Annotated in this window: 50 protein-coding genes (1 of these 50 cut by a window edge); 27 read left to right on the top strand and 23 right to left on the bottom strand. The window is 71.3% G+C overall.

Annotated features, from left to right (window positions below):
• Positions 1 to 569: 569 nt before the first annotated feature.
• The 3 genes from H7H31_RS00005 to tpg are packed head-to-tail and all read left to right on the top strand — an operon-like array spanning position 570 to position 5690.
• Positions 570 to 2975, top strand: a complete 2406-nt coding sequence (locus H7H31_RS00005; protein WP_187062754.1) for a DEAD/DEAH box helicase — start codon at positions 570 to 572, stop codon at positions 2973 to 2975.
• A 56-nt stretch (positions 2976 to 3031) separates the two neighbouring features.
• Complete coding sequence (tap, locus tag H7H31_RS00010; protein WP_187062755.1) at positions 3032 to 5128, top strand: telomere-associated protein Tap; 2097 nt, start codon at positions 3032 to 3034, stop codon at positions 5126 to 5128.
• 4 nt (positions 5129 to 5132) lie between these two features.
• Positions 5133 to 5690, top strand: a complete 558-nt coding sequence (gene tpg / locus H7H31_RS00015) for a telomere-protecting terminal protein Tpg (protein WP_187062756.1) — start codon at positions 5133 to 5135, stop codon at positions 5688 to 5690.
• Between the two features lie 862 nt (positions 5691 to 6552).
• Here the strand turns inward: tpg and H7H31_RS33540 are convergent.
• Together H7H31_RS33540 and H7H31_RS33545 are read right to left on the bottom strand one after the other, a co-directional pair.
• Entirely contained in the window at positions 6553 to 7044 is a 492-nt protein-coding gene (locus H7H31_RS33540) for a pentapeptide repeat-containing protein (protein ID WP_232109606.1), read from the bottom strand.
• A gap of 105 nt (positions 7045 to 7149) precedes the next feature.
• Positions 7150 to 7725: a hypothetical protein gene (locus H7H31_RS33545; RefSeq protein WP_232109607.1), complete on the bottom strand. Its 576-nt coding sequence runs from the start codon at positions 7723 to 7725 to the stop codon at positions 7150 to 7152.
• Positions 7726 to 7934: 209 nt separating this feature from the next.
• On the opposite strand from H7H31_RS33545, the gene H7H31_RS00025 reads away from it, so the two are divergent.
• Positions 7935 to 8675, top strand: a complete 741-nt coding sequence (locus H7H31_RS00025) for a 3-keto-5-aminohexanoate cleavage protein (protein WP_187062757.1) — start codon at positions 7935 to 7937, stop codon at positions 8673 to 8675.
• 715 nt (positions 8676 to 9390) lie between these two features.
• Here the strand turns inward: H7H31_RS00025 and H7H31_RS00030 are convergent.
• Entirely contained in the window at positions 9391 to 10599 is a 1209-nt protein-coding gene (locus tag H7H31_RS00030; protein WP_187062758.1) for a cytochrome P450, read from the bottom strand.
• 168 nt (positions 10600 to 10767) lie between these two features.
• Positions 10768 to 11526 carry a tRNA-dependent cyclodipeptide synthase gene (locus H7H31_RS00035; protein WP_187062759.1) on the bottom strand — a complete coding sequence of 253 codons (759 nt, stop codon included), beginning with the start codon at positions 11524 to 11526 and terminating at the stop codon, positions 10768 to 10770.
• Between the two features lie 670 nt (positions 11527 to 12196).
• Between H7H31_RS00035 and H7H31_RS00040 the strand changes: the two genes are divergently transcribed.
• The 6 genes from H7H31_RS00040 to H7H31_RS00065 all read left to right on the top strand — a co-directional run bounded on the left by H7H31_RS00040 (position 12197) and on the right by H7H31_RS00065 (position 20037).
• Positions 12197 to 12832, top strand: a complete 636-nt coding sequence (locus tag H7H31_RS00040; protein WP_187062760.1) for a TetR/AcrR family transcriptional regulator — start codon at positions 12197 to 12199, stop codon at positions 12830 to 12832.
• A 1074-nt stretch (positions 12833 to 13906) separates the two neighbouring features.
• On the top strand, positions 13907 to 14638 hold the full coding sequence (locus H7H31_RS00045; RefSeq protein ID WP_222625251.1) for a gamma-glutamyl-gamma-aminobutyrate hydrolase family protein: 732 nt from the start codon (positions 13907 to 13909) through the stop codon (positions 14636 to 14638).
• A complete protein-coding gene (locus tag H7H31_RS00050) occupies positions 14635 to 15345 on the top strand; it encodes a GNAT family N-acetyltransferase (protein WP_187062761.1) in 711 nt (236 codons plus the stop codon). Before H7H31_RS00045 ends, H7H31_RS00050 begins: the two co-directional genes overlap by 4 nt.
• A gap of 92 nt (positions 15346 to 15437) precedes the next feature.
• Positions 15438 to 17324, top strand: coding sequence for an NAD(P)/FAD-dependent oxidoreductase (locus H7H31_RS00055; protein WP_232109608.1), 1887 nt, complete (start codon positions 15438 to 15440; stop codon positions 17322 to 17324).
• A gap of 72 nt (positions 17325 to 17396) precedes the next feature.
• Positions 17397 to 18857: a pyridoxal phosphate-dependent decarboxylase family protein gene (locus tag H7H31_RS00060; RefSeq protein WP_187063373.1), complete on the top strand. Its 1461-nt coding sequence runs from the start codon at positions 17397 to 17399 to the stop codon at positions 18855 to 18857.
• A 142-nt stretch (positions 18858 to 18999) separates the two neighbouring features.
• Complete coding sequence (locus H7H31_RS00065) at positions 19000 to 20037, top strand: DMT family transporter (RefSeq protein ID WP_232109609.1); 1038 nt, start codon at positions 19000 to 19002, stop codon at positions 20035 to 20037.
• Positions 20038 to 20194: 157 nt separating this feature from the next.
• On the opposite strand, the gene H7H31_RS00070 is transcribed toward H7H31_RS00065, so the two are convergent.
• Positions 20195 to 20593, bottom strand: a complete 399-nt coding sequence (locus H7H31_RS00070) for a tautomerase family protein (RefSeq protein WP_187063374.1) — start codon at positions 20591 to 20593, stop codon at positions 20195 to 20197.
• A gap of 213 nt (positions 20594 to 20806) precedes the next feature.
• Between H7H31_RS00070 and H7H31_RS00075 the strand changes: the two genes are divergently transcribed.
• From H7H31_RS00075 to H7H31_RS00085, 3 genes are all read left to right on the top strand, one after another.
• Positions 20807 to 21232, top strand: coding sequence for a MarR family winged helix-turn-helix transcriptional regulator (locus tag H7H31_RS00075; RefSeq protein WP_187063393.1), 426 nt, complete (start codon positions 20807 to 20809; stop codon positions 21230 to 21232).
• 290 nt (positions 21233 to 21522) lie between these two features.
• A complete protein-coding gene (locus H7H31_RS00080; protein ID WP_187063375.1) occupies positions 21523 to 21900 on the top strand; it encodes a hypothetical protein in 378 nt (125 codons plus the stop codon).
• Positions 21901 to 22310: 410 nt separating this feature from the next.
• Positions 22311 to 23168 (top strand): DUF3592 domain-containing protein, encoded by an 858-nt coding sequence (locus H7H31_RS00085; protein WP_232109610.1) that lies wholly within the window; start codon positions 22311 to 22313, stop codon positions 23166 to 23168.
• A gap of 206 nt (positions 23169 to 23374) precedes the next feature.
• Here the strand turns inward: H7H31_RS00085 and H7H31_RS00090 are convergent, their stop codons facing one another.
• Positions 23375 to 23971 (bottom strand): L,D-transpeptidase family protein, encoded by a 597-nt coding sequence (locus tag H7H31_RS00090; RefSeq protein ID WP_187063377.1) that lies wholly within the window; start codon positions 23969 to 23971, stop codon positions 23375 to 23377.
• A gap of 215 nt (positions 23972 to 24186) precedes the next feature.
• Here H7H31_RS00090 and H7H31_RS00095 point away from each other — a divergent pair, with 215 nt between their 5' ends.
• From H7H31_RS00095 to H7H31_RS00110, 4 genes are all read left to right on the top strand, one after another.
• Positions 24187 to 25134 carry a helix-turn-helix domain-containing protein gene (locus tag H7H31_RS00095; RefSeq protein ID WP_187063378.1) on the top strand — a complete coding sequence of 316 codons (948 nt, stop codon included), beginning with the start codon at positions 24187 to 24189 and terminating at the stop codon, positions 25132 to 25134.
• A 325-nt stretch (positions 25135 to 25459) separates the two neighbouring features.
• Complete coding sequence (locus H7H31_RS00100; protein ID WP_187063379.1) at positions 25460 to 26005, top strand: hypothetical protein; 546 nt, start codon at positions 25460 to 25462, stop codon at positions 26003 to 26005.
• A 467-nt stretch (positions 26006 to 26472) separates the two neighbouring features.
• A complete protein-coding gene (locus H7H31_RS00105; RefSeq protein ID WP_187063380.1) occupies positions 26473 to 27957 on the top strand; it encodes an MFS transporter in 1485 nt (494 codons plus the stop codon).
• Positions 27958 to 28208: 251 nt separating this feature from the next.
• Positions 28209 to 29606 carry a M20/M25/M40 family metallo-hydrolase gene (locus H7H31_RS00110; RefSeq protein WP_187063381.1) on the top strand — a complete coding sequence of 466 codons (1398 nt, stop codon included), beginning with the start codon at positions 28209 to 28211 and terminating at the stop codon, positions 29604 to 29606.
• 159 nt (positions 29607 to 29765) lie between these two features.
• Here H7H31_RS00110 and H7H31_RS00115 read toward each other — a convergent pair whose 3' ends face one another.
• On the bottom strand, positions 29766 to 30650 hold the full coding sequence (locus tag H7H31_RS00115) for an NAD(P)-dependent oxidoreductase (protein ID WP_187063382.1): 885 nt from the start codon (positions 30648 to 30650) through the stop codon (positions 29766 to 29768).
• Between the two features lie 102 nt (positions 30651 to 30752).
• Here H7H31_RS00115 and H7H31_RS00120 point away from each other — a divergent pair, with 102 nt between their 5' ends.
• A complete protein-coding gene (locus tag H7H31_RS00120) occupies positions 30753 to 31346 on the top strand; it encodes a TetR/AcrR family transcriptional regulator (RefSeq protein ID WP_269475432.1) in 594 nt (197 codons plus the stop codon).
• A gap of 97 nt (positions 31347 to 31443) precedes the next feature.
• Here H7H31_RS00120 and H7H31_RS00125 read toward each other — a convergent pair whose 3' ends face one another.
• Together H7H31_RS00125 and H7H31_RS00130 are read right to left on the bottom strand one after the other, a co-directional pair.
• Positions 31444 to 31704 (bottom strand): hypothetical protein, encoded by a 261-nt coding sequence (locus H7H31_RS00125; RefSeq protein WP_308284323.1) that lies wholly within the window; start codon positions 31702 to 31704, stop codon positions 31444 to 31446.
• 29 nt (positions 31705 to 31733) lie between these two features.
• Entirely contained in the window at positions 31734 to 32222 is a 489-nt protein-coding gene (locus tag H7H31_RS00130; protein WP_187063384.1) for a hypothetical protein, read from the bottom strand.
• Positions 32223 to 32311: 89 nt separating this feature from the next.
• Between H7H31_RS00130 and H7H31_RS00135 the strand changes: the two genes are divergently transcribed.
• The 7 genes from H7H31_RS00135 (at position 32312) to H7H31_RS00165 (ending at position 38724) form a co-directional block, all read left to right on the top strand.
• Positions 32312 to 32653, top strand: coding sequence for a helix-turn-helix transcriptional regulator (locus tag H7H31_RS00135; RefSeq protein WP_187063385.1), 342 nt, complete (start codon positions 32312 to 32314; stop codon positions 32651 to 32653).
• Positions 32650 to 33327 carry a hypothetical protein gene (locus H7H31_RS00140; RefSeq protein ID WP_187063386.1) on the top strand — a complete coding sequence of 226 codons (678 nt, stop codon included), beginning with the start codon at positions 32650 to 32652 and terminating at the stop codon, positions 33325 to 33327. Before H7H31_RS00135 ends, H7H31_RS00140 begins: the two co-directional genes overlap by 4 nt.
• Before the next feature lie 449 nt (positions 33328 to 33776).
• Complete coding sequence (locus tag H7H31_RS00145; RefSeq protein ID WP_187063387.1) at positions 33777 to 34310, top strand: 2,4'-dihydroxyacetophenone dioxygenase family protein; 534 nt, start codon at positions 33777 to 33779, stop codon at positions 34308 to 34310.
• A gap of 31 nt (positions 34311 to 34341) precedes the next feature.
• Positions 34342 to 35667: an MFS transporter gene (locus H7H31_RS00150; protein ID WP_187063388.1), complete on the top strand. Its 1326-nt coding sequence runs from the start codon at positions 34342 to 34344 to the stop codon at positions 35665 to 35667.
• On the top strand, positions 35664 to 36764 hold the full coding sequence (locus H7H31_RS00155) for a 2,3-butanediol dehydrogenase (protein ID WP_187063389.1): 1101 nt from the start codon (positions 35664 to 35666) through the stop codon (positions 36762 to 36764). Before H7H31_RS00150 ends, H7H31_RS00155 begins: the two co-directional genes overlap by 4 nt.
• Positions 36761 to 37495 (top strand): SDR family NAD(P)-dependent oxidoreductase, encoded by a 735-nt coding sequence (locus tag H7H31_RS00160; RefSeq protein ID WP_187063390.1) that lies wholly within the window; start codon positions 36761 to 36763, stop codon positions 37493 to 37495. The genes H7H31_RS00155 and H7H31_RS00160 overlap by 4 nt, the downstream gene beginning before the upstream one ends.
• A gap of 230 nt (positions 37496 to 37725) precedes the next feature.
• Positions 37726 to 38724: a helix-turn-helix domain-containing protein gene (locus H7H31_RS00165; RefSeq protein ID WP_187063391.1), complete on the top strand. Its 999-nt coding sequence runs from the start codon at positions 37726 to 37728 to the stop codon at positions 38722 to 38724.
• Positions 38725 to 38741: 17 nt separating this feature from the next.
• Here H7H31_RS00165 and H7H31_RS00170 read toward each other — a convergent pair whose 3' ends face one another.
• Together H7H31_RS00170 and H7H31_RS00175 are read right to left on the bottom strand one after the other, a co-directional pair.
• Positions 38742 to 39140, bottom strand: coding sequence for a hypothetical protein (locus tag H7H31_RS00170; protein WP_187117702.1), 399 nt, complete (start codon positions 39138 to 39140; stop codon positions 38742 to 38744).
• A gap of 47 nt (positions 39141 to 39187) precedes the next feature.
• The gene (locus tag H7H31_RS00175; RefSeq protein ID WP_187060838.1) at positions 39188 to 40273 is read right to left on the bottom strand and encodes a helix-turn-helix domain-containing protein; all 1086 of its coding nucleotides are present in this window, start codon (positions 40271 to 40273) and stop codon (positions 39188 to 39190) included.
• A 1265-nt stretch (positions 40274 to 41538) separates the two neighbouring features.
• On the opposite strand from H7H31_RS00175, the gene H7H31_RS00180 reads away from it, so the two are divergent.
• Positions 41539 to 43830, top strand: a complete 2292-nt coding sequence (locus H7H31_RS00180) for a glycosyl hydrolase family 18 protein (RefSeq protein ID WP_187060839.1) — start codon at positions 41539 to 41541, stop codon at positions 43828 to 43830.
• Between the two features lie 208 nt (positions 43831 to 44038).
• On the opposite strand, the gene H7H31_RS00185 is transcribed toward H7H31_RS00180, so the two are convergent.
• The 4 genes from H7H31_RS00185 to H7H31_RS00200 all read right to left on the bottom strand — a co-directional run bounded on the left by H7H31_RS00185 (position 44039) and on the right by H7H31_RS00200 (position 48741).
• Positions 44039 to 44911 carry a polysaccharide deacetylase family protein gene (locus H7H31_RS00185; protein WP_187060840.1) on the bottom strand — a complete coding sequence of 291 codons (873 nt, stop codon included), beginning with the start codon at positions 44909 to 44911 and terminating at the stop codon, positions 44039 to 44041.
• 165 nt (positions 44912 to 45076) lie between these two features.
• Positions 45077 to 45988: a class I SAM-dependent methyltransferase gene (locus H7H31_RS00190; RefSeq protein WP_232109611.1), complete on the bottom strand. Its 912-nt coding sequence runs from the start codon at positions 45986 to 45988 to the stop codon at positions 45077 to 45079.
• 603 nt (positions 45989 to 46591) lie between these two features.
• Positions 46592 to 47617: a glutathione S-transferase family protein gene (locus H7H31_RS00195; protein ID WP_187061519.1), complete on the bottom strand. Its 1026-nt coding sequence runs from the start codon at positions 47615 to 47617 to the stop codon at positions 46592 to 46594.
• A gap of 335 nt (positions 47618 to 47952) precedes the next feature.
• The gene (locus H7H31_RS00200; protein ID WP_232109612.1) at positions 47953 to 48741 is read right to left on the bottom strand and encodes an IclR family transcriptional regulator; all 789 of its coding nucleotides are present in this window, start codon (positions 48739 to 48741) and stop codon (positions 47953 to 47955) included.
• Positions 48742 to 49005: 264 nt separating this feature from the next.
• Here H7H31_RS00200 and H7H31_RS00205 point away from each other — a divergent pair, with 264 nt between their 5' ends.
• The gene (locus tag H7H31_RS00205; RefSeq protein WP_187061520.1) at positions 49006 to 49578 is read left to right on the top strand and encodes a MarR family winged helix-turn-helix transcriptional regulator; all 573 of its coding nucleotides are present in this window, start codon (positions 49006 to 49008) and stop codon (positions 49576 to 49578) included.
• A 16-nt stretch (positions 49579 to 49594) separates the two neighbouring features.
• Here the strand turns inward: H7H31_RS00205 and H7H31_RS00210 are convergent, their stop codons facing one another.
• The 8 genes from H7H31_RS00210 to H7H31_RS00245 all read right to left on the bottom strand — a co-directional run.
• A complete protein-coding gene (locus H7H31_RS00210) occupies positions 49595 to 50344 on the bottom strand; it encodes a gamma-glutamyl-gamma-aminobutyrate hydrolase family protein (RefSeq protein WP_187061522.1) in 750 nt (249 codons plus the stop codon).
• On the bottom strand, positions 50341 to 51825 hold the full coding sequence (locus H7H31_RS00215; RefSeq protein WP_187061523.1) for an aldehyde dehydrogenase: 1485 nt from the start codon (positions 51823 to 51825) through the stop codon (positions 50341 to 50343). The genes H7H31_RS00210 and H7H31_RS00215 overlap by 4 nt, the downstream gene beginning before the upstream one ends.
• Positions 51826 to 52161: 336 nt before the next feature.
• Complete coding sequence (locus H7H31_RS00220) at positions 52162 to 52788, bottom strand: TetR/AcrR family transcriptional regulator (RefSeq protein ID WP_187061524.1); 627 nt, start codon at positions 52786 to 52788, stop codon at positions 52162 to 52164.
• A gap of 28 nt (positions 52789 to 52816) precedes the next feature.
• Positions 52817 to 53662, bottom strand: a complete 846-nt coding sequence (locus tag H7H31_RS00225; RefSeq protein WP_187061525.1) for a fumarylacetoacetate hydrolase family protein — start codon at positions 53660 to 53662, stop codon at positions 52817 to 52819.
• Between the two features lie 14 nt (positions 53663 to 53676).
• Positions 53677 to 54603 carry a 3,4-dihydroxyphenylacetate 2,3-dioxygenase gene (locus H7H31_RS00230; RefSeq protein ID WP_187061526.1) on the bottom strand — a complete coding sequence of 309 codons (927 nt, stop codon included), beginning with the start codon at positions 54601 to 54603 and terminating at the stop codon, positions 53677 to 53679.
• Entirely contained in the window at positions 54596 to 56059 is a 1464-nt protein-coding gene (locus tag H7H31_RS00235; protein ID WP_187061527.1) for an aldehyde dehydrogenase, read from the bottom strand. Before H7H31_RS00235 ends, H7H31_RS00230 begins: the two co-directional genes overlap by 8 nt.
• A gap of 46 nt (positions 56060 to 56105) precedes the next feature.
• The gene (locus H7H31_RS00240) at positions 56106 to 56912 is read right to left on the bottom strand and encodes an acetoacetate decarboxylase family protein (RefSeq protein ID WP_187118201.1); all 807 of its coding nucleotides are present in this window, start codon (positions 56910 to 56912) and stop codon (positions 56106 to 56108) included.
• Between the two features lie 22 nt (positions 56913 to 56934).
• Positions 56935 to 57202, bottom strand: the 3' portion of a protein-coding gene (locus H7H31_RS00245; RefSeq protein ID WP_187059703.1) for an NAD(P)/FAD-dependent oxidoreductase. It continues 992 nt past the right edge of the window; the window shows 268 of its 1260 coding nt (coding positions 993-1260); its start codon lies beyond the right edge, outside the window; it ends in the stop codon at positions 56935 to 56937.

Below are 57202 nucleotides of genomic sequence, written 5' to 3' on the forward strand. Positions count from 1 at the left end.
CCGCGGAGCGGGCTATGTCTCGGCAAGCCGAGACATAGATACACGAATTGCGCAAGCGCAATTCGAATTCCGGCGCAAGCGCCGGAATGGAATTCCGCAAGCGGAATTCAAAAGGCGGAACAATTCGCGCAAGCGCGAATTGCGAGCACCCGCGCAAGCGCGGCTGCCTGGGCTGGCAGCAAGGGGAGGTGCATTGCGCGTCGGCCTGGGTAGGGCTGGGTTTCCTGGCCGCTGCAGCTGCAACAGATGTGACGGCCTGTCGGCCTGATGGGGTGTCGGCCCCACCGCAGCGACGGGCTCCGCTGCGCTCCACCCAAACCCCTCCCCCACCCTCGAAACCGGCCGCTCACGTTCACCAATATTCCACCAGCATGCCCTATGAACCGTGCGACCAGGGCGAGAATCAGCCAAGTATCAGTCTACAGGGAGAAGCTGTTGCAGGGGTGATGCATCAAGGGTGATGGCTGTGTAGAGTCTGGGGCCAGACACCACCACTCCGGCCCGCCACTCACCGCGCCGGGCTCTCACTCCTATTACGTGCCGCATTCCGCGAAAAGGAGAACACGGGAATGGCCGTGAAACTGCGGGAACACCAGGTTGAGGCCATGGCCGCTATCGTGCGCGGTCTCGATATCCCGCCGGGTGGCATTCCCTGGAATGGGCTGCGCGGGCAGGTGCACGCTGCGTGCGGGACGGGCAAGACCGTCATCGCGGCGGCCTCTGCGAAGCGGATTGCGCCCAAGGGTCGCATTCTCGTGGTGGTGCCGACCCTGGATCTCCTGGCGCAGACCGTGAAGGCGTGGAGCGGGGCCGGGCACAAGGGGCCGGCGGTCATGGTGTGCTCGCCGCTGGATGATCCGGAGCTGTTCCACCTGGGGGTGCGGTCCACCACGAACCCCGTGCGGCTGGCGCTGTGGCACTCCACGGGGCCGGTGACCATCTACGCCACCTACGCGTCGCTGGGCGTGCTGGTAGAGGCGTTCGAGGGCGCGTACGGCCAGAAGCTCGCGCCGGTGGACCTGGCGGTGGTCGATGAGGCACACCGGACGTCGGGCTCGATGGGTAAGGCGTGGGCGGACATCCATGACCAGACGAAGATCCCGGCGCGCCGCCGGCTGTATCTGACGGCGACGCCGCGGATCTGGGAGGAGCGGCTGAACCGCGAGGTTGCCGAAGGAGTGCGTGACCCGCTGCCGCGCGAGATGGCGGCCTCCATGGACGACGAGAAGGTCTTCGGGCCGGTCCTGTACAAGCTGTCGCTTGCGTCGGCGGTGTCGCGGAAGCTGCTGGCGCGGTACCAGATCATCGTCCTGGAGCTCCAGGACCCGGTCGTCACCCCGGAACGGCTGATGGGCGAGGAGCGGCACACCGAGGAGGTCCGCGGGCAGCGCCTCGGGGCGCTCCAGGCCGCGCTGCTGCACACGATGGCGCAGCACAACCTGTCGACGTGCATCACCTTCCACCACCGGACCATGGAGGCGCAGGCGTACGCGGAGGGTCTGGAGCGCGTGGCCAAGCAGCTGCACGCCGACCAGCCGGGGAAGTACCCGTCGGAGATCTGGGCGGACTGGCTGTGCGGCGAGCACGTCCCGGAGCGCCGGCGGGAGGTGCTGGGCAAGTTCGGCTCCACCGCCCGGCGCGCGGTGCTCTCCAACTGCCGGGTCCTGGGTGAGGGCGTGGACATCCGGGCCGTGGACAGCGTGGCCCTGCTGGACCCCAAAGGCGCGCCGCACGACATCGTGCAGGCGATCGGCCGCGCGCTACGTCAGAAGCCCGGAGAGGGCAAGCTCGCCTCTTTGATCGTGCCGGTATTTCTCCAGCCCGATGAATCGCCGGAGGATATGTTCACCTCCGGTTCGTACAAGCCGTTGGTGAAAGTTCTTGAGGGCCTGCGGGCTCACGATGAAGAGGCCGTGGAATTGCTGGCGATTCCACAGGAGCCTCAGAAGGCTGACGTACAGCCCTCCGAATACATCGGCGCCGCACCCGGTGATAGCGAGGAAGAAACCCGGTTGTTGCTCCGTTTCGCGGCTCCACGTGATCCGGTGATGGTCGCGAACTGGGTGTCCTTTAACGTGATCGACACCGAACGGCAGGACTGGGCGCGCGGCTGGGCGAAGCTCAAGGAGTACGTCGAGCGTGAGGGCCACGCCCGGGTTCCGTACGAGCACAAGGAGGGCGCGTTCCCGCTAGGGCAGTGGGTCGCGGAGCAGCGAAGGGCGTACGGGGCGGGGCAGATGAACGGCCGGCGCGCAGCGCGGCTGGAGAAGCTGGGCATGGCCTGGTCGGCAGCCGACGCCCGGTTCCAGGAGAACCTGGCAGCGGCCCGCGTGTACTACCAGGAGCACTGGACGCTGTGCGCTCCCCGGTCAGCGGCCGCGCTCGACAAGCCTGTGGGACAGTGTTTGTCCAACCTACGCCGTCCGGGTGCGCTGAACGGCCACCCCGAGTGGGAGGCCGCGCTCCTGGCCGTGGACAAGGACTGGAACCCCTCGTGGCCCGCCGAGTGGCAGCGGCACTACGCCGCCCTACGCGAGCTGGTGCGCGACGAGGAAGGCACGGAACAGGTCCTGCCCGGCGTCACCGTGCACGGCATGGACATCGGCAAGTGGCTGGCCCGGCAACAGAAGCCCGAGGTGTGGGCGGCTCTGGCCGACGGGCAGCGCGAGCGTCTGGAAGCCGTCGGCGTCACCCCACTCGCCGCCGCTCCGGCCCCAGTGGAGACGGATGCGCCCGCGGGACCGTCCACGACACCCGTGAGCGCCTTCGACAGGGGCGTTGCGGCCCTGGCGCAGTACAAGGCCCGCACGGGCTCCGTGAAGGTCCCCAGAGGCCACGTAGAGCGACTTGGGGACGGGAGCGAAGTGAAACTCGGGGTCTTCCTCAGCAACAGCAAGAGTCGCCGGGGCAAGCTCACCACCGACAAACTCGCCACGCTCGCCGCACTCGGGCTGGAGTGGGCGCGGACAGGTTAAGGAATGGGATAAGTTTCGGGTTAAGCAGTACTGGTCCTGATGTGAGGGTGCAGGGAATGGCGTCTGAGGAAGAGCTGTTCGCGTCCGTTGACGCTCTGTTGAATGAGGAGCCGCATCTGCCACCCCCGGTGGAGCGTGCCCGGTTGCGTGAGGCCGCTGGCATCACGCAGGCGCGCCTCGCGGCGGCCCTCAAGACCACGACGCAGTCGGTGAAGAACTGGGAGAACGGCCGCTCCGAGCCGAAGTCGCCGCGTCTGGAGGCGTACCAGCGGTTGTTGAAGGGGTGGGCGGCGAAGTATCCGGCACGCGATGCAGCGGCTGCCGTGACGGCGCCGGCGGTGTTCGGTGAGCTGGCTGCCTCTCGGGGGGAGGCGGCTGGCGCCCCGCAGGCGCCCAGCGTTGCGGCCACCGGGCCGGTACGTACCGCTCCCCGGTCGACCGCGGCCTCGCGCCGCCCAGTCGCGAAGAAGACACCCCGGCCCTCTGCCGATCCGCGCTTCCCGCATGGTCCGCTTGCGGTCTTGGATGGTGGGGGCTGCGCGTATGGCGTCGATGGGATGGTGCTCGACTGTCCGGCGACCACCATTCCCGAGCTCGTGGAGTGGACGCTAGGTGAGTCCGGCCTTGGTGCGCCGAAGCTCAACCGGTACGGCAAGGACTCCGACCCGCTGATCGTGCTCACCGCCGCGGCTGCCGTGAGGTTCGGGTTGCCCGAGCGGTTGGAGGGCCACGAGCAGCGCCGCTCTCTGCGTTTGCCGGAGGATCACCCGGTGGTCAAGCAGGTGGGGCGCGCGAAGTGGCAGCTCACGCAGCGGGGTTTCGGCCCGTGGGCGCGCATCTACCGTAAGGCGCAGGGCCGCGAGCGGCAGTGTGTGCAGCTGGCGATCCTGTCGTGGGATGCCCTTGATGAGCGGTCTTGGCCCGGCGTCGCCGAGATGGAGCCGGCTGAGATCGCCCGCGTGCTGGGGGTGTACGCCCAGCGGGTCATCACCCCGCGGGGGTCGACGGCTGTCTCGGGTCTGGAGTTGATGACGGCGCTGCGCCCGCCGACGAAGCCAGAGCGCGATGAGGGGGCCGGTAACTGGGTGAGTGGCTACAACCCGGGCTCGTTGGGGACGGAGCCGGTCGACCCGGCGCCGCCGGAGGCCACCCCGGAGCACCCGGTGGTCGTTCAGTCCGGCTGGAGTGGTGGCTTCCTCGATGAGGAGGCGTACCAGTGGGTGCGGCCGGTGGAGACGCTCTCCGATGAGGAGTGCATGCTGCCCTTCGCGGTCGGCCTGGATCTCAATACCGCCTTCCTGGCTGCCGCGGCTCGCCTGGTCGTCGGCCTGTCCGCCCCCGAACACTTCGTGGGCTCGGAGTTCAACCCGAAGATCCCCGGGAGCTGGCTGGTGGACCTGTCCCACATCGAGTTGGACCCGCGCCTGCCCTCGCCGTTCACGCCGACCGGCTCCCGACCGACGGGACCGGCCTGGTACCAGACACACACCCTCGCCTACGCCCAGGAACTCGGCTACGACGTCCACCCGATCGAGGCGTACCTGCGCCGGGAGACCGGGGCCTACCTGGACCCGTGGCATGACCGGCTCAAGAGCGCGTACGTGGACACCCTCGCCGACCTTGGCGTGACCAAGGACCTGTCAGATGCCGAGTTCCTGACGGCGATGGAGCAACACAAGCAGGTTGACCCGGCCCTGGCCGCTGTCCTCGCGGCTATCAAGGCCACGGTGAAGGGGGGCGTGGGCAAGCTCCGTGAGCGCCCGCAGGGCAGGCACTACAAGGAGGGTGAGCGGTGGCCGGCCTTGCAGCGGCCGACTTGGCGCCCGGATATCCGCGCTGCTGTCATCAGCAAGGCCCGGGTGAACATGCACCGCAAGCTGGGCAACATGGCGAGGATGACCGGACTGTTCCCGCTTGCCGTGCTCTCTGACTGCGTCGTCTACCCCTCACCCAGCGCGAGCCCGCTGGATTTCCTGCCCTACGCGGAATCCGGCAAGCCCCAGCCTGGTGCCTTTCGTCTTGGGCCCACTCCGGGGCTGGCGAAGTTGGAGGGTGTTCAGTCGATGTTGTGGGCGGTGGAGCTGATGGAGAAGGGACTCAACCCGGCCCGGCATATCAAGGGCGGCGACGCCGTTGTGGACGAAGGTGAGTAGGGGCGTGGGGGAGGTCGATGAGGCGATTGAGCGGGCCGATCGGGAATCGTTCACCCGTCAGCCACCGAAGACGTTGAAGGGACAGATTGGCTTTTTGTTGCGACAGTTGGGGAGTGCGAAGGCTGTCGCGCGCGAGATCGGTGTCACCGCCGACTCGGTGAACCGCTATCGGCGCGGTGCCCGTAAGCACGCCCGCGCCGATATCGCGCTCAAGATCGAGGACGCGGTACGCAAACGCTGGCAGCCGCAGGTGCGCAAACGCCGACAACGGCAGGCCGCCACCATGACCGGGATCACCGTGGAGACCCGCGCCCGCTTCGGCTACACCGCACCGATCGGCACCACCGATGATGGACGGTTTAGGCGACTTACCGTGCACCTCCCCCCGCAGTACGCGCAACGCCTGTTCGACGCCCGCGACGCAGGCGCCAGCGACCAGCAGATGCGCGCGATCATCGCCGAAGGATTCAAAGAGATCTACTTCCAAGACGGCGGAGCCCGCGCCACCGGACTCTCCGACGTCACCCTCAACGACATCGACTACCTCGACCTGGACTACTAACCCCGACCTTCGCCACACGCCCGCACCCAGAACACCAGCAACTCAATGAAGCAGACAGCCATCTCACGCGCCCTGAGTGGATGGCTTGGCTGAGGGGTGGTGTGTTGGTCGAGAATACGGGGCGCGGCGGGCCGTCTGTCCGGCTGGTGGAGTAGGCGCGGTGGTGGCTGTTTGGGGGCTGTGGGTTGGTGATATCACTGCCTGGAGGATGTCCGTGCCGGGTTGGTGACTGGCGAGGCGTCGGTAGTTGTGCTGCTGCTCTGCCTGTCCCCGGGCCCGTCCTTCATCATGGACGACGAACCCTGGGGAGGGTGACAGCGTTGGGGCAGCAGCGGAGCTGGCACCGCTCAAAATATGTCGAGCAACGCTGAACTGGTGAGAGGGCCGCCGCGCTATCCCACCCGCTGCCGGTCCTCCAGGATGGTCTCAGGCGATCGCCCAGAATAGTCTCGGGCGGTCGTCCAGGATGGTTTCGGGCTCGGTGATGCCGGCGCCTTCGACCAACACGCCCAGGCCGTGATCGCTATGGGAGTGCCACCGACTTCGTCCAGCCGCTGCCGTGAGCGAGACGCCCTGGCCGCGCGAGCAGCGGAAGGGAGGAGAACAGCCTCGCCATCACCTTGAACGAGTCGTTCGGGGACGAAGCTCTTCACCGATCCGCCCTTAGTGCGATAATCGTGGATCGGTTCGCCTTCGGTGGCACCATCAACGAGCCCGGGATCGAGTCTTCCCGGCTCGCCAGCACCAACGGCCGGGCCGCCACCGGGCAGGGCGCTGTCACGAGTTGGCTCCGGGCGCTCCAGCGGTGTCACGTCCGCCCGGTCTTTCGCTCGCGCAGTGGTCTTCGCTCCGGGCCCCTCGGTCACGGTAGGGACCGCAGGGGTGGGTGTTGTGTCGTAATCCCTGAGGGCTGGAGCAGCGGCGGAGGTTCGGGGCCAGGGTCCTCAGTGATCACGACGCCGGCCGCCGCGTGGTCGAAACCGGTTGGCCAGCGAGTGTGCTCGCTGGCCAACGCGCCCGTCAGGCGTGCCTGAAGGAGATCGGCCGTGCTCAAGTCGGAGCCCCGCAGGTCAGCCAGGCGCAGGTCGGCGCGGCGGAAGACAGCGCCGCCCGCGTCGGCCTTGCGTAGATTCGCCTCGCGCAGGTCGGCCTCGGTGAAGTCCGCGGCACGCAAGTCGGTTTCGACCAGCCGTGCGCCCCGCAGGTCAGCCAGAACGCAGCGAGCCCGGCGCAGGATCGCCGTCTTGAGGTCGGCGTGCCGCAGGTTGACCGAGACGAGAGACGCCTGCGTGAGGTTGGCGTGGTACAGGCCCGCCGCCTCCATACAAGACCGGTCGAGGTTGACCTCATGCAACCACAGCCCATCACAATCGGCCCGGCGCAAATCCGTCACACTGAGGTTTACCCAAGACTGCTCTCGCGGTCGCAGCAACAGCACACCGAGCCCGGTCAACGCCACCTACGCATCGGCAGCACGCACCTCCAGCGGCACGACATCGTTGAAGGGCACACCCCTCGCTGGAGCTCCCGGCGCGGTAGGCGGCCACGGCAGGTGCGTACGCAGGTACGCGGCCTGGATGGAGATGACAGCCTCACGGTCCCGAGCGGAGTGCTCCGCGATACGCCACAGCGCATGGAGCCCACCGATACGTGTTTCCAGCTTGTCACTACCGAGCTGATCAACAGCCGTACTAAACCGGTCGGTAACATAACCTTCCTGAGTAGCACACAAGCCGGCCTGACTCACACGCAGTTGCCGCCAGGTGGCGTACGCGCCGAACAGCACGACCACGCCACCCACAGCCTGCAGAAGTGTCGTACGCACGTCGTTCACTGCCTTGAGCCGATCCTGCGCAGCCACACCCTCCCCAGCCAGGTCATAATCCACCACCACACCCGGCAACACGACGAGCACCGCACCCAGGACCGCCAACCCCACACTCCCGGCGGACAGGGCCGTGATCGTACGATGCCTGGCCAACCAGTCGCGCCATGGCCTGCGACCGCGCTCCGGCTCCCCCATCTCCATGAGCATGGAACCCTAGGCGCCGCTCACAAGACGATCAAGAGCTACGGCCTGGGATGTACGGCTTGGAGCGGCGACGCTCCACTGCGCTCGGACGTACAACCGTGGCGCTCTGCTCCACTCACCCAAGGCGAGTGTACGGAGGTGCGGATGTAGGTTCTCGTCCTGGCACGCCGGCACCCTGGAGACTCCCGGTCACGGCCTGGGAGGATGGCGTCATGCTGCAGGTGTGTCTCAACGGCGCTCGAAGCCGCGCCGAGTGTCCCCATCTCCCGGTGACCCCCGCCGAACTGGCGGCGGCGGCCCGCGAAGCTGTCACCGCCGGCGCCCAGGACATCCATCTGCACCCCAAGGACCGTGACGGCCAGGACACGCTGGAGGCTGACGCTGTCGCCGCCGCTGTCAACGCGGTTCGAGCCACGGTCCCAGGTGTCCCCGTTGGGGTCACCACCGGTGCGTGGGCCACGGCGGACCCGCAACTGCGCGCCGCGCAGGTCCGCGCCTGGACCGTGCTCCCTGACCACGCCTCCGTCAACTGGCACGAAACCGGCGCCGCCGAAGTCGCCACGGCCTTGCTGGAGCAGGGGATCGGTATCGAAGCCGGCATCTACTCCGGCACCCCCGCGGCACAGCGATTCCTGGACTGGCCCGACGCCCACCGAGCCCTGCGCATCCTGGCCGAGATCACCGAGGCCACCCCACAGGACGCGGCCCACGCCGCTGCCGGCCTGCTCGACGACCTCGCATCAGCCACCCCACCGATCCTCCTGCACGGCGAGGACGCCACTGCCTGGCCCGTGCTCCACTTCGCGGCCTTCCATCATCTGGACACCCGAATCGGCCTGGAAGACGTGCTCCACCTTCCAGACGGCACCCCCGCCCAGAACAACGCCGCCCTCATCCACGCGGCCCGCGAGGCTATCCAGCAAACATGCAAAGCTGACCCTCATCGGGCCTAAGCACGCGCCCACGTGACTCCCCTGCCCCAGAACAGGCAAGCACGAAGGTGCAAGCTGGCCAGGGACTCGCGCAGTTACAGGACACCTGGGTCGGCTGCCATCATCTATCAACCGCCTGAACCGGGAGAAAGTCGTCCGGCCGGCTCAGCGGAGGGCGGAAGTCGTCCGGCCGGCTGAGCGGAGGGGGCCGGCGGCTGCCCTATGCGCGATCTGTTCGTCCGGGCTCGTCTGATGGGGTCGGCCACACAGGACGTAAAGTCACGTCGAACTTCGGCAAGCAAGTGCCGGCGGTGGAAGCCCCCGCCGTCGTTCATCACAAACACCGTCGCGACGACGACCACGGCGACAACCGCCAGAGCGCGATGTAGACCAGCACCCACATCGCCGCGCTCCGCCGCCCGCCCGCGCCCGCTGTACCAGCCGGCCCACGACACCGGCACCGTAACAACGGCCGCTCCCGAGAACACCTCAGGACAACCACGCTCGTGAACCGCACGATCACGGCCGGAACCGGACCTAAAGCTGAAACATGCCGGGGCGCGGGAGGGCAACGGCAGATCCCGCACGCGGCGAGCGTCAGCCGCGTTGCCTGGCGGTCGGGCTCTGACCACAGAGCCCGACCGCGGGTCGTCACTCGCCTGCCTGACGAGACGGGCACGGTGACAGGCGGGCATGTACGACGAGCCGCACGCGCCGTGTCACCGGCGCGTGCGTGTCACCAGGAGGCGGGGATCGCCTTCGGGCGGCGGAAGAAGAGGCCCTCGTGCCAGCGGATCTCCTCGGGTTCCACGGTCAGGCGCAGTCCGGGCCGGCGAGCCATGGCGAGCACCATCGCGGTGATCAGGGAGCGGGCCAAGCGGTTGCCGGGGCAGAAGTTGGGGCCATGGCCGAAGCCGAGGTGTCCCGGGCCCTGGCGCTCGGGGAGGAAACTGTCGGGGTCCTCGAAGGCGTTCGGGTCATGGTTGGCGGCCTCCAGCGAGACCATCGCCACCTCTCCCGCCCGGATCGGAACGCCGTCGATGTCCGCGTCCTGGGTGGCCATCCGTTTGGCAGCTCCGGTCGAGAGCGGTGTGTAGCGCAGGAGTTCCTCCACCGTCTCCGGGACCAGCGCGGGATCGCCGTGCAGCCGAGCGAGGGTTTCCGGGTGCCGCAGCAAGGTGATCACAGCGCCGCACAGAAACCCCGAGGAGGTGGGAAATCCGGCGATCAACAACAGCGCGGCGATCTCGGACAGCGCGGCGTCATCCAGCGGACCGGCCTCGGCCGACGCTTGGGCGAGCCGCTTGAGCAGATGGTCCCCGGGCCCCTCGGCCAACCGGCGAGCGTGGGCGGTGAAGAACCGATGGATGTCGATGAGACCCGCGCGCTGCTCGGCGGCGGTCGCACCACAGAACTGGAGAGCGAGGTCGGTCCGCTCACGCAACAGCGCGACCTCTTCGGCGCTGAGCTCACCGAGCAGGACACGGGAGGTCATCGCCGCGGCCAAGGGCTCCGCGAAACCCGCCGCGAGATCAACGGGCCCCCGGCGCTCAGCGAGGTCACCCAGCAGCGTCTCGGCCCGATCACACAGCCACGCCTCGTGGCGCCGAGCCGCACGCGCTCCCAGACCTTCGGTGAACACGGAGTGCATGCCCGCCTCACGCAACACCGATACTCCATCACCGGTGGTGCCAGGAGCACGCAGTTCCACAGGCTCCTGGCGAGGCGCACCGGGAGCCATCGCAGCGGTCGAGCTGAACCGCGGATCCTCCAACAACCGCTTGGCGGTGGCGTACCGGGTGACAAGCCACAGCCGGTCCCCGGTGTACTCGGAAACCACCGGGCAAACCGGCGCGTCAGCTTCACGCAGGCGTTGGTGGTGCGGGGAGAGAGCCTGACTCCAGTCATGGAAGGGAAAGGTGAGAGGGCCTTGGGCAGTGGTCACGGTGAAACACTCCTTCACATACGGCAGGCGCGGCCCGCTCCTCTGGGCGCAGGGCGGGTCTCCTGGGACCGGTCCGGAACCGCTGGGCGTCATGCGGGTTCGCTGGGACCGGTGCGGGTCCTCTTGGCACAGTGCGGGTCCGCTGGGAACAGTGCGGGTGCCGTGGGATCAGTACGGGGCCGCGTGGTCCTGGAGCAGGATGAAGCCCTGGTTGGCCGCGGCGTGCAGGGGGCCGGCCCCGGTGTAGAGCAGATCGGCGAAACCCACCGGCGCGTGATAGCTGACCAGCGACGAGGAAACACCCAGGATGCTCGGGGTGTCCATGAAGAAAGGCAGTTCGTCGATGAGGTACTCCAGGGCCAGGGTGGCGGCGCCGCTGCCCTGGCCTTCCGGCGTGGGGCCGTCGCCCTGGCCGGAGTTGGCCGCCGTCCCTGGTTCGCCTGCCGGTCCGGAGTCGGCTGCCGCCATGGGGAGGGCGCGGGCGGACACCTTCCGGCAGATGGCACGGGTGCGTTCGTCGGTGGTCAGCGCGTCCCGGACACGCAGGTGCAGTCGCTGATAGGCCTCGGACTGCGCGAGGTCGGACAGCAGGTGGGTGTGCTGGTCCGCCACGGGGACCTCGCTGCGCTCGAAGGCGCGGCGGATCCGCCTGCGGACACACGACACCTCTTTCCGCGCCTTCTTGTGCGCCGCCTGCTCGCTATAGCCCCGAACACGGTAGTTGGACGCCAGGGAGCGATCGGGGACGATGACGTCTGTTCGCTGGAAGGTGGCATGCGCCCAGCGGAACATACGGGCGAGGGTGGGGATGGTGAAGTAGCCGTTGCCTGGGCTCACCCCGATCAGCAGGTGATCGGCCGCGCGCAGGAGCTGACGGCAGTTGGGTGTGTACGCGAGCGGGGTGTAGCCGCCGGCTGTTACGGCCACGGATAATGGTTCGGAGGCGGCAGCTGGCGTGGATGCTGCCGCGGGTGCGGAGATCTGTAACGCCCTGGGCATGGCTGGCGTCAGGGAATACGACACAGGGAACCCTTCGGATGGCTGCGAATGGGGCTCTGCTCGGTGTGGACGTCCGTGACCGGCGCCGCTTCATTACGGCGAACGGCGCACAGACGGGAAGCGGAAAGTGTCCTTCTTGGGCTGTTCCGAGCGCGCCAACCCCCTCACGACGCTGGGAGGGGGCGACAGGCTCCGGCTCGTTCGCCAGCCCGTCGTGCGCTGCTCAGCGGGGACCGGTCACCTGAGTTGGGCCCTGGTACGACTGCGTGGCGTACACGCCCGGACGTCAGCCGGGGTCGCGTACCACGGAACGGCGGTGGGGTGGCGGGTGCTCGCCTCGCTCCAGAGCACGCGATGAGAGCCGTAACCGGGCCCGGGTGTCACCGGCCGCTGTGGAAGGTGCGTACGGCACAGGCGGATGATGGCCAGCTTCGTACCCCGCGTGGTGCGCCTTGGATACGTCATCGCAGTGCCTCTCCCTCGCGTGGTCCGTGCGCTACCGCAGAACTCGTCGAACAAAGAAGCAACCCGCTCACCGGAGTCTAACTCCGGTGAACGTAGCCTGGCAACGGAGACCAAGATACGACAAGGTACGTGCATGTCCACACCGCACAAGAGCCGGCGGAGCGATTACGCGGAGGCCACCCGACTGGCCATCATCGAAGCCGCGCGGCTGCTCTTCTCGCACAAGGGTTACTTCGCGACCACGGTCGAGGAAGTCGCCGCCAAGGCCCGGGTCGCCCCCACCACCGTCTACGCCGTCGGCGGCGGCAAACAGGGCCTGCTGCGCACCCTGGTGGACATCTGGAGCCAGGCCCCCATCGTCGCCGCGTCAATGGACGAGTTCGAGTCCCTCACCGACCCGGACGAGCTGCTACGGCAACTCTCCGCCGTGACGAGAACCATGCGGGAGAGCTTCGGCGACATCATGCGCATCCTGATCGCCACAGCGCCCCACAACCGGGACGCGGCCCACGCCCTGGCGATCGGGACCCGACGCTATCGAGACGCGCTCACCAACGTCGCCACCCACCTAGAGAAAATCGGCGGCACACACCCGGAAATGACCACAGAACAAGCAACCAGCATCCTGTGGTTTTACTTCGGATACAACGGATACTTCACGCTAGTCGACGAGAACGGATGGTCCTACGACCAGGCCGAACCCTGGCTCGCCCACCAAGCCACCATGGCCCTACGAGCCTCTCCACCGGGCCATGAACACATCGGCTAACCACCCCCTGAACGAGACCAGATGCCGTCAACCAGCCTTCCACGGAAGAAGCTGACCGACACACTCGGTGTCAACCACCGGACACCGGCGGCTGGAAGGGGCGGCCTCCACTCACCTCGCTGACGCAGCGGGCCACCCCGGCCCGAAGGCTCCGGTTGCCGGCAGGCGCGGACACACCCCCAGCGGGATATGCTCCACCACCGTCTTCGCCTCGCGCATCGCGTCAGCGAGGCAACACATGGTCAGGACAGTAAAACCCGCACACACTGCCAGGGGCGACCTGCGGTCAGTGAGGTGCGGGACTCTCGGCGGGCGGCGTGCGGTGGTGGCGAGTAGACGGTGTAGGTCATTCCTCCGTCTGTCGGTGTGGTGACCGCCCCCGGCCTTCGCTGCGATCGAACAGCACCGCGATGCGGGGCGTTTTCGCCAGGTCGTCTCCCGGCCACGCCTGTCGCTGCCCGTGCGGCGGATGTCCCCAGCCAGGTCACTCAGACTCGCCGTTCGGGGATCAGGCCGATCGCGGCGATGGAGATGCCTGACATTGAAGTCGGCCTCCTGGCTCACTCGTCACAAAAGCGGCGCCCCTCTCCCAACGACCGCCACTCCCCTCGCCAGTCATCTCTGCTCGCGATTGGCACATCTTCTGCCGCAAGCGCCGATCCATTACCTCCGTCACCGCCACCCACATCAACCTCTGAATCGCCTTCCCATGCGTCACCGTGGCCCCGTCCAAAACCGTTTACCTCCCTATCACCGCATTACTCGGCTCGGCCACTACTCACCTCGACAGCGCGATTGCTCCCCGCTCCCGAAATGCCCCGCGCATGCCCCGGAACACCGCGCCTCACACGCCACGGAACTGCGTTCACCAGGCAAGATGGGACCGCCAAAGCGCTTGTTTCCGTGCGCGAGTTGAGGGTTCGGCGCGCCAGTCGAAGGCTGTTGCCATTGTTGTGTGGGGTGGGCTAGCGTGCAGAGTGGTCGTCATACGGCGAGTGTTGGCACACGGGGTGCGAGAGGCCGTGTCGACCAGGCGTATCGCCGGTTCATGCGCTCATACCGGAAGGTTGGGTAATGGCGAAGAAGACCCCAGGTCTCCCCCGGGTGGGCGTGACCACGCGCTTTCGGTCCGCTCTTGTCAGCCACAGCATTCATCGCGGCTATATCGAACAGGTGGCGCGGTCCGGCGGTTTGCCTCTCGCCATTCCCACCGTCGAACCGGAATTCTGCGACGATTATCTGAATACGGTGGACGGGCTGTTGTTGACCGGGGGCGAAGACATCGACCCGCGATTCAGCCCCGGGACGCCCCGCCAGCGCGACTACACCTACCATCCGCGGCGCGACGCCTTCGAGTCCCGCCTCGCCCGCCGCGCGCTCGACCGTGGGCTGCCGGTGCTCGGCATCTGTCGGGGCTCGCAGGTTCTGTGGTCCGTGACGGGTAACCCGCTGATCCCCCACCTCCCGGACGTCAACGGCGGCCAAGTGCTCCACCGGCACTCGCCCACCGAGCCCGCCCAGCACAGCGTCCGCCTCGTGCCGGGCAGCAAGGTGGCGCGGGCGTACGACGAACCGGTGGTGAAGGTGGCCTCCCTGCACCACCAGGGGCTTGGTCCACAGACACCCGGCGATCTGCGCTGGCGGGTGGTCGGGCATGCCGAGGACGGCATGGTGGAGGCGTTCGAACGGGAGGATACGGCCGCGCCCTGGGCCGTCGGTGTGCTGTGGCATCCCGAGCTGCCCGTCGGCGATGACCGGACCGACCCCCTGATCGCCGCCTTCGTCTCCGCGATCGGCACGTCATGACCTTCGGCATTCAGCGTCTTGGCCCGGCCGACCTCGGGCTCCTCCTCGACCTCCAGGAGAAGATCCACGCCGCCCAGCCCGATCCCGACACCTTCCAGCGCAGCACGCCCGAGTTCCTGGCGTACTGCCTGGCGGACGGCGGGCGTTGCTACCGGGCCGTCCACGGCGACGAGACGGTCGCGTACCGCATCGTCTACTTTCCGCGTGAGCGGCCGTTCAACCTGGCCATCGACACCACCGTGCCCGCCGCCGAGTACGGCACCGTGGCCCACTTCGACACCATCGGCGTGCTGCCGGAGTGGCGGGGTCACGGGCTCGCCCGGCGCCTCAACTCCCGAGCCCTGACCGATCTGGCCGACACCGGCACCCGGCACATCCTGGCCACCAGCGCGCCGACCAACCCGTACGGCGTTCGGGCGCTGACGGAGGCCGGGTCGCGTGCCATCGGTGTGGTCGAGAAGTTCGGTGGCAAGCTCCGCCTGCTGTTCTACCGGCCCTATCCGCAGGCATGGCCCGCGGCTCCCGCTACCGGTGCCCAGCCGGTCGCGGCAGCGCGGCGGCAGGTCGCACTCGTGGACACGGCCGCCCTGGTCGACGCCTTCCGCCAGGGTTGGGTGGGGGCCGGCGTCCGGTTCACGGCGGCGGGCACCGCCGACCTGCGCATGGTGCGCTCCTGCCTGCCGGTGTCCCTCCGTACGCATGACTAGCCCGGCCCGGCGCTTCGGTCAGCCTCCGCGGCGGAGGGCTGGTCCGCGCCACCGTCCTCGTTCCCATCGGCTCGAACAGGATCGTCCGCGCCATGAAGACCGCCATGAAGACACTGCTCACCGTGGTCAACCCCGATCTCGCCCGTACCGACTTTCTGCGCTCGGGGGACGTGGTCCACGTACCCGAGGCGGCCGACGCGGACGAACACCGGCTGTTGGACGCGCTGTGCCGGCACGGCGCCACCGCGTTGGTCGCCACCCAGCGGCCCAGTGACACCCTGCTGCACGCCTGGGCGCGGCACGCCGCCGGCCCGGTCCAGGTCGCCTACGCCGTCCCCGCGGCCGGCCGCTCCAGCGGTCCGTGCGCTCCGGCCGATGCGGGGCGTACCGTCCCGCCGCCGCGCTCCGGCGGCCGGCACCAGCCGGCGCCCACGGTGTACGAGCACGCGCTGGGCGGCACCGACGTGGAGTCCATCGCCACCGCCCTGGCCCACTGCGAGCGCGCCGTCGCGCGCGCCCGCACCGTACCCGCCGGCCTGGCGCCCGCGGCCGGCGGCCCGCGCGAGGCGTTCCTGATCGGCGCCGGTCTGGTCAACCTGGTCACGGCCGTGTACCTGGCGGACGCCGGCTACCGGCTCACCCTGGTCGACCGATCGCCCGCGCCGGGCACCGCGCCGTGGTGGGCGTACGGCTGCACCCACGGCGGTGACGACGCCCGCATGTTCACCTTCACCGAGATGGACGGCTACAACAACACGGACTTTCACGGTGGCGTGCCCACCTGGTTCCGGCGACCGGTCACCGACCGTGGCTGGCTGGCCCGCGAGCCCTGGTCGCTCACGGCACAGGAGCACGCCTGGATTCAGGCGTTCGAGAGCGTGCCCTCGTGGTTGGCCCGCGCGTACACCGCGGACGTCTTCGCGCTCAGTTCCGAGGCCGGCCGGGAGTGGTCGGCGCTGCGCGCCCGGTTGCCGCACCTGTTCGAGGACGTGGTGCTGACCGACGGCATCCTGCGCGTGTACACCGACCCGGACCACCTGCGGGCCGCCACCGCGCGGCACCGGTCGATCGGGGCCCTGCTGGGTGAGGTCACCCCCGCGGACATCGCCCGCGACCATCCGGCTCTGGCTCGCGCCGCCGGGGCCGGCGCCCTGGCCGGTGGCGTGCTGGTGCCCGGCTTCACCCTCAACGTGCACAGCTTTACCGAGCGTCTGGTGGCCCATCTGGTCGATCGCGGGGCGCGCTTCCACTGGCGTACGCCGGTCACGGGTGTGCGCCGCGATGCGCACGGCGCGCTGGTCGGCTTCGACTGCGCCGTGCCGGTACCCGAGCACGCCCACGTGATCGCCTCCCCCGGCGTGGCCGGCGCGGCGCTGCTGCGCGGCACTCCCTGCGAGGGCCGCGTCCACGGCGTGCTCGGGGGTTGGATGCGCGTCGACAACCGTGATCCGGCCCTGCGGACCTCGCTCAAGGTCGCCCGGCGCGGCCACGTCACCGAGGACGCCAACATCACCGTGGCTCGCGACGGCGACGGACGGAGCGTGTTGATCGTCGGTTCCGGTTACGGCTACATCGGCACCTCGGACAGTCCCGACGAGCGCCAACTCGCCGCCATCCGCGCCGGGATCACCAACACCATCAGTCAACTCTTCCCCGGCAGCGCCGCGCCGGCCCCCTCGTCTCGGACGCACGACAATTACGCGTTCAAGTACTGCGTGCGCCCGTGGACGGCCACCTCGCTCGGCCTCTACCACGTCGAAGCCCGCCAGCCACGTCGTACGGCACCGCAGCAGGGTGGCTTGTTCATCGTCACCGGTGGGCACAACACCGGCGGTTTCGCCCAGTCACCGGCCATCGGGCGCGCCGTGCTCGCCTCGGTGTGCGGCGCCAGCCACCCGATGCACACCCTCTACCACCCGGAGCGCCACCCGGCACCCGTCGCGCGGTTCGCGCCCCTGTCGCTCCCCTCCCCCGCCTGACCCACCGCGCGAGCCCGGGGCTCGCCAACCGGCCGGGCGCCCGCCCCGCGCCCCCAGACCAGGAGTCTCCCGATGCGCCCGCACCCGCCGCTCGACCCCGCCGACTGGGACGCCTTCCGCGCCCTCGGGAAACAGATGATCGACGACATCGCGGACCACCTGTCCGGCATCCGCGACCAGCCGGTGTGGCAGCCGGTGCCCGAGGAGATCGCCGCCTCCTTCGAGACCGAACTACCCACCAGCGGGCGGCCGATGGAGGAGGTGTACGAGGAGTTCCGCCGCACGGTGTTGCCCTTTCCTCGGGGCAACATCCACCCGCGGTTCTGGGGCTGGGCCAACGGTTCGGGCGTACCGATCGCCGCGTACGGCGACCTGCTCGCCTCAGCTATCAACTGCACCGTCGGCTCCCGGGCCAACGCCGCATTGCTGGTCGAGCAGCAGGTGGTCAACTGGCTCGGGCAGGCGCTGCGCTGGCCCGCGTCCGGGTCCGGGCTGCTGACCAGCGGCGCGTCGATGGGCCAGGTCATCGCGTTGGCCACGGCCCGGGCTCACCGGGCGCCCGAGGTGCGCGCCGAGGGCGCCGCGGCCACCGGCATCCAGTTCACCGTCTACGGGTCCACCGAGACCCACCACTCCGTCGACAAGGCCGTCGAGCTCCTGGGCATCGGGAGCCGGTTCTTCCGGCGCGTCCCGGTGGACGCCGACCACCGCATCGACGTGGCGGCACTGCGCGCCGCGCTGCGCGCCGACCGGGAGGCCGGCCTGCACCCGCTGTGTCTGATCGGCAATGCCGGAACGGTCAACACCGGCGCCGTCGATCCGCTCGCCGCGTTGCTGTCCGTCGCCCGCCAGGAGGACCTGTGGTTCCACGTGGACGGCGCGTTCGGCGCCTTCGCCCAGCTCCTGCCCTCGCACCGGGCCCTGCTCGCGGGACTGTCCGAGGCCGACTCGCTGGTGTGTGACCTGCACAAGTGGCTGTACCTGCCGTTCGACGTGAGCTGCGTACTCACCCGCAGGGAAGGCGACCTGGAAGGTGCCTTCCGCTCCAGCGCGGACTACATCAGCAAGACCGCGCGGGGCCCGGCCGCCCACCCGCTGTCCTTCGCCGACCGCGGGGTGGAGCAGTCGCGGCGCTTCCGCGCGCTGAAGGTGTGGTTCGCGCTCAAGACGTACGGCGTCGACGGCTTCGCCGGCGCGATCGCCGAGAACATCGCCCAGGTGGCGCATCTGACCAAGCTCGTGGAGGCCGCGTCCGACCTGGAACTCGTCTCCCGGAGCGAACTCAACATCGCGTGTTTCCGCTACGTGTGGCCGGGCGCCACACCTGACGCCCTGAACCGCGTCAACCGGGCCGTACTGGAGCGGCTGCAGACCGAGGGCATCGCGATGCCCTCCCACACCGTCCTGCACGGCGCCTTCGTGCTCCGCGTCGCGCACCACAACCACCGCACGATCAGCGCGGACTTCGACCACCTGGTCAGTCAGGTGCAGCGGTTGGGCGCCGAGCAGGTCGCCGCCGACGGCGAGCGGTGAGGCGGGCCGGCGGCCGGGCGGCCGGCGGGACGCGGGGTGTCCGGGGGTGGTGTGTCGCGGGGCGCCATGGGCCACGCGGCCCGTACGCCACGGCGTGTGGCGGCTCCGGGCCCGGCGGGGGCGGGCGAGTTAGGCTGCGGCAATGGCGATGAAAGCCTCCCGCGCGTACACCGTGGGCCTGCCGGCCGCCCTGGCGGCGACGGCCCTGTGGGGCTTCACCTTCCTCGGCCCGGCCGCCGTCGAGCCGGTCAACATCTACTACCTGGTTCTCGGGCGCTACGTCGCCTTCGGGTTGCTGTCGCTGACCGTGCTGCTCCTGCGTCGTGGCAGCCTGCGCTCGCTGGGTCGGCGTCGCCTGCTGGTGGCCATGCGCCTGGGCGTCGTGGGTTACATCGGCTTCTACCTGCTGCTGGCGATGTCCGCCGAACTCGGTGGTGGGGTGCTCGCCTCGACCATGACGGGGCTGATCCCCCTCATGGTCACGCTGGTCTCCAACCGTCTGGAGAAGGTGCTGGCCTGGCGCAGGCTGGCGGCTCCGATCGTGGTGATCTCCCTCGGCCTGCTGCTGGTCAACGCCGGCACCCCCACCGACGGCGCGTCCAGCAGCTCTGACCTGGCCCTCGGCGCGCTGCTCGGCTTCCTGTCCGCCGCGGCCTGGTCGTACTTCGTGATCGCCAACCGGCGGGCGTTGGGTCGGGTCGGGTCGAACATCGACGGTACGACCTGGACGACCGGCATCGGGCTCGGGGCCTGTTGCGGGTCGCTGTTCCTGCTGCCCCTGGCGCTGGCGGGGGGCGGTCGGGCGCCGGTGGCGGACGCGGGTACCTGGTGGTCCTTCGTCGGGTGGTCGGTGGCGTTCGCGGTGCTGGGCTCGTGGTGCGCCACCTGGTTCTGGAACAGCGCCTCCAAGCGGTTGCCGGCCACCGTGATGGGGCCGGTGATCGGCATGGAGGCGGTCTGTGGTGCGGCCTTCAACCTGATGTGGGAGGGGCGTACGCCGACCTTCCACGAGTTGTGGGGCGGCCTGCTGGTGATCACGGGCGTCCTGCTCGCCTCGTATCTGTTCAACCGGGCCGACCTCGGCCGCGCCAACCCTCCGTCGCCGGGGGCCGGCGAGCCACCCGTCACGGCCGAGCGGGTGGCCGGGACGCTGCCGGAGAAACCCCCCTCCGCCGGCTGAGCCGCCGGGCTCTGCCGGCCCGCCCCGGCGGCGGAGCCGGGTGGCCGACACGGCGGGCGGGCGGAGCGGGGGTGCGCGAACGCCCACAGTCGCCGACGCGCGGGAGCCGGACCGGGCCTCCGGAGCGTGCCCGCTTATCCCAGCCGGGTGTTGACGGTCAGGAGGGCGGAGGGGGGTCGATCGCGCCGCCGACGCCGGAGCGGCCGGCCGGCACGCCGATGAGGTGCACGCTGACGTGGTCCCGCACGGATTGACCGCAGGCATCGGCGACCGCGTCGGTGATCGCCCGGATCAGTCGTCCCGGCGCGTCGCTGATCCCCGGCAGGCTCAGCGCGGCCTCGCGCACGTGGAGCGAGACGAGGGGGGCGTGCACGCTGGCCGGGGCACCGCCGACGCCCCAGCGCTGCCGGGGAACGCCGAAGATCTCCACGACCGCCATGGCACGCGCCCGCTCGCCGTACACCTGGACCAGCGCCTCCGTGAGCGATCGGATCAACCGGCCCTCGACCTCCCCGTCGAGTTCCTCCTCGTGCACCCGTACCTGGAAGTGCGGCATCTGGTCTCCCGTCGCTGGTCGCTCGCCTACCCTGAGGGCAGCTTTGCTTTGTAAGCAAAATATCTTTGACCACAAAGCTAAATCCGGGAGGGTGCAGTGTCAACGGAGGAGACCCCGACCGCGCGGACCGACGCCGACCCCGGTGTCGACTCCGACATTGACTCCGACGTCGACTCCGGCGTGGACGACGCGATCCGCACCCTGCTCGTGCTCATGCCGCGCATGGTCGGAGCGGCCAAGCGGATTCCGGTCCCCGCCGAGCTCCAGTCACTCGAACTCGCCCCCCGCCACCTGTCCCTGCTGTCGCACCTGCTCTTCGACGGGCCGCTGACGGTCAACGAGCTGGCGGCCCGGCTCGAAGTCGCGCCGACCACCGTCAGCCTGATGGTCGGCGAACTGAGCCGGAAGGAGATCCTGGAGCGACACGAGGACCCGACGGACCGGCGGCGGCGCATCGTGAGCATCACCGACGGGATGCGGCCGGCGATCGAGGGCTGGCTGGCGCGCGGCGCCACGGCCTGGAGGAAGGCCCTCGCTCCCCTCTCACCCAGCGAGCGACGGTTGTTCGTGCGCACCCTGCGCGCGTACGAGACGGCGATGCTCGAAAGCCTGCCGCGCACCGGCCAGGCGGCTCCCTGACCCAGCCGGGCCAGTCGGCCGCGCCGCGGAGAGAGTCCGGGGGTACGGGGCCGTGGCGCCAGGGCGTGTCGCGGGCCCAGCTTGGCGAACGCGCCTCCCGCTCCAACCCGGCCAACAGCCGTTCGGGCAGCGGCGCGTTGACCGGCCAGTGCCGAGCCACCGTCCGCGTGGCGGTGCCCCATCGCGGCCGTGGTCGGGCCGGTTGAGATCTTGACCGGGCTCGCGGCCTATGGAGATAGTGTGCGCATCAAGGTGTGTTCGAACACACTTTGTCGACGAGGGGGGTTCACATGAAGGCGGTTTCCGGCCCACGGGGCATCACGGCCGTACTGGCGGCAACCTTGCTGCTGCTCGGCGGCGCCACCGCCACGGCACAGGCCGAGCCCACGAACCCGCCGACGCCCGCGGCGCCCTGCGACTACCCCTCCGTCTGCTTCGTCAAGGACGGCAAGGTCGTCTACGCGTACGACGAGGTGATCCCCTGGCAGTACCTGCCGGAGCGCCTGCCCGCGCCCGTCCAGGTCATCAACACGCGCCACGAGAGCATCTGGATCGGCGACACCAAGGGCGGGGCCGAGTGCGTCCAACCCGAGTCGATCGTCGACAAGTGGCTCGGCACCCTTGAGACGCTGCGGATCGACGACTCGGTGGAGTGCCGTCTCACCTGACCCCGATGCCGCGACCGTCGCGGTGGGACGGGTGGCGCGCGGACCCGGGTTGAGGCGTTGGAGCGACGAGAAGGGTGTGCGGCCCGGCGGAGGACGTACGTGAGGCTGTGGCGGGAAACCGCTGTCCGGGGCCTGGCGTGGGCGAGGACGCTCGATGCCGCGCTGTGTGTCGGCTACTTCCTGACCGGGCGCAGTGCCGCCTCCCGGGCCAGCCAGGCCCACCCATCTTCACGCCCCGCGTCACCGTGGTGGCCGACCTTCGCTCCGGGCGGGACGCGTGGTCGGGTGCCGCGCGGCGCAGCCGGAACGGCTGACCGCTCGCCGCCGGGTGGGATGGCCCGCGCGGTCAACTCGCCGCCTAGGGCGGCATGTTGGGCGCGAGAAGCCGTGAGAACCGGGAGGGCGCGGGCGTGGACTGGCACAGGGTTCTGCTGCTGTGGTGCGCGGCGTGCGCTGGCTGGGCGCTGGTCGGGTACGGCCGGTCGCTGGCCGGGGTCACCCGGGCGCAGCGGGCGGTGCGGGTGTGGGGACGGATCGCCTCGGTAAAGACCCCTGCGCACGGCGATCCGGGCACGGCCGGGATACCCGTGGTGATCGCCTTTCCCGACCCCGCCACCGGGCGGGAGCACGCCCTGCCGTACACGGCCGAAGGCGGCCGGCAGTTGGACGCGGTCTGGGTCGGCCGCGAGGTCGCCGTGCTCCACCCGCCCGGCCAGCCGCAACGGTTTCAGGTCGCCTACGACCTCGCGGACGGCCGGCACGGGCGGGCCTGGCCGCACTTCGCCGTCTTCCTGCTGTACGCCGGGCTGGTCACCGAGCTGGCTCTCCGGCACGGCTACCCGTGGGCGCTGCTGTGCGCGGGCGGGCCGCTGACCGTGCTCATGGTGCTCGTCCTGCGCAACGAGGTCAGCCTGGCCCGCCGCGAGGCGGCTCGCCTGGCCGGGGCGGTCAGCGTTCCGGGACGCGTCGTCGCCGTTCAGGAGGCCACCCACGAGGACGGCGAGTCCCAGTGGACCAGCCACGACCCGGTCCTCACCTTCACCACCCGCGAGGGAACGCTCGTCACCGCCCGCCCCCGACCCGCACTGGCGGACCCGGCGCGTGCGTACGGCCGCGTGGTCACCGTCCACTACGCGCCCGACCACCCCGAGGTCTTCACCCTTGACCTCGCCGCTTCGCGACGCTCCCGGGCCCGGTCCGTCCTCTTCGTCATCGTGTCGTTGTCGCTGTGTGCGGCGACGACTGTGGCGGGTGCGGTCATGGTGTGACCCCCGACCCCGGCCGCCACCGCGACCGCGACCGCCGCCGCGAAGCGTGCGGCAAGGACACCGCCACACAGGGGCGACCCCCACGCCCTCGCCTCTTCCCCACGAGGCTCGGGCGGGGGGCCGGTCGTGCCCTGGCATCTGGCGCGGTGACCTGGTCCTCCGGCTCCGCCGGGCCTTGCGGGCACCGCGAGGAGAAGTGGTGCGGGTCAGCTCACCACGTACAGCTTCTTCGGCCAGCCGATGCGGTCGAGGCGCTTGAACAGGTCCCTGATGTCGGCCGGGTTGAGCTTGATGCAGCCGTTGGAGTAGTAGTCGTTGGGGTTGCTGTTGGTCCACCGCTCGGACTCGATGGAGCCCTGCTTACCGTTGGGCTTCATCTCGCTGTGGATGAACAGCTCGGTGCGCTTGGTGCCGTTGTGGCACTTGCGGTCGGAGAGCTTGATGACCAGGCCGTTGATGATGCCGTCGAAGTTCTTGCGGTGCCACTGCACGGCGTACGGCTTCTTCTCCGCGTTGGGCAGCCAGCCCTTGCCGACGGCGCAGGTGTCCTTGGTCTGGCCCGAGCCCGCCTTGTACTTCTTGAGCACCTTGTCACGGCCGGCGGTGCGCTTCACGAGTTCGAGGCGGGAGTTCGTGACCGAGCCCTTGTCGAAGCGTAGGTAATGGGCGTCGGTGGCCTGGACGGAAGCCTGGGTATCGGTCCGCGCCTGGGCCGGGACAGCCGTGGTGACCGTCAGGCCACCGACGATGACGGCGGCGAGCGCGAGGGGCGTGATGTGTGCGGGCCTTGCGGTCTTACGCATGAGAACACTCCGTGGTTTGCGGGTGGCGGTTCGCGCCTTCTTGCCCTTTGAGACTGCTGGCCGCGGACGGGCCGAGGCAATGGCAACCCGCTGTCCCGGACAGGTGTGGGTTGTCCGGGCTGGTCAGAGACCTGTCCGGACGCTGTCCGGGACCGGTGGCGAAGGAGGCGGCATCGGTATTGTCCGCGTGACGCGGGATGGCTCACGATGTCCGCATGGCGAATGTGGGGGAGATTCAGCCGCAACAGGCCGCGAACATACGTGAGTTCACGACTGCCATGCGACAGCTCAAGGAGCGCTCCGGACTGACGTACCGACAGATCGAGAAGCGGGCCGCCGAGCACGGCGAGGTGCTGGCGCGCAGCACGCTGGCGGACGTCCTCGGCGGAAAGGTCGCGCCGCGTCCCGAGCTTGTGGCCGCGTTCGTACGCGTCTGTGGGGACGGGGAGCGGGTGAGTGAGTGGCTGGAGGCGCGGGAGAGGGCTGTGAGCGGTGGAGGGAGTCAAGCCGACAGCGCCGACAGCGAGACTGAGGCAGGGGCACCCACTCAGCGCACACGGCGTGGGATGCGCCAGCGCCGCGTGCCCGCGCTGTTGCTGGGGATCGCGGTGGTGTCCCTCGGGGTCGCCACCGTGTGGGGCACGGGCATCGTGGGCGAGCCGGGCGGCTCCGGTGGCGGCGGAGGCGAAGCGCCCGCGACCTCGGGGAAACGGGCCGTCCCGCCGCGAGGGCCAGTGGAGATCCGGCCGGCCCTGGCGGACAACCTGTGCCTGACCGACGGGCATGCCGAAGGGTACGACTCGCTGGTGGCGGTGCAGCGTCCGTGCCAGGACGTCGCCCCGCAGGAGACCGAGCTGGTGCCGGCGGCAGGTGACACGTTCCTGGTGCAGTGGTACCACCCCGACCACGGCAGGGGCTGCCTGCACGTGGTGACCGCTCGCGCGGGTGCCGCTCTGTTGGAGCCCTGGGAGGACTGCGCGAAGACGAGCAGGTTCCACCTGGAGCCCGCAGCGTCCGGTGGTGGCGGTCAGTACGTGCTGCGCGTGGCCGACGGTGGCTGTGTGGCCATCAGCGGGTCGGCGAAGTCAGCCGGGGCGCCAGCGGTGAGGCAGCCGTGCGACGGGAGCGCGGCCCAGGTCTTCTTTCTCTCGCCCGCGACCTGAGCCGGCTGGTGGTGTGACGACCAACCCACGGCCCCGCCCCGGCCTGGCGGCCCCACGTGGCTGAACACCGTGGGTGGCCGTCTGAGTACACCTACTCAGGACAGGGCCGGGGCGATCCCGGAAGGCTGGCACCATGACGATGCCACCTCCCGCCGGACCACCGCCGTATCAGCCCGAGCCCGCCGCGTACGGAAACGCCTACCCGTCCGGCCCGGCATACGGACCTCCTGCGGGCGTCCCCGGGTACGGGGCTCCGCCTCCTCCCGGCCCCGGCTTTACAGGCCCACCCCCTCCCCCGGCCCGGCGGCCGGGGAACCGCCGGGCGGTGGTCGCCGGTCTCGTCGCGCTGGCCCTGCTCCTCGTCGGGGGGACCACCGCATGGTGGCTGACGTGCGACGAGGACCGCTCCCCGCTGGCCGGTCAGCCGCGCGTCACGGACGAGAAGGCCGGGATCTCCTACGCGCTACCCGAGGGCTGGGAGCGCGACAAGGGCGGCCTGATCGACGCCTTCACCTCGGCGGCCGGCAAGAAGAGCGGTGACGGCAAAGGTGGCTCGGTCATGGCCGGCCGGGCCGGCGGCGTACCGCAACCCAGGCTGCGGTACGAGGCGGAGCGCGCGGCCTCGTCGAACGCCGAGTTCTTCTGCCCGGACGGGAAGTCGACACCCCAGGAGTCCAAGGCGACGACGGTGGGCGACCGGCCGGCGCACACGGCGTTGCTCAAGGTCACCCACCCCGACTGCGGCACCCTCTATCTCCGCATGACCCTCATCTCACTGGACGACAGCCGCTCGGCGTTCCTCCTCGGCCTCACCGAACAGCGGGGGCGGGAGCAGGTCGACAGGGTGCTGGAGGACGCCGCCCTGCTGTGACCCTCACCGCCGTGCCCGCTCGGCATCCTCGCCACCGCATGCCGCCGCCAGCCCGTAGCGTGGCAGACCGCGATCAGGCGTGTGACGATCCGGCCATGCGGAAGGTCGCGGCGTTGGCTGTCGTGTCGGGAGCGACGAACGCTGCCCCGCGCCTGGACCGAGCCGGGCGCCGACGCCTTGTGCGAGGGGCCGCGCGGGAGGGACGGGTGTTTCGGGGTACGTGTCCGGGACCGCACCTTCGGCCACGGGGAGGCACCGGCACACCAGGACACCCTCGCGTACCGGACGGGCGGGCGGCACGCGCCGGGTCATGGACAGGCGGCGCGCACCCGGATGGCTCGCTGGATGTGACCAATCTCCTCATATCCGCCACAAGAGGTTTGGTCACCCGTGATCGGGCGCAGCAGCTTGAGTCGTACGAGACCGCTCCCCACGCGGTTCGCAACACAGGAAGGTAAGGGCGAGTCGTGACCACTGGCACACCCCCCGATGACGCCGCGCTGGACCCCGAGGCCGTCAGACGCCACCGGCCGCTGTTCCGGGCCATCGCCCGCCGGAAGAACCCCAAGCTGCGGCGGACCGACATCACGGTCACCGATGAGAAGACCGTGCGGCGCGCGGTGAAGGCGGCGTCACTCGGCAACGCCATGGAGTGGTTCGACTTCGGCATCTACAGCTACCTCGCCGTCACCATCGGGCACGTGTTCTTCCCGTCCGGCAACGACACGATGCAGCTCCTGTCGTCGTTCGCGACCTTCGCCGTGGCCTTCCTGGTACGGCCGCTCGGCGGGCTGTACTTCGGGCCGCTCGGCGACCGGGTGGGCCGCAAGAAGGTGCTCGCGCTCACCATGATCCTGATGGCGCTGGGCACCTTCTGTATCGGGCTCATCCCCTCGTACGCCTCGATCGGTTTCTGGGCGCCGGTGCTGCTGATCCTCTTCCGGCTGCTCCAGGGCTTCTCGACGGGTGGTGAGTACGGGGGTGCCTCGACCTTCATCGCCGAGTACGCGCCCGACAAGAAGCGTGGCTACTTCGGCAGCTTCCTCGAACTCGGCACCCTGGCCGGTTACGCGAGTGCGGCGGCCCTGGTGGTCGCGCTGACCGAGTGGCTGGGCGACGGCACGATGGAGGACTGGGGCTGGCGGGTGCCGTTCCTGGTCGCCGGGCCGTTGGGCCTGGTGGGTCTGTACCTGCGGCTCAAGCTGGAGGAGACGCCGGCGTTCCAGCGGCTTGAGGAGGAGATGGCGGACGAGCACATCACGAGTGAGGGGACCGAGCTCAAGGAGATCTTCGTGGCGCAGTGGCAGCGCCTGCTGCTGTGCGTGGTGCTCGTGGCGGCGTACAACATCTGCCACTACATGCTGCTCTCCTACATGCCCACGTACCTCACGGACGAGCTGGACTACGACGACTCGCACGGTCTGCTCATCCTGGTCGGCACCATGGTCGTGCTGATGTGCCTGGTTAACCAGGTCGGCCGGCTCAACGACCGCATCGGCCGCAAACCGCTGCTGGCGGCGGGCATGGGTGGCTTCATCCTGCTCTCCGTCCCCGCCTTCTGGCTGCTCCAGGAGGGGAGCTTCGCGGCCGTCACCGCCGGCATGCTGATGCTGGGCCTGCCGCTCGTCTGCCTGCTGGGCACGATGTCCGCCGTCCTGCCCGCCCTGTTCGCGACGAACGTCCGCTACGGCTCGCTGTCCATCGGCTACAACCTCGCCGCGTCCCTGTTCGGCGGCACGACCCCGCTGGTCATCACCGGCCTGATCAGCCTGACCGGCAGCGACATGATGCCCGCCGTGTACGCGATCGTGGCGGCCTCGGTCGGCCTGGTCGCCGTGGTGTTCATCAAGGAGACGGCCCGCCAACCACTGGAGGGCTCCCAGCCCTCGGTCTCCACGCACAAGGAGGCCGTGGAGATGGTGACGTCCCAGACCCAGGACCCCACGTTCTGACCGGCTTCGGTCGTTGTCGGGGCTGACCGATCGATGTCGGGGGCTGAGAGGCGGCGGCGAGCGGGTGGGACGCGTCCGGAAGACCGGGCCCGGGGAGTTCGCGGCGGGGAACGGGAGGGGAGCGCGGGCCCCGACAGGGCGTGTGCGTCCCTGTGGCGGAGGACAGCCGAACGAGGTGGGAGGACGCCATCGGGCATCCGCGGGGTGTACGCGTCTTGCGAGCCGGTTGTTGCGTGCATGACGATACCCGCATGGTGAATCCGACGGGCGCTTCTCGGCGCACCCTGCTCGCTACCACCGCGGCCACCGCCGCTGCGGCTGCCACGTCCACCGGTGTCGCGGTCGCGGGCGAACGGGGCCGGCTCGCCCCGCAACCGCCCCCGCCGGAACTTCGGACCCTGCTCCGGGAGATCGACCACCGCCGCATCGAGGCGACCGTGCGGCGCCTGGCCGCCTTCGGCACCCGGCACACCCTCTCCACCCAGGACGACCCCGAGCGCGGCATCGGCGCGGCCCGCGACTGGATCCTGGCCCGGATGCGCGAGTACGCGCGGGCGTCCGGCGGCCGGATGACGGTCGAGCTCCAGTCGTACGTGCAGCAGCCGGCACCCCGTATCCCGGTTCCGACCCGGATCTCCAACGTCGTCGCCACCCTGCGCGGCACGACCTCACCCGACCGCGTCTATGTCGTCTCCGGGCACTACGACTCCCGTGCCAGCGACGTCATGGACCACACCAGCGACGCCCCGGGGGCCGACGACGACGCCTCCGGGGTGGCCGTCGTGATGGAGCTGGCCCGCGTCATGGCCACCCGGCGCACCGGCGCCACGTTGGTCTTCGCCGCCGTGGCGGGCGAGGAGCAGGGCCTGTACGGCGCGGCCCACCTCGCGCAGAGCTACCGGGAGCGGCAGGCCGACGTGCAGGGGATGTTCACCAACGACATCGTCGGCAGCTCCACCGCCGACGACGGCAGCCGCGACCCCCACACCATTCGGCTGTTCGCCGAGGGTGTGCCCACCTCCGAGACCCCGCAGGAGGGCGAGGTACGGCGCTCCGTGGGCGGCGAGAACGACTCGCCCTCGCGCCAGCTCGCCCGGTTCGTGCAGGACGTCGCGGGACCGGGGGTGACCGGGATGAAGGTCCGGGTCATCTACCGCCGTGACCGCTATCTGCGCGGTGGCGACCACATCCCCTTCCTTGAGCGCGCCTACCCCGCGGCCCGGTTCACCGAGCCCGCCGAGGACTACGCCCACCAGCACCAGGACGTGCGCGTCGTCGACGGCAAGCAGTACGGGGACCTGCCCGAGTTCTGCGACTTCCCCTATATTGCCCGCGTGGCCCGCGTCAACGCCGCGGCCCTGTGGAACCTGGCCCAGGCCCCCGGTACGCCGCGCGGCGTGAAGATCCTCACCGCGGCCCTGACCAACGAGACGGAACTGGTGTGGGAGCGGGGCCCCGAGCCGGACCTGGCGGGCTACGAGGTGGTCTGGCGCGAGACCACCGCCGCCCAGTGGACCCACGCGCGGCCGGTGGGTGACACCACCCGCCACACCGTCGACCTGTCCAAGGACAACGTGTTCTTCGGCGTCCGCGCGGTCAACCGGGCGGGGCTACGCAGCCCGGTGGCCTTCCCGACCCCACAGCGCTGACCGGCCCACGCGCTCACCGCACGACACCAGGCGCGGCACGGCGCCTCCACGAAGAGGGTGGAGGAGTGCGCGGTACGGCCCGGAGCCGCGGGGAGGTTCCCGCGGCTCCGGGCACCCGTGCCATACGGGGGTCGCGTGGCTCAGCCCGCGTTCGGCGCGTCAGGCCGGGGCCGTGCCCGCCCGCAGGAGGGAGCGCAGGCTGGTGAGGCTGTCGTTCGCGTGGCCCGCCGCGACGCCGCGCCGGAACACGTCGAGCACCGCCTCGGGCAGGCCCGTCTCCACTCCCCCCGCCCGCACCGTGTCCACCACGTGCTCCATGCTGGCCACCCCCATGGCGAGCCGGTCCACGTCACCCGTGTCGTCCCCGGCGCTGAGCCGTGGCGCGTAGAACCGGAAGAACGTCGACAGCGAGTCGGCCACGTCGACCGAGTACGGCAGAATCTCCTCGACCGAGATGCCGTGCGCCTCGGCCACGGCCACCGAGTGCAGCCAGGCGGTCAGGCTCGTCCAGAACAGGTCCATCTGGATCTGGTAGTACAGCGCCGCGAGCCCCGGGTCCTCGCCCCGGTACTCGACCCTGCTGATCACCTCCAGGGCGCCCCGGTGCTCCTCGACGAGGTCCTCGGGCCCGCTGTAGTACGTGAAACCGTCCGGCGTTCCCACCAGGTCCGGCGAGACCGCCACCCCGGCGGTGAGGTAGCGCGCCCCGTGTCGGGTCGCCCATACCGCCGCCTCGCGGGCCCGCTCCGGGGTGTCGGAGCTGAGGTTGGCGAGGACCCTGCCCGGGAGCGCGGCCGTCACCGGTTCGAGGAGCGCGTACATCGCGGCGTAGTCCGTCAGGCTGAGGATCACCAACTCGTTGGCGCCCAGGGCCTCTTCGACCGAGGGAGCGAGCCGCGCGCCGGCCGCCACCAGGTCATCGGCCTTGCTCGCGGTCCGGTTCCACACGGTCACCTCGTAGTCCCGTGCCAGGTAGGCGCGCACCATGGCACGCCCCATCGGGCCCAGCCCGATCACCGTCACGGACCGTCCGTTCGTACCCATCAGAATCCCTCCGCCGCTCTCTAAAACGAACGCTCTATTTAGCGCTGCGACGCAACGTAGCACACCACTGGAACGAACGCTCTATCCGATAAGCTGGCCCGCGTGAACACGGAGACGAAGACCGCGGCGACCCCCGACACCCGCACCCGTATCGTCCGCGCGGCGTCCCTGCTGATGCAGCGACAGGGCTACGACGGCACCGGGATCAAGCAGATCGCCCAGGAGGCGCAGGCCACGCTCGGCTCCGTTTACCACTTCTTCCCCGGCGGCAAGCAGGAGCTGGCCGTCGCCGCCATTCACCACGGCGACCAGGAGTTCTACGACGTGTTGCGCGAGGCGCTGGAGCGCGAGGAGGACACCGCGCGGGCCATCGCCGACCTGTGCGACGAGCTCGCCGATGGCCTGCACGCCTCGCAGTGGGTGGACGGCTGCCCCATCACCACGACCTCGCTCGGCACGGCGGGCCGCGCCCCCGACATCCAGACGGCCGCGGCGCAGGCGTTCGCCCGCTGGCGCGGGCTGGTGCGCGACAGGTTGCGCGCCTCCGGCATGAGCGAGGGCGACGCGCACGACCTGGCCCACACCGTGATCAGCACGATGGAGGGCGCCGAGTTGGCGGCCCAGGTCGCGCAGAGCAAGGAGCCGCTGCGGATCGCGGGCAAACACCTCGCGCGCCTCATCGCCCTGCACCAGTAGCCCCGGACACACACCCGCCCCCGACTCCCGGGCGCCTGTGGCGCGGAGTCGGGGACGGGTGTGGCCGGGCGCGTCAGGCCGGCGCGTGGTCCGCGCCTCACTCCTCCTCGCCGAGGCGGGGCCGTTGGGCCGCCGACGCCTCCTGGGGCATGCGCCGCAGGACGAGCAACCCGCCGATGCCGGGAACGAGGGCGCGCGGGCGGGCGCCCGGAGCCAGGGCCGGCGGGGTGCGCCAGGCGATGACGATGATGACCAGGTAGGCCGTCCCGTGCGTCGGGCCACCGAGCGAGGTGATCACGCCAACGTGCACGGTGAAGACGTTGACCAGCAGGAACGCCAGGGAAACGGCTTCCACCACGGCCGCGATGCGAAGTACGCGCACGATGCTCAGGCCCCCGTCGTGGAGCCGGGGCGCACGATCATCAGGACGACGACCACCGCCCACAGCAGGTTGAACGTGCCCGTGACCATGGCCAGGCGCGCGGCAGCCGAGCGGGCCGCCTCCGCGACACCGGCGTCCGCGCCCGAGGCCGCGCCCACCGGCTGGACGAGCAGGCGTTGTTGCCCGGGCAGGATCGCCAGCAACAGCAGCGCCGCCGCGGCGGCGGTCAGCACGATCGAGGTCAGCAGCCAGGCGTCCGTGAGCACGCCGAGCTGGGCCCCCGTGGCGACCCCGAAGACCGGGACCGCGATGCCGACGACGGTGTAGCCGCGACACACGCGGTGCAGGAGCGCCGCCGTACGGGCTTGGTCCGAGCCGTCGCCGCCGACCGCCGGGGAGCGGACGTAGCGGGGGAACATCGAGGCCGCGACCGTGATCGGCCCGATCGCCAGGATCGCCGCCAAGACGTGCACGGACAGCAGGAATTTCGTCACCGCAGAGCCCTTCTGGGTTGGCTGCCAATAGGTTGGCTGTCGAACTATAGGTAGCACGTTCGCACGCCCTTTGGGTAGGCTGCCTAACCATGAAGGCGAGCGCGGTACGCGGGCATCTGGACGGGCTCTTGCTGTCCGTACTGGAATCCGGCCCGCTGCACGGATACGCGGTCATCACCGCGGTGCAGGAACGCAGCAACGGGGTCCTGGAGCTGCGCAAGGGCACGATCTACCCGGCGTTGAACAAGCTGGAGCGGCTCGGACTGCTACGCAGCGTCTGGGAGTCCGAGGGCGAGCGGCGACGGCGGTGTTACGAACTCACCGACGCCGGCCGGCGCAGCCTGGCGACCGAGCGGTCGGTGTGGCGCGAGTTCACCACCGCGATCGGCGCCGTGTTGGAGCCGGCACCCCAGCCCGGACAGGCGACATGAGCGCGCCCACCACCGACGCGGACCCCATCGAGGCCCACGTCGCGGATCTGTCGGCGGCGCTGCACGGGCCGGTCCGGGTCAAGTCCCGGATGGTGATGGACCTGCGGGACGGCCTCATCGACGCGGCCCGGGACCTGTCGTGCGGGCGCGAGCCGGACCACCATGCCGCGCGGCAGGCGGTGTACGAGTTCGGCACCGTCGCCGAGATCGCCCCGAGCTTCCAGCGCGAACTCACCATCGCCCAGGCCCGGCACACCGCCCGCGCGGTGATGCTGATCGTCCCCTTCCTGTTCCTGTGCTGGCACCTGGCGGAGACGTGGGACGGCTCGACCGGCCACCAACTGCCCGATCTGGTCCAGTTGTTGGTGGCTCACCTGGGTGGCATCGCGGCGTCGGCCGCCTTCCTCGCGGCGGCGGCGCTGGCCGCCACCGGCGCCCTCGCGCGCTGGCTTCCCACCCCGCACCAACTGCCGCTCCTGGTCGCCTGGACGGGTACGACGGCGGCGGTCGCCCTCGCCATCAGCGCGCTCACCCTCACGCTGGCCTCGGTCCTGGCGACGAACTGGCCGTTGAGCGCCGTCGCGGGCGTCGTGACCATCGCGTTCCACACCCGGATCGCCGCCTCGGCGCGCGCCTGCCGCGAGTGCGCCCGCGTCACCCTCGCCGGCCCGTAGGGCCACGGCCGCCACCCCACGAGCCGTACTCCCGCGCGCCACGGGCCGCTGACCGAATGGGTCAGCGGCCCGTGGCGCGCGGCCGTCATGTCGTCACCCGTGCCGCGCGGGGACCGGCCCGCGATGTGAGAGCCCCCCGGCCGGTCACCGAGCCGTGACCGGCGGCTCGTCGCCTCACCGGCCGGGCGACCCACCCCACACCCACCGGCGCGGCAGTCGCCGGGCCTCACCGGCCGCGCGCAGGGTTGGTCGTCATCCGAAGCGCCACCGCCCGGCGCAGGGCATCTGACCGCTGGCGTGCTCGCCGGGCCGCGGGGGCGGGCCGGGGCGCCGTCGGCGTGGGGCGGGCGTGTCCGAAACGGGCAAAGCGCGACGTCCGCCCTGGGAAAGACGCGCGTCCGCGCCCCGGGGTTCACTGCGGCCACCTACCAGCGAAAGGGAGCCCGATCATGCCCGAGGCAGCCAACAGCGAGTTCTGGAAGACCCTCAAGCCGATCCAGAACTCCTTCAAGCCCGACGCCCTGCCCGAGGTCTACCTCTCCCAGGTGGCCACCGACGACGACCGGTACTACGTGCCGTTCACCGAGACCGTGGGCTCGCGCCCGCTGTGGATCAACGTCAAGGACAACTCCTGGGCCGACATCCTGCGCGCCAAGGAGGCGGGGCTGGTCAACCGCCACTACCACCCGCACGAGGTGTTCGCGTACACCATCTCCGGAAAGTGGGGCTACCTGGAGCGGCCCTGGACGGCGAGCGCGGGCGACTTCGTCTACGAGGCGCCGGGCGAGGGACACACCCTGGTGGCGTACGACAGCGGCGAGCCGATGAAGACGTTCTTCATCGTCAAGGGGCCGCTGATCTGGCTGGACGAGAACGGCGAGACGGCCGGCTACTTCGACGTCCACGACTACATCGAGATGTGCCGCAACCACTACGAGCGGGTGGGCATCGGCGCCGACTACGTCAACTCCCTGTTCCGCTGACCTTGGCCCACCGCACCGATCCGAGGTCCCCATGACCGAGCCACCCACCCAGACCAGCGCGCCGCCCCCGGCCCCCGTCAGCGACGCGGCGCTCGCCTACGAGAACCGGCTGTTGCTGGTCCTCTTCCTGGCCTTCGGATTCGTCTTCTTCGACCGTCAGGCGCTGTCCTTCCTCGCACCGTTCATCGACGACGACTTCGACCTGTCCAACACCGAACTCGGCGTGCTGTCGGGCGCGTTGGCGTTCACCTGGGCACTGTCCGGGATGGTCATCGGGCGCGTCTCGGACCGGCTCGGGCGGCGCAAGCCGCTGCTGATCGGCGCCGTCGTGCTCTTCTCCGTCTTCTCCGCGGCGGGCGGGCTGATGACCGGGTTCTTCGGGTTGCTCGCCGCCCGCGCGCTGATGGGAGTGGCCGAGGGGGCGGTATTGCCCCTGTCCCAGTCCCTGATGGTGGAGGCGTCCCAAGAACACCGCCGCGGCCTGAACATGGGGCTGTTGCAGGGTTCGGCGGCCGGCCTGCTGGGCGGGATCGCCGCCCCGCTGGTGGTGGTGTGGGTGGCCGAGCACTTCGGCTGGCGCACGGTCCTGCTCCTGACGATCGTGCCCGGCCTGCTCATCGCGGCCTGGATGGCCAGGTCGGTGCGTGAGGTACCGCCCGGGGTGGAGCGCGACCCGGCCCGTGGCAGGGTCGCGGCCACGCCCGCCGGCGCCTCGACGCCGCTGCGGGAGGTGTGGGCGCACCGCAACATCGTCCTGTGCACGCTCGCGGCCTGCTGCTACCTCACCTGGTTCGTCGTCATCATCACCTTCACCCCCGTCTACCTCGAGGACGAGAAGGGCTACTCCTCCGGCACCATGAGTGCGGTGATGACCTGCTTCGGCGTCGCCTGGGTGCTGTGGGGGTTCCTCACGCCGGCGATCTCGGACCGCGTCGGCCGCCGCACCACCATGGTCGCCTTCACCTCGGTCGCCGTCCTGTGCCCGCTCGCGGTGGTGTACGTGGACAACCCGCTGCTGCTCGGCGCCGTCATCGTGTTCACCTACACCGGCCTGGGCTGCTTCACCCTGATCATGGCCACCATTCCCGCCGAGACCGTCCCCCGGGGCGCGCTGGCCACCGCGCTCGGCCTGGTCATGGGCGTCGGCGAGTTGACCGGTGGCGTCCTCGCCCCGCTGGCCGCCGGCTGGGCCTCCGACACCTGGGGGTTGCAGACCGCCATGTACATCTCCGCCGGTGGCGCGGTCGCCGTCGTCCTGCTCTCGTTCGGCCTGCGCGAGACCGCCCCCAGGGTGCTGCGACGCCGGGCCGAGCGCACCGGAGCCCCCACCCCGACCAAGGCAGGAGCGACCCCGTGAAGGCCGCCGTCTGGCACGGAGCCCGCGACGTACGCGTCGCGGAGACCGACGTGCCCACCCCCGGACCCGACGAAGTGCTGATACGGGTGGCGTACTGCGGGATCTGCGGCAGCGACCTGCACGAGTACGCGAACGGCCCGCACGCCATCCCGACCACCACCCCACACCCGGCCTCCGGGGTCACGGCGCCCCTGATCCTGGGGCACGAGTTCTGCGGGACCGTGGCCGCGCTCGGGTCCTCGGTCGCCGACCTCGCTGTGGGCGACCCGGTGGCCATCGAGCCGAACTACCGCTGCGGCACCTGCCCGCGCTGCCAGGCCGGCGACTACCACATCTGCCGCCACTTCGGCTTCGCCGGCCTGATGGGGCACGGCGGGTTGGCCGAGTACGCCGCGGTCCCGCGCTACATGGCGCACCCACTGCCCGCCGCCGTGCCGCTGGAGCAGGCCGCGCTGTTCGAGCCGGCCTCGGTCGCCCTGCACGCGCTGCGGCGCGCCGAGCCCCTGCGCGGGTCGCTGGCGGTCGTCGGGCTCGGGCCCATCGGCCTGCTGGCCGTCCTGCTCGCCGCGAGGCGCGGCGCGACCAGGATCATCGCCGTGGACGTCGCGCCGGCCCGGTTGGAGATCGCGGCCCGGCTCGGCGCCACCGACCTGGTGGACGCCTCGGGCGGGGCCGACGCGGCGGCGATGGTGCGTGGGTTGACCGGCGGCGAGGGGGTCGACGTGGCGTTCGAGGTGGTGGGTTCCCAGGCGGCCCTGGACACCTGTCTGGGTGCGACCCGGCGCGGCGGGCGGGTGGTCCTGGTGGGGCTGGCCCAGCAGGTGCGCCTCGACGCCTTCGCCCTCGTCAACAACGAGCAGTCGATCATCTCCACCGTCGGCTACCGCGACACCTACCCGGAGCTGATCCGACTGGTTGCCGACGAGGGCGTGGACCTGCGGCCCGTGGTCACCTCGACGGTGGCCCTCAAGGACGTGGTGGACCAGGGTTTCGAGGCGCTGCTGGGCGGCGGCGGGCAGATCAAGGTGCTGGTGGACCCCGCACCCGACGCGGTCACCACCGCGCCAGCCACCCACCGAGCGGAGGCCGCCCGATGACCACTGGTTTCGCCCCCGACGCCTTCGCCCACCGCACCGTGGTGATCACCGGGGGGACCTCCGGCATCGGCGCCGCGACGGCCACCCTGCTCGCGGAACTCGGCGCCGAGGTGCACGCGCTTGGCCTGCCACCGGTCCGGAGCGAGGAGTTGCCTCGACACCCTCGGGTGACGGTCACCGAACTCGACGTCACCGACCACGCCGGGCTCACCCACCGGATCACCGCGGCCGGCCCGCTCGACCACCTGGTCACCTGCGCCGGCCTGAGCCGGGATCGTGCCGAGTACGAGCCGGCGAGCTGGGAGCACGTACTCGCGGTCAACCTCACCGCCACGATGGTGGCCTGCCAGGCGGCGCGGCCCGCGCTGGCCCGGGGCGGCGGCAGCATCGTCACCGTCTCCTCGATGTTCGGCTTCTTCGGCAGCCGCGACCGGCCGGCGTACAGCGCGAGCAAGGGGGGCATCGCCCAGTTGACCCGGTCGCTCGCGGCCGAGTACGCCGCCGACGGCATCCGCGTCAACGCGGTGGCCCCCGGCTTCGTCACCACCTCGCTGGCCCGCGGCATCCTCGACGACCCGGCCGCCACCCGGTCGGTGCTCGCCCGGGTCCCGCTCGGCCGGCTCGGCCGCCCGACCGAGATCGCGGCGGCGATCGCCTTCCTGTGCTCGCCGGCCGCGACGTACGTCAACGGGGCCGTCGTCCCGGTGGACGGGGGTTACCTGGCCGTCTGACCCCGACCCCGCTCAACCCTTCGGCCGCCGGGCGCGCGGAGGTACGCTGCGCCTGTCGGCACGCTGACAACGGGCCGCGGCACAGACAGGCGCCGCGCACTCGCGTCGGCCGGGGCCGCCCGCCCTCCCCACGACGAGCCAGCCTCTGGGCGGGTCCCAGCCGTAGCGCTACCCAGCGGATGCCGGTACCTTTCCCCGCCACGGGTACGCCCACCGGCAAGGAGGCTCAGATGACCACACCCGCCGCCCGCGCGGCCTCCCACGTCTCCACGCGGTGTGTCGACCCGGCCGACCGGGTCGACTTCTGGGAGGAGTACAACCGCAAGGCGCTCGTCGGCCTGACCTGCTCCCCCTACTCCGAGCAGGGGCTGCTGGCCTCGCAGACCAATGTCCAGTTGCGCGATCTGCGGCTCGCCGACATCGCCGGCAACGAGCACGTGATCGAGCGCACCCCGCGTACCTGTCGCGCGCTGCCGAAGGACTCGGTGTTCGCCACCCTCCTCACCGCGGGGCAGGCCGTCTTCTTCCACGCGGGTGGCTGTCTCAGCGTGCGCGCCGGTGACCTGGTGCTCTACGACACGCGTCAGTCGTATTTGTTCGGGTTCCCCTCCACCATGCGGCAACTGCTGGTGGACATTCCCAGCCGGACGTTCAGCGAGCACTGCGCCGCCGGCGGGGTGGCGACGCCGCTTCTGTTCGGCGGGGAGTCGGCGACCGAGGGGGCGCTGGTCTCCACGCTGCGCTCGGTCCTGACCGACTGGACCGCCGGGCGCGGGAGCGGCGACGCGGTGAGCACGGAGGCCACCGTGCTGGACCTGGTCAGGTCGCTGGCCGCGCCCCGCATCGACGGTCAGAGCCCGGCGCCGGCCAGGCCGTCGCAGTTGATGGTGGCCAGGGAGTACGTCGCCCGCCACCTGTGCGACCCACGGCTGTGCGCCGAGCACGTCGCCGACGCGGTCGGGGTCTCCACCCGCCACCTGAGCCGCATCTTCGCCACGACCGGGGTGAGCCCGTCGCGGTACATCCTGGAACAGCGGCTGGCGAGGGCCCGCGAGCAGCTCACCGATCCCCGCTCCCGGCACCTGACGGTCGCCGACGTCGCCCACCAGTGGGGTTTCGCGAGTCAGGCGCACTTCACCCGGGTCTTCCGGGACCACTTCGGGCACACGCCCGGCGACGCGCGCCCGGCCCCCGACCCCGCCGCCCTCCGACCGCGACGCAGGGGCTGACCCGCGGCCCTGCCAGCTCATGGGCTTTCGGGTGGTGGCTCGGCGGTGGGCCGGGCCGGGCGCGCGGCTGTCGGGGGGCGGGTGCGGGCCAGGTAGCCGATCTTGCTGGGGTGGTGGCCGGTGATGTCGGCGGTCCGCGCGACGCTGTAGCCGAGGAGGTGGTGCAGCACGATCGCGTCGTACTCCAGGGGCGAGCGCGCCGCCAGGGGCAGTGGCCGGACGCGGCTGCCGGTGTGCGCGACCAACTGCTCCCAGGCGGCCACCGCGGGGTTGCTGCTGCCAACGATCCTCAACCAGTGGCGGACGAGTGCGCCGAAGGCCCGTTCCACGGCGTCCGGGCCACGCCGTGGTCCCAGGTGCACGCGGGCGTAGCCGAGGTAGGGGCCCGCGTACAGGGTGCGGAAGCCCTCGAACACCACGGCCCCCCGAGCGCGGCGGGCGGGGCACCAGGAGGCGGACACGGTCACCCGAACGCCTGGGCCGGCAGTCGGTGTGGGCCGGTGGACGCGGGCGCGGGCGGGGGGTGGCCGGCGTCGGCGGCGAGCTTGGCCATGTGCCACAGGGGGCGGATGGTGTCCGCGCGCCCGCGCAGCGCCTCGACCAGTTGGCCCACCCGCTCCCATTCGGGCACTCGCGAACCGTCCAGCATGCCGCGGATGTCCGCCACCGACAGGCCGTCGCGGCTCAGCGTGCGGATGTCGGAATAGGTCGGGCAGGCCGCGGAGAGGTGGAGGCCGCGCAACGCGGCGTGCAGGGTGAGCGGCGCCGTCATCTCGTAGCCGCGCGCCGCCTCCCACAGGGGGCGCAGGTCCGCCGGGTCGGCGCCGTAGGCCAGTCCGAGCTGGTGGGTGACCGTCCATGACGGCAGGCGCTCGCCGGCCAGGACGCGGCATAGGTACGAGGCGGTGACCTGGCTCTCTCCGCCGGCGACGCGCAGGGTCTTGCCGCTGGCGCGGTGGAGGTGGGCCAGGGCGTTGGCCAGCGTGGTCCCGGGGTCGTCCGGCGGGGCTAATCCAGCGCGCCCGTCGGCCCCATCGGCACGTCCCCTACCACCCGGCTTCCCGCGCGGCGAGGGGGGCTTTCGGGAGCGGGGGGCGCTGGGTGCAGCCTTGCGCTGGCGGCGGTCCTGGCGCCGGGCGCACGCCTCGGCGGAGTAGTCGCGGCTGAGCTTGTCGACGCTGATGTTCATCGCGCCGGCGATGTCGGCGGCCTTGTGCTTACGGGCGCGGGCTTGCTGGACGACGGCCGCGGTCAGGTCGCCCGTGTACAGCTGGCTTTCCGTGATCTTCTCCAGGACGTTCAGGGCCTGGCCGTCGCGGACCAGGCGGACGATGTCCTGCAGGTGGTGGGCCGCCTGTTCGGCGACCTGCACGGCGTAGTCGTCGATGTCGGCGGTCTCCGGCTGGCTGCTGCGGAGTTTGCGATAGGCACGGCCGCACGCCTCGCTGCAGTACTGCCGCGGGCGGCCGACGCCGGCGCTCTGGTCGACGATGTTGGGGCAGCCCGGGTTGGGGCAGGGCAGGCTGCTGCCCGACGCCTTCGTGGTCATGTCGTGTCGCCCTTTCGGGAGTGTGCGGGAGGAAACCCGGTACGGAAACGGGGAGTTTCCCGTGGCGTGGGGTGGAAATCTCCGGCCGGCCGGGGCCACGAGCGGGGACGCGTGGTGGCCACGCCGACGCGGTTCGCGCGGCTGTCAACAACGAGCGACGGCCGGCCGGGGCCGGCGGGAGACACGAAGGCGCCGGTAGCGCGGGAGCGGGCGGCGCTCGGCGGGCGTCGGCCGGGTGTGGCACGCGATGGCCCCGCCGCCCGCGTCAGCGAGCCGCCGTGGCCAGACGCTCGCCAAGAAGGCTTTCAGGAAGGGCAGTTCGCGCTTGTTGCCAAGGGCGTCAAGCCATCCGCGGGTTTCGAACCCCCGGCCGCGCGGGATGCTAATTTCGGACTCCCGCGGGCGGTCGCTCATCGCGGCCTGGTCGCGGACATGGTCAGGAGGCATCGCGCCCTCCTCGATCGTATGGGTCAGTTGAGAGCGGGCGGTCCCGGTTCATGGTTGGCGCCGGGCCGGGACCTCCGTGGCGTGCGCGACGCTACCCGTTCACTCATACGATCACCATCACTACGGTCCGTTAATGGGGCGCTTGCGGTTCTCGAATATTCGCTTTTGCAAAAGCCGAAACCGCCTCGATCGCACTCGATCAAAAACGTTCACCCTTGCCGCCCAAAGCGGTCCGCTCGGACGCAGGCTCCGACCTTCGCGCGCCCCGGCGCGCGCCCGACCGCCCTGCTTCGAGCAAGGAAGCCCCCGCCCACCGGGCTGGGCCGGGTCTCCGCACCCGCCGGGCCAGGCCACTTCTCCGCGCGGGCCGGGCACTCCCCCGCCGGCTGACCGGCCGGGGACCACCGAACGACGCCCCCACGGCGGCAGCCCACGCGACCGACGCGGCGTGCGCCCGACCGACGCGATCCGATGCCCGGGGCGGTCACGACCGTGGCCGGGCGAGGTCGGCTCGCTACCTCAACCCACCCGATCCGCCTGTCCGAGCGGGGCCGACGGAGCGCTCATGGGCCGGGCGGAAATTCGGGCGTGGCGCGCGACAACTACCGCCTCCCGGTGGCCTCGTGCGCGCTCGGTCCACCCGCGCGGCCGGTCGGTGTCGGTGCGGCTCGAACCGTTGACGGCTTGGTCCAGACCATTTACCGTACGACTGCTCCTGGCCGCCGAGCCCCAGGTTTCGCGCACCACGGCCCCCAGGTGATGCGTACGTGTGCACGGTTCCGCACTTCCCCTGTTCAACCCCCCACAGGGAGAGAGCCATGTTTCGACACCACCGCAGATTCAGGGGCAGAGCCGCGGCTCTGCTCACCGCGCTTCTCCTGCCACTCGCCCTGTTGACGGGCCTGTCGAGCTCTGCCCAGGCGGCCGGAAAGCTGACCGCGACCTTCTCCATCCAGGACAACGGCTCCTGGTGGAAGGGTACGTACACGCTGCACAACAGCGGCTCAACCGACGTCACCGGCTGGCAGTTGGAGTTCGACCTGCCACCGGGCACGACGACCAACGGACACTACTACGGCGACGCCACCGTCACCGGCAACCACGTGTCGGTCAAGAACGCCCACTACAACGGCACCGTCCGGGCCGGCGGCACGAGCGACCCGTTCAGCTACTGGTTCATCGGCAACGGGCCGGCGAAGGCGCCGACGACGTGCACCATCAACGGCGACAAGTGCGACGGCACCCCGGACGTCCCGCCGTCGACGCCCGGCACCCCCAAGGTCACCACCGCCACGGCCCGCAGCATCTCGCTGAACTGGACCGCCGCCACGGCGGGTGACTACCCCGTGAAGTCCTACGAGGTGGTCAGCGACGGGGCCACGGTGGCCACCACGGACACCACGTCCGCGACGATCACCGGGCTCACCCCGGCCACCACGTACCAGTACGCGGTGCGGGCCAAGGACACGCGGGGCAACCTCGGCCCGCTCAGCGCGCCGGTCAGCGCCACCACCGTGGACCCGGCCACCGACCCGACCCCGCCGACCGCCCCGGGCGGACTGCGTTCCACCGCCAAGACCGCCTCCACGGTCAGCCTGGCCTGGGAGAAGTCGACCGACAACGTCGGCGTCGCCGCGTACGACGTGTACCGGGACGGCGCGCTGGCCAGGACCGTCGCCGCTGACACCACGACCGCGGTGATCAGTGGCCTGTCCCCCGTCACCGAGTACACCTTCACCGTCAAGGCCCGCGACGCGGCGGAGAACTCCTCCCCCGTCTCCGGCGCCGTGAAGGTCACCACCGACGACCTGGCCGGCTCCGGCAAGCACCTGAACGTCGGCTACTTCGTCCAGTGGGGCATCTACGGGCGCCAGTACTTCGTCAAGAACCTGGACACCTCGGGCGCCGCCGCCAAGCTGGACGTCATCAACTACGCCTTCGAGAACCTCGACCCGAAGAACCTGACCTGCATGGCCGGGGTCACCAAGGGCACCACCAGCAACCCGCAGGACCCGGACCAGGGCACCGGCGCCGGGGACGCGGACGCCGACTACGCCCGGCCCATGTCGGCCGCCCAGTCGGTGGACGGCGTGGCCGACGACGGCTGGGGCAAGCTGCGCGGCAACTTCAACCAGATCAAGAAGCTCAAGGCCAAGCACCCGCACCTCAAGGTCCTGGTGTCGCTGGGGGGTTGGACGTTCTCGAAGTTCTTCTCGGACGCGGCGGCGACCCCGGAGTCGCGCGAGAAGCTCGTCAAGTCCTGCATCGACGTGTGGATCAAGGGCGACCTGCCCGCCTACAACGGCGCGGGTGGCCCGGGCACGGGTGCCGGCGTCTTCGACGGCATCGACCTGGACTGGGAGTGGCCCGGCTCGCCCGACGGCCACCCGGGCAACCACTACAGCGCCAAGGACAAGGACAACCTGACGGCGCTGCTCGCCGAGTTCCGCAAGCAGCTCGACGCGACCGGCGGCGAGCGCAAGCTGCTGACCGCCTTCACGCCGGCCGACCCGGTCAAGGTCGAGCAGGGCTGGGACCTGTCGAAGATCTTCAACTACCTGGACTTCGCCAACATCCAGGGTTACGACTTCCACGGCTCGGGCAGCGACAACTCCTGGGAGCCCAACCGCACCGGCCACCAGGGCAACCTCTACACCGACACCGACGACCCCTATCCGACGCACTTCAGCATCGAGAGCGCCCTCAAGATCTACACCGATGCCGGGGTCAACCCACGCAAGCTCACCATCGGCTTCCCGTTCTACGGCCGTGGCTGGCAGGGCGTGGCCGACGGCGGGAAGAAGGGCGAGTGGCAGTCGGCGAACGGCGCGGCGCCGGGGCAGTTCGCCGAGGAGGCCGGTATTCGCGGCTACCAGAACATGTTGGCCAGCGTGCCCAACATGACCGTCCACCACGACGAACAGTCCATCTCCACCTACGGCTACACGGGGCCGGGCGGCCAGTGGTGGTCCTTCGACGACGCCTGGTCGATCCAGAAGAAGACCGCCTGGATGAAGTCGAAGAACCTGCTCGGAGCCATGATCTGGGAGATGTCGGGTGACACTCCCAACGGCAGTCTCATGTCCGCCATCGACAAGGGGCTGCAGTAGCGACGGCGGGCTCCGGTCCGCCGCACGCCCCCGAGGGCGAGCCCGCGTGCGCGCACCGCTGACGCGCGCGGCGCCGCCCTCGCGGGAGCAGGTGGGTCCCGCTCGGCAGGACGCCGGCCCGGTCGCGCGCGTGCGCGGCCGGGCCGGCTGGCGTCCGGCGGGCTCCGGCGCGCCATGGGCCGTGGCCGGCCGCGCGACGGGCTCGGGGTCAGGTCGGGCCGGGCGCGTGGTGGCGCGCGTAGTGGGCGGCGATCTCGTCGGTGGTCGTCAGCCAGACGCCCGGGTGGCGCGCGACGTACTCCAGCGCCTGCGCCACGTACCTGTGGCGGAAGGGTTGGTTGGCGACGAAGGGGTGCAGGGCCAGCGACATCACTCGCCCGCTGTCGGCCGACTCGGCGTAGAGCTGGTCGAGTTGGTCCCTGACGATCCGCACGAACTCCGGGCCGCTCAGGTTCTTTCCGACGAACAGGGTGATGTCGTTGACCTCGATGGGATACGGGACGCTCATCATCCCCGGCACGTTCAGCCAGTACGGCTGGTCGTCGTTGGCCCAGTCGAGGACGTAGTCCAGTCCCAGTTCGGCCAGCACGTACGGGGTGCGGAAGGTCTCGGTGAGCGCCGGGCCCAGCCAGCCGCGTGGTCGGCGCCCGGTGGCCCGCTCGATGGTGTCGACGATCTCGCGCACGTAGGCCAGCTCCACGTCGGGCTCCATGTCGGCCTGGTAGCGGGAGTTGTCCTTGCCGTGTGCGACCCAGGTCCAGTCCCGGGCCCGGCCGGCCTCGATGATCCGCGGGTAGCGCGCGCAGACGTCGGAGTTCAGCATGACGCTGGCGCGCAGGCCGAGGTGGTCGAGGCAGTCCATCATGCGCCAGATGCCCACCCGCGGACCGTAGTCGCGCCAGCCGTGGTTGAGCGGGTCGGGTGACAGGCCCGCCGTGTGGGGCGCGATGCTGAGCCCGGGGCGGTCCACGGGATAGTGCTCGACGTTCAGTCCGACGTAGAAGGCGACGCGGGCGCCCGACGGCCAGCGGATCGGCTCGCGGTCGACGATGGGACTGTAGTCGTAGGGCTCGTGGTCCATCAGCGCTCGCCTCACCACCGTGGTCGGGGCCGGTACGCCGCCCAGGGTAGTGACCGGCGACCCGCGACGGCCCGGCGCTCCCGGCCGGGGGCCGCGCGGCGGGACGGTGCCGGGCGCGGGCCGGCCGTGTCGTGACCGGCCGGCCCGCGCGGTGGGCGCGCGGTCTCACGCCTCGGGGGTGCGCAGCACGAGTACGTGGTACTCCAGATAGCCGCGACAGAAGCGACGGTAGGGGCCCATCAGCGCGTCCGTCTGAGCCGTCAGCTCCTTGCCGTAGCGCTCCTCGATCTCCGCGCGCCGGTCCTGGTAGAGCAGGGCCATCAGCTCGCCGGCGAGCATCGAGTTCGGCGTCATGTTCCGCACCGTCAGGATCTCGTAGCCCGCCTCCTGCACCTCGGTGAGCAGGGTGGCGAACGGCGTCGGCGGCGGGCTGGCCCACAGCCTGGTGAAGGCGGCCTCCTCGTCGGCGGGCGGTGTGCCGCGGCGGGAGAACTCCGTGAGCAGGAAGCGCCCGCCCGGGCGGATCACCCGCCGTGCCTCGCGCAGGCCGGCCGGTCGGTCCGTGAGGTGGGCGAAGCAGTCGATGGACCAGGCGGCGTCGAACGAGGCGTCCGCGTACGTCAGGTCCATGGCGTTGCCGCGCTCGAAGGTGACCCGCGCGCCCGGGCCCGCCGCGCTCGCCCGCTCCTCGCACCGGGCCAGTTGTTGGCGGCTGACGGTGATGCCCGTGACGTGCGCGCCGGTGCGCTGGGCCAGGCGGACGGCCGGCCCGCCGGTGCCGCAGCCGATGTCGAGCAGGGCGGTGGCGCCCGCGGCGTCGAGGGTGTCGATGTAGAAGTCGGTCTGCCGGTCCTGCGCGAGGTCGGCCAGGTCGACCAGTGAGGGCCTGCGGAGGGGGGTGTCGTGCGGTACGAACATGCCCACGTGGACGGCGGCTCCGCCGAGCGTCATGGCGAGCATGTCGCCGAACTCGTCGTACATCGCGCCGACCTCGTCCGGGGTCGGCGCGGCGGGCTGGTCGGGGGCGTCGGTCGCGGTGGTGGCGTCCGTGTCGGGTGCGGCGTCGTGGTCGGCCATGGCCGTCATGGGTCCCTTCAGCGCGAGGAGGCTGGTCGTGGTGGCGCGGCGTGCCGGGGTCGTCGGTGGGGCGGGTGCCGTACGCCGGAGAGGGTGGGCTCGGGGCGGGCTTGGTGGGGCCGGGTCCTGGCGGGCGTGCGGGCTGGCCCCGGACGGCTCGGCCGGCTGCCGTGCGGCAGGGGTGGCTGTCGCCTCGTACGGTGGTGCTCGGCCCGCCACGTCAGCGTGCCACCTGGGCTGGCGGGTTGTCTGCGGCTGCGCCGCGCGTGCGGGTGGTCGGGCGCGGGGAGGGGCCCCGTATCCGCCGGGCGTGAGCCGGGCGCGCGGCGCGCGCCGTGGGCCGGTGCCGGGCCCGCCACCAGCGGCTGAACCGCCGCACGCGGCCGGGAAAGGTTCGGCAGGGCCGCTCCGGGGCCGTGGAACGTGGCCGATTCCCCGTCTGTGGCACGGCCGGGCCCCACCCGTGCGCCCGGGGTGCGCGGGTGGCGCGCGCAGGCGCCGGGTGCGCCCGCGTTCGCGCCGGCGGTGGCGGCGGGTGGCGGCGGCTCCCGGTGGCCGTGGTGCCGGTCGGCGCGGTCGGCCACGGGCCGGTGCGGGGCATGGTCAGGGCCGGCCGGCCGCGCTGACCTCCTCGCCCGGGGGCACCGGGCCCGGGGGCGTGCCGTCGCCGAAGGGGCGGCCGCCCAGTTCCTCGCGGTGGTGTGGCGTCAGCCAGTCGGCGAGGTCGGGCCCGAGCGCGACGACGCGGGTGGGGTTGATACCGGTGTGCACCTGGTAGTAGTGGCGCTTGATGTGGTCGAAGTCCACCGTGTCGCCGAAGCCGGGGGTCTGGAACAGGTCGCGGGCGTAGGCCCACAGCACCGGGTCCTCGGCCAGCTTCCAGCGGTTGCACTTGAAGTGGCCGTGGTAGACGACGTCGAACCGCACCAGCGTGGTGAACAGCCGGATGTCGGCCTCCGTGATGGTGTCGCCCATGAGGTAGCGGCGGTCGGCGAGCCGCTGTGACACCTGTTCCCAGCACTGGAAGAGCGCCCGGCAGGCGCGTTCGTATTCGGCCTGTTCGGTGGCGAAGCCCGCCTTGTAGACGCCGTTGTTCAGGTCGCGTCCGATGGTCGCCATGAGCTGGTCCATCTCGGCGCGCAGCGCGGCGGGGTAGAGGTCGGGGGCGCCGGGGCGGTGCAGCGCCGTCCACTCGGTGGCCAGGTCGAGCGTGAGCTGCTGGTAGTCGTTGGTGACCAGTTGGCCGCTGGGCACGTCGACCACGGCGGGCACGCTCACGCCGCCTGGGTACTCGCTGGCGCGGGCGTCGTACGCCTGGCTGAGGAAGCGGATGCCGAGCACCGGGTCGCGGCCGTCCGGGTCGAGCGTGAACCGCCAACTGCGGTCGTCCTGGAGGGGGTCGGCGATGCCCAGGGACAGGGCGTCCTCCAGGCCGAGCAGCCTGCGGGCGATCACCGCCCGGCTGGCCCACGGGCAGGCGCGGCTGGCGATCAGCCGGTAGCGGCCGGCCTCGACGGGCCAGCCCTCGGCTCCGTTCGCGGTGATGCGGTCGGTGAAGTGGCTTGGCGAGCGCCGGAACGGTTTCCTGCCGTACGCGCTGTTGCCCCGCTCGTTCTCGTTCTCGCCCATCACGCCTCTCCTGGTCGCTCGCCGTGCCGGGTGGGGTCGGGCCCCGACGGGTGGTCGGCGCCCGGCCGTGCGCCGCCACCTGACCGCGGCGCCCCGCCCGGCGACGGCGGTCGCTCGCCGGGTGAGCGCGTGCGGTCGCGGGGCGCGGCTCGGGTACCCCGCGCCGGCGTCACCACGCCCACCGGCCCCACCGGCCAGGTGTGACGCATCGCCATCCTGCGTCGCCGCCGTCGCGTCCCGGCGCATTGACCGCACCGCCATCCGTGGCCCGCGTGCGGGCGGGGCCCGGCGCGACCGGGCCGGCGCGTGGCCCAGGCGGGCCCGGGCGGGTGCCGCTAGAGCTCGGCGCCGATGGCCTCGGCCGCCGTGTGGAGCAGGGGGGCCAGGTCGGCGGCGCGGGTGGCGCCGAGGCGGGTGCTGGGGGCGGAGATCGTCACGGCGGCCACGCAGACGCCGTCCCGGTCCCGTACGCCCACGCCGATGCCGTGCACGTCGGTCACGCTCTCGTCGATGTTGAGCGCGTAGCCCCTGCCGCGGCACGCGGCGAGGTCCTGTTCCAGCGCCGCCAGGTCGCGCACCGTCGTGGGGGTGAGCTGTTCCAGGCCCTGGGCGTAGGTCATGCGCACCGTCTCCCAGGGCAACTCCGCCAACTGCGCCTTGCCGCCGGCGGTGGTGTACGCGGGGAGCCGGTCTCCCGTCCGGGGGGCCACCCGCAGCGGGTGCGGGCCCTCGACGCCGTCCAGGAAGACCGCGTCGGGGCCGTCGAGTTGGAGCAGGTTGCTGGTCTCGGCCGCCGCGTCGCGCAGCCGCTCCAGGTGGGGGCGGGCGATGCGGACGAGTTCGCGGGTGCCGATGCGTCTGCGCGATTCCACCGCGGCCCGGCCGTGGGCCAGGCCGAGAAGTACGGGCCCGAGGCGGTACTGCCGACCGTCGGGAACCTGTTCGACGAAGCCGTGGCCGCGCAGCGTGGACAGCAGTCGGTGCGCGGTCGAACGGGCCACTCCGAGGTGCTCGCTCACGTCCGTCACCCGGACGGTGTCCCGGCCTCCCAGGTAGACCAGGGTGCGCAGCGCGTTCGCGACCGAGCTCGCGCCGTAGACATCGTCATCCATCGCATTCGACATAGCGGAAAGCTTAGGCGTCGATGTTCTGGAATGCAGAAGTCCTCTTGTGTGCCGTGGTCCGGTCGCCCCGGCACGCCGTGGCGGACCGCCGGCGGGGCCGGGTGGTGTCCCGTCGCCGTGGTCGCCGGCCCGCGGGGCCGGTGAGCTGGGGTCATTCGGGCGCCAGGACCGGTGAAACGGGGCCCCGCCCGTACAATCTGGTCCCGAACGACCGGAGGGGCCGTCGGGCCGTCCGGGTCCGTACCGGCGACATTGGGAGCACTCTTGCCCGGCCAGCGGTCCATCACAGAAGCGGAGAAGCTCGCGGAGGCGAAGCTGGGTGGGATACCCATCCGGCGGGAGCAGATGGTGGCCGTGGCCAACATCCACCGGGCTGCCTCCACCGTGCGGCACCACCTGGAGAACTCCGTGCTGCGCAGCTCGGACCTGACGTGGACGGCGTTCGTCGTGCTGTGGGTGGTGTGGGTCGGTGGCGAGTCGGAGACCCGGCACGTCGCGGAGGAGGCCGGCATCTCGAAGGGGACGCTGACCGGTGTCGCCCGCACCCTGGAGTCGCGCGGGCTGTTGCGCCGCGCCGGCCACCCCACCGACGGCCGGCTCGTGTTGCTGTCCGTGACGGAGCAGGGTGAGGAGTTCATGCGGCGCGTCTTCCCCGAGTTCAACGAGGAGGAGGTGTTCGTGACGTCGCAGTTGAGCGAGGCCGAGTGCCGCACGCTCGCGGACGGGTTGCGGCGCGTGGTCCTCCAGGTGGAGCAGCACGGCGAGGAGCGCCGCAGGACACTGCTGAACGGGGCCGAGCCCGCGCCCCGGCGCAGCGGCCGACGCCCCAAGGGCTGAGCCGACCCCGCCTGGCTCAGCGGTACGCGGACGCGGCGCGCACGAGCGCGTCGAACAGGCGTTGCTGGGCCGGGTCGGTGCGGGCGGTGTCCTCGGGGTGCCACTGCACGGCCAGGAACCAGCCGCCTCCCCCGGTCGCCTCGACGGCCTCGATCGTGCTGTCGGCGGCGCGCGCGGTGGCGGTCAGGCCCTCGCCCAGCCGATCGACGTGCTGGTGGTGGAAGCAGGACGCGTCGACGGTGGTGGCCCCGGTGACGAGCGCGACGGCGGACCCCGGGGTGAGGGAAACGGGGTGACGCATGTGCCGGTGTTCTCGGCCCGGTCCCCCCATGTCCTGGTGGAGGGTGCCGCCCAACGCCGTGTTGACGACCTGCAGACCGCGACAGACGGCCAACAGCGGCAGGCCCAACTCCCTTGTCTGGCGGGCTGCTTCGAGGTCGAAGGCGTCCTGTTCGTGGTCCACGTCGTACACCGCCTCGTGTGCCTCGTCGGCTCCGTAGCGGTGCGGTGAGAGGTCGCCGCCGCCGGGGAGGAGCACGCCGTCGAAGCGGGTGAGGCGGGCGGCGGTCTCGGCCGGGTCGCAGACGCCGGCGGGAGCGTGCGGGTGGATGGTGGCGGGTTCGCCGCCCGCCCGCCACACCGCCTCGACCAGCGCCCGGGCGTTGACCTCGGCGGCGTAGCGCAGCGCGGAGGTGGTGGCGGCGAAGCGGGCCGGGACGGCGATCAGGGGCCGGTGAGCGCGGCGGCCGTCGCGGGCGCGGGTCACCACTGGATCCAGGTGGTCTTGAGTTCGGTGTACTTCTCCAGCGCGTGGGCGGACTTGTCGCGTCCGTTGCCGGACTGCTTCATGCCGCCGAAGGGCACCGTGAGGTCACCCTCCTCGTAGCAGTTGACCCAGACGGTGCCGGCGCGCAGGGCGCGCGAGACCTGGTGGGCCGTGGACAGGTTGGCGGTCCACACGCCGGCGGCCAGCCCGTAGTCGGTGGCGTTGGCCAGGGCCACCGCCTCGTCGAGGTCCTCGAAGGTGAAGACGGACAGCACGGGTCCGAAGACCTCGTCGCGCGCCAGTGCGGAGTCCGGGGCCACGCGGTCGAAGACGGTGGGTTGGAGGTAGGTGCCCCCGGTCTGGGTCAGGACGCGCTCGCCACCGGTACGCAGCCGGGCGCCGGTGTCGATGGCCGCGTGGACGTGGCCCAGCACCCGGTCCAGGTGGTCGCCGCTGACCAGCGGGCCCATCGCGGTGGCGGGGTCGAGCGGGTCGCCGACGCGCAGGGCGCGGGCCCGGTCGATGACGGCCTGGGTGACACGTTCGGCGATGGAGGAGTGGACGAGCAGCCGGGAGGGGGCGGTGCACATCTCACCCTGGTTGAAGAAGATGCCCCAGGCGGCGGTGGCCGCGGCCTGCTCGAGGTCAGGAGCGTCGGGGAGGATGATGTTGGGTGACTTGCCGCCCAGTTCGAGCCAGACGCGCTTGAGGTTGGAGTCGGCGGCGTAGCGCAGGAAGTGGCGGCCCACGGCGGTGGAGCCGGTGAAGGCGAGGACGTCGACGTCGGGGTGGAGGCCGAGGGCGCGTCCGGCGACCGGGCCGCTGCCGCCGACCACGTTCAGGACGCCGGGCGGCAGGCCGGCCGCGCTGGCCACCCTGGCAAGCCGCAGGGCGGACAGGGGTGAGTTCTCCGCAGGCTTGAGGACGACCGTGCAGCCGGCGGCGAGGGCCGGGGCGACCTTCCAGCCGGCGAGCGTGAGGGGGAAGTTCCACGGCACGACGGCCCCCACGACGCCGGCCGGCTCACGGGTGACGAGGGCGAGGGCGTCGGGGGCGGTGTGCGGGGACTCGTCGGTGAGCTTGTCGGCCAGTTGGCCGTACCAACGGAAGGTGTTGATCAGGGCGCGTAGTTCGATGTCGTACGCGTCGGTGATGGGCTTGCCCATCTCCAGGCTCACGGTGAGGGCGAGGTCAGCCCGCTCGGCCTCGATGAGGTCGGCGACGCGCGACAGGAGCCGGCCGCGTTCGGCCGGGGCGAGCCGTGGCCACGGGCCGCTGTCGAAGGCCCGGCGGGCGGCGGCGACGGCCAGGTCCACCTCGGCCGCTCCCCCGTCGGCCACGTCGGCCAGCGGCCGGCCGTCCCGCGGCGACACCACGGTGAACGTGCCGCCTCCCGCGTGCGGGGAGCCGTCGATGTGGTGCGTCCCTGGCAGGTCGAGCGTCTGCGCGCGGCGTATCCAGTCGTCGTGGGTGGCATCCACCGTGGGTCCTCGTTTCGTGGAGAGTGCGCGGGAAGGGGGCGGGCCGTGCGTCGGGAGGCTGATGGCTTGGGCGGGCGCCGGCTTGGGCGGACGGCAGGCCGGTGCGTACGGCGCGCGCCGGCCTGGCCTGTGGCGTGCGCGGGCGGGGCCGGGTGCCTGGGTGGTTCGGGTGTGGGTGGTACGGGTGTGGGTGGTACGGGTGTGGGTGGTACGGGTGTGGGTGGTACGGGTGTGGGTGGCGGTGTGGAGCGGGCCGGTGCGGCGGCGTCGGGTACAGGCACCCGGCCGGGTGGCCGGGGGACGCGTGGTGTGCAGGGTTGGCCGTGGCCGGGTGGGTCAGCCTTCGGCTGGCTGGTCGGTGTCCTCGTCGCTCAGCCTGGCCAGCAGCGCTCGAAGCTCCGTCAGCGCCTCTTCGGTGACCTCTCGCTCGCCGAAGACGAGTTGGTGGAGCACGAGCCCTTCGAGCGCGGCGAAGACCAGTCGAGACAGCCCCCGCTCCACCGGGCGGGCCAGGGCTCGGGAGAGTTCGCGCTGGGCGGCGTCGAAGTACTCCTCGTACAGGGCGCGCAACTGGGGCATCAGTTCCGGCCGTCGCCTGGCCTCCAGCAGCAGTTCGTACTGGAACGCCTGGACGTCCGGTCCCGAGGCCACCATCGCCCCGAGGTCGGCGGCGAAGTCCCGCGCCGTGCCGGTGCCGGTGTTGAGGGCGTTGACGCGGAGCGAGGAGCGGATGGCGTGGTTGACGGACTCCTCGATGAGCGCGTCGCGGGAGCCGAAGTGGTGGACGACGAGCCCGTGGGTGACGCCGGCCTCCTCGGCGACGGCCCGATACGTCAGCTTGCGCAGACCGCCGCGCGCCACCACGCGTACGGCCGCGTCCAGCAGGGCGGTCCGGCCCGTCCCGTAGTTCGTCACGCGCTTGCGGGAGCCGCACGCGTCGGCGGGTCGGACGGGGTCGCTCATGGCACCGACCCTACCGGCGGCCGGCCGGTCAGCGCCGCGGCGGCCTGATGCCACGGAACTCCCAGTCCCCGCCGAGCGCGGTGGAGCGCACCTCCTCGGACTCGGTCGGCTGGGCCCCCACGTCGGTGCGGACGGCCGTGGGGCCGGTGACGATGTGGTTGGTGAGGCAGCCGAGTCCCTCGACCTCCACCTCGACGACGTCGCCGGGACGCACCGGCCGGGAGTTGGCCGGGGTGCCGGAGAGCAGCACGTCGCCGGGGTACAGGGTGATGGTGCGGGCGATGTCGGCGACGAGGTAGTGCATGTCCCAGGTCATCTCGTCGGTGGAGCCGTCCTGGACGACCTGTCCGTTGACCCGGGTCCGCAGCCGCTTGTCGTGGAAGTCCCAGTCGGTGACCAGGCCGGGGCCGAGCGGGCACAGGGTGTCCGAACCCTTCACCCGCAGCATGGAGCCCGCGTCGGTGTCCCGGAAGTCGTGCAGGCCGTAGTCGTTGGCCACGGTGTAGCCGGCGATGTGGTCGCCGGCCTGCGCCGGAGCGATGTTGCGGGCGGTCTTCCCGATGACGATGGCGACCTCGCCCTCGTAGTTGAGCCAGGTGCAACCCTCGGGCCGGACGACCGCGCCCCGGTGGCTGTTGAGCGCCGAGGTGGGCTTGTGGAAGTACGTGGGGGTGTCGGGCAGGTCGAGTTGGAACTCCTCCACCCGGCTGCGGTGGTTGAGGTGGACCGCGATCACCTTGGAGGGGGTGACCGGCGGGAGGTGGTGGGCGTCCTCGACGCTGACGCGGCGGCCGTCGCCGGCGATCAGTTCGTCGCCGTCGCGGACGGCCTGCACGGCTGCGCCGTCGAGGAGGATGCGGCGGTACTCGGGCATGGCGGGGGGCCTTTCTAGGCGGGGCGGGGTGCGGCGGGCGAGGCGGGTTGGCCGGTGCCGGTCCAGCCGTCGGCGGGGCGGTCGAACCAGAGGTGCACCTGTCCGGTGCCCACCGAGTTCTCGTACTCGCCGTACTGGCGTCCCCTGGCGGTGCACGCCCGCTCGCCGAGGGCGCCGGCCATCATCAGGTAGTGGAAGAACTTCGCCTCCGGCTTGACCTGCCAGAACGCGTCCATGGTGTCGATGACCCGGTCGTGGCGGCCCTGACTGAGCCAGTCGATGCGCTCCAGGTCGGCCGCCCGCGCCCGCGGCGAGAAGATGTGTACCGGGTCGCTGGCCTCGTGGTCGCGTAGTTCGCGCAGCGGCCAGAAGGTGTGGGAGAGGGCGCCGGAGGCGATCAGCAGGACGCGTCGGCCCGGGGTCGCGGCGATGCCGTCGGCCACCGCGCGGCCGAGGCGCAGGTGGTCCTCCATGTCGCCGGTCTGGCACACGCCGATGGACAGCCAGCGCTTGTGGGGCAGCCTTTCGCCGAGGAACTTCCACAGGTTGATCGTGGCGTAGTAGATCGGCAGGTGCACGTCCTCGATCGGGGTGATCCAGGTGCCGTGCTTGTCGGCGAACGAGGCGACGTGGTGGGCGAGTTCGGGGTCACCGGGGAAGTCGTACGGCATCCGGCACATGCCGCGCGGCAGCTCCTCGGAGGTGAACAGGCCGGCCCGACGGTGCTGGGCGGCCACCACGAACTCGACGGTGGTGGCCCAGTGCGAGTCCAACACCAGGACGGTGTCGTAGTCGTCCCGCTCGAAGACGTCCCGGCGGAGCTGCTGGAGCCCGGTGACGAGGGTGACCTCCTTACCCTCGTTGAGTTCGAGTCGGGTCTCCCGGGGGAGCACGATGGTGGGCACATGGGCGAGCAGGCCCGCCCCGACGATCTCACCCATGGTCCTTCCAACCCTTCGGCGCGGTGACCGTGTTCTTGAGGTCGCAGTAGAAGTCGAAGCTCCAGGTGCCACCCTCGCGGCCAAGGCCGGAGTGGCGGGAGCCGCCGAAGGGTGCCTTGAGGTCGCGGACGAAGAAGCAGTTGACCCAGACGGTGCCGGCGACCAGGCGGGCGGTGACGCGTTCGGCGCGCTCGGGGTCGCCGGTGGCCAGCGTGGCGGCCAGGCCGAAGCGGGTGTCGTTGGCCAGGTGGACGGCCTCGTCCTCGCTGGTGAAGGTCTGCAGGGTCAGGACCGGGCCGAAGACCTCCTCCTGCACGATCTCGGAGTCCTGTCGCACGTCGGTCAGCAGCGTGGGCGCGTAGTACTGGCCCTCGCCCGGGTGCCCGCCGATGACGGCGCGGGCGCCGGCCGCCAGGGCCCGCCGTACGAAGCCGTCGATCTTGGCCACCTGGCGGGGGTGGATGGTGGGCCCGATGTCGGTGGACTCCTCCCGTGGGTCGCCCTGCCGCAACCGGGACGCCTTGGCGACGAAGCGGCGGGTGAACTCCTCGGCCACGGCCTCCTCCACCAGGAGGCGGGTGGCGGCCAGGCACACCTGGCCGGCGTTGTCGTACTGCTCGACGGCGAGATCGACGGCCAGGTCCAGGTCCGCGTCGGCGAAGACCAGCAGCGGTGACTTGCCGCCGAGTTCGAGGCTGAGCGGGGTGAGGTTCGCGGCTGCCGAGGCGGCGATGTGCTGGGCGGTGGGCACGGAGCCCGTGAAGCTGATGCGGCGCACGTCCGGGTGGCTGGTCAGGGCGTCGCCGACCTCCGAGCCGTAGCCCTGTACGACGTTGAGCACGCCCGCCGGCAGGCCGGCCTCGGCGGCGATGTCGGCGAGCAGCGAGGCGGTCAGCGGCGACCATTCGGCGGGCTTGAGCACGACCGTGTTGCCGGCGGCCAGGGCCGGGGCGACCTTCCAGGTCGCCAGCATCAGCGGCGCGTTCCAGGGGGTGATCAGCACGCACGGGCCCGCCGGGTCCCAGGTGACGTGGTTGGTGTGGCCTCGGGTGGCGAAGTCCTCGTGCTCCAGGGTGAGCAGCCAGTCCGCGAAGAAGCGGAAGTTGTGGGCGACGCGCGGCATGACGCCGCGCCGGTGGGAGCGCAGCAGCGCGCCGTTGTCCACGGTTTCGACGTTGGCCAACTCTTCGGTGCGCTTCTCCACGCCGTCGGCGACGGCGTGCAGGAGGCGGGCGCGTTCGGCGCGCGGGGTGGCGGCCCAGCCGGGGAAGGCGGCCTTGGCGGCGGCCACGGCCGCGCGGGCCTCGGCGGCGGTGCCCCGGGAGATCTCCCCGATGGGGGCGCCGTCGATGGGTGAGGCGTCGGTGAAGGTCCGCGGGGAGGCGACCCGCTGGCCGCCGATCCAGTGCCGGGTGTCGACGGCGACCCCGGCGACGGTGGTGCGGTGTTCGCTCATGGCCTGTGGCTCCTGACGGTCAGGGCGTGGGTGGGGCGGGGCGCGGTCACTGGGCGCCCGAGGTGTGGGATGCCAGGAGTCGGCCGCCGTCCCAGACCACCCCGACCTGCTGGTAGTAGGCGGCGATCGGCTCGTGGATCTCCAGGCGGGCCAGTTCCTCCGTGGGCGCGTCGAACAGTTCCAGCTCGGCCTCCCCCACCCAGGGCTGCCCGCCCTCGACGGCGGCGGCGCCGGACTCGACCAACTCGTCCAGGGCCAGGCCGCCGCCCTTCTCGATGGAGGGCAGCCAGCGGTGGTGGGCCATGGGGTGGCCGTTGACGAACCCGTTCGTCGGGGAGGGTTCGCGCAGGGTGACGACGGCCTGGGCCAGGCGCCGGTCCGCGGCGGCCAGGGTGGCGCCGAACCGGGCGCCGGCCTCGATCCGCGGGGCGGGCCCGTAGGGGTGGGGGCGGGTCTGGTGGATGGAGCCGAGCTTCTTCGGGTAACCCTGGTGCAGCCCCCGGGCGATGGCGAAGTCCTTGTCGACCCAGATGTAGACGCAGCGGGTGTAGGTCCGCTCGCCGTACTTGCAGCGGACGACGGCGAACGCCTCCTTGTACTGGGCGAGCACCGGGTCGAGCAACTCCCGCCCCGAGGCGGCGCAGGACTGCCAGTCGGCCCAGATCAGCGCCACCGCGCCGGGGTCCTCGTCGGCGAGCTCCAGCGGCTGGGGCAGCAGTTCGCGCACCCGGGCGGGGTCGGTGCGGTACTCGACGGTCAGCAGGTCGCCCGAGTAGCGCCACGGCGGCGGGGGGATCAGCGACGCGTCGCCCGTCGCGGTCTTGGGGTGGAAGTATCCACGCACCCTGGTCACGGTCACTTGGCTCTCCATGGGGCTAGGTGGTCGGGGACTGCTGGAGGAGGTCGGCGCGGTGCCGGGCGGCGGCCGCCACGGCCGCCCGGCCCCCGAGGGCGACCACGCCGACCAGGCGGCCCTCGCGGTGGTAGCCGACGACGACGTCCGCGCCGGGCTCGCCGTACAGGACCCTGGCGTCCGCCGTGCCGAGGGCCGGGGCGCCGAAGGACTGCAACCGGAAGTCGTGCTGGTCGCTCCAGAAGGTCGGCAGCGGCGCGAAGGGCGCCAGCTCGCCGCCGACGCCCGCC

It is taken from the genome of Streptomyces buecherae (genome assembly GCF_014295035.1).
GTDB classification, from domain to species: Bacteria; Actinomycetota; Actinomycetes; order Streptomycetales; family Streptomycetaceae; genus Streptomyces; species Streptomyces youssoufiensis.

Coding starts and splice junctions, on each gene's coding strand:
- H7H31_RS00055 (WP_232109608.1), top strand. CDS start 15,438: ATGAAGACCGCCATGAAGACACTGCTCACCGTGGTCAACCCCGATCTC.
- H7H31_RS00115 (WP_187063382.1), bottom strand. CDS start 30,650: ATGGGTACGAACGGACGGTCCGTGACGGTGATCGGGCTGGGCCCGATG.
- H7H31_RS00225 (WP_187061525.1), bottom strand. CDS start 53,662: ATGCCCGAGTACCGCCGCATCCTCCTCGACGGCGCAGCCGTGCAGGCC.
- H7H31_RS00060 (WP_187063373.1), top strand. CDS start 17,397: ATGCGCCCGCACCCGCCGCTCGACCCCGCCGACTGGGACGCCTTCCGC.
- H7H31_RS00175 (WP_187060838.1), bottom strand. CDS start 40,273: ATGACCACGAAGGCGTCGGGCAGCAGCCTGCCCTGCCCCAACCCGGGC.
- H7H31_RS00050 (WP_187062761.1), top strand. CDS start 14,635: ATGACCTTCGGCATTCAGCGTCTTGGCCCGGCCGACCTCGGGCTCCTC.
- H7H31_RS00165 (WP_187063391.1), top strand. CDS start 37,726: ATGACCACACCCGCCGCCCGCGCGGCCTCCCACGTCTCCACGCGGTGT.
- H7H31_RS00140 (WP_187063386.1), top strand. CDS start 32,650: ATGAGCGCGCCCACCACCGACGCGGACCCCATCGAGGCCCACGTCGCG.
- H7H31_RS00075 (WP_187063393.1), top strand. CDS start 20,807: ATGCCGCGCATGGTCGGAGCGGCCAAGCGGATTCCGGTCCCCGCCGAG.
- H7H31_RS00160 (WP_187063390.1), top strand. CDS start 36,761: ATGACCACTGGTTTCGCCCCCGACGCCTTCGCCCACCGCACCGTGGTG.
- H7H31_RS00040 (WP_187062760.1), top strand. CDS start 12,197: ATGTCCACACCGCACAAGAGCCGGCGGAGCGATTACGCGGAGGCCACC.
- H7H31_RS33545 (WP_232109607.1), bottom strand. CDS start 7,725: ATGCTCATGGAGATGGGGGAGCCGGAGCGCGGTCGCAGGCCATGGCGC.
- H7H31_RS00150 (WP_187063388.1), top strand. CDS start 34,342: ATGACCGAGCCACCCACCCAGACCAGCGCGCCGCCCCCGGCCCCCGTC.
- H7H31_RS00065 (WP_232109609.1), top strand. CDS start 19,000: ATGGCGATGAAAGCCTCCCGCGCGTACACCGTGGGCCTGCCGGCCGCC.
- H7H31_RS00190 (WP_232109611.1), bottom strand. CDS start 45,988: ATGGCCGACCACGACGCCGCACCCGACACGGACGCCACCACCGCGACC.
- H7H31_RS00005 (WP_187062754.1), top strand. CDS start 570: ATGGCCGTGAAACTGCGGGAACACCAGGTTGAGGCCATGGCCGCTATC.
- H7H31_RS00045 (WP_222625251.1), top strand. CDS start 13,907: ATGGCGAAGAAGACCCCAGGTCTCCCCCGGGTGGGCGTGACCACGCGC.
- H7H31_RS00235 (WP_187061527.1), bottom strand. CDS start 56,059: ATGAGCGAACACCGCACCACCGTCGCCGGGGTCGCCGTCGACACCCGG.
- H7H31_RS00200 (WP_232109612.1), bottom strand. CDS start 48,741: ATGTCGAATGCGATGGATGACGATGTCTACGGCGCGAGCTCGGTCGCG.
- H7H31_RS00230 (WP_187061526.1), bottom strand. CDS start 54,603: ATGGGTGAGATCGTCGGGGCGGGCCTGCTCGCCCATGTGCCCACCATC.
- H7H31_RS00180 (WP_187060839.1), top strand. CDS start 41,539: ATGTTTCGACACCACCGCAGATTCAGGGGCAGAGCCGCGGCTCTGCTC.
- H7H31_RS00095 (WP_187063378.1), top strand. CDS start 24,187: ATGGCGAATGTGGGGGAGATTCAGCCGCAACAGGCCGCGAACATACGT.
- H7H31_RS00145 (WP_187063387.1), top strand. CDS start 33,777: ATGCCCGAGGCAGCCAACAGCGAGTTCTGGAAGACCCTCAAGCCGATC.
- H7H31_RS00185 (WP_187060840.1), bottom strand. CDS start 44,911: ATGGACCACGAGCCCTACGACTACAGTCCCATCGTCGACCGCGAGCCG.
- H7H31_RS00195 (WP_187061519.1), bottom strand. CDS start 47,617: ATGGGCGAGAACGAGAACGAGCGGGGCAACAGCGCGTACGGCAGGAAA.
- H7H31_RS00080 (WP_187063375.1), top strand. CDS start 21,523: ATGAAGGCGGTTTCCGGCCCACGGGGCATCACGGCCGTACTGGCGGCA.
- H7H31_RS00070 (WP_187063374.1), bottom strand. CDS start 20,593: ATGCCGCACTTCCAGGTACGGGTGCACGAGGAGGAACTCGACGGGGAG.
- H7H31_RS00220 (WP_187061524.1), bottom strand. CDS start 52,788: ATGAGCGACCCCGTCCGACCCGCCGACGCGTGCGGCTCCCGCAAGCGC.
- H7H31_RS00090 (WP_187063377.1), bottom strand. CDS start 23,971: ATGCGTAAGACCGCAAGGCCCGCACACATCACGCCCCTCGCGCTCGCC.
- H7H31_RS00025 (WP_187062757.1), top strand. CDS start 7,935: ATGCTGCAGGTGTGTCTCAACGGCGCTCGAAGCCGCGCCGAGTGTCCC.
- tap (WP_187062755.1), top strand. CDS start 3,032: ATGGCGTCTGAGGAAGAGCTGTTCGCGTCCGTTGACGCTCTGTTGAAT.
- H7H31_RS00110 (WP_187063381.1), top strand. CDS start 28,209: ATGGTGAATCCGACGGGCGCTTCTCGGCGCACCCTGCTCGCTACCACC.
- H7H31_RS00135 (WP_187063385.1), top strand. CDS start 32,312: ATGAAGGCGAGCGCGGTACGCGGGCATCTGGACGGGCTCTTGCTGTCC.